We start from the raw sequence: 52,114 nt of genomic DNA on the forward strand, positions 1-52,114 counted from the left end.
AATTTATTCTCTGATTAATAAACCATGACTTAATCAGAGAATAAATTTTTTAAAACTAGCACCTAAAAACTGATATCTAAAAACTGGCTATCTAAGAAACGGAAATCAGAGATAAAAATTATCATTCCCTCATCAAAATCCTAATCTCTTAAAACAAAATCCTAATCTCTTAAAATAAGCTGCCAAAAACCCACATCAATATACTGATTAAATTTAAAACCGACCTCTTTAAAATGCGCAACTTTTTCCATGCCGATTTTTTCGTGCAAGGCAACGCTTTTAGCGTTAGGTAAACTGATAACCGCAATTACGCAATGAGTGCCCCGTGCTTTTAGAGCCGCCAATAACGCCTTATACAACTGTGTTCCTAATCCTTTACCATCACAACCATTTTTAAGATAAACCGTACACTCTAACGAATACCGATACGCAGATCGCTCTTTCCATTGTGTGGCATAGGCATATCCCACTACTTCAGAATCTTCAACAGCAACCAGCCAAGGCAAAGACTGTTGTTGTACCGACGCCATTCGCGAACGAATGTCCAGCTCAGTGACGGGTATCTCTTCAAAGGTAATGTAGGTTTCTTCTACATAATAATTGTAGATATCGGCAATGTATTGCGCATCGTTTGCAGTGGCTTCTCTGATCATTATGCACCCGAATTACATCAATTATTGGCCACAATAAATTGCTGGCTCGCCATAACGAATTTCTAAATTGGTGCGCATTTTACGCGTCATACCACGCACCACCATGGCATAACTGTGATCGATCATACGTTCGATTTCGCCACGCGGAACACTGCCATCTAAAATTACCGTATTCCAATGGGTTTTATTCATGTGGTAGGCAGGAATCACCGACTTAAAAATATCCCGTAACGCCAACGCTTGGTCGGGATCGCATTTTAAATTCAGCCAAGCCACCTCATTGTGCCACGACACCAACGCAAACATTTTTGTGTAGACTTTAAACAATGGAATATCACGCTGAAACGGAAAATCTAAACTCGTCTCTGGTTTAGTCAGCGCATAGTGTTTCACTTCTTCGTAATTCACCGGTATTACTCATTCAAATTTACAAGTAAGATAACTTACAAACCAAAATTGGCTTAAGATTTAATCATAAACTCTTGCTGGCTCCGTTAAAAAGACCAACATACCGTATATATGAGAACAATAATGCGAAAACTAACAACAATCTTATCAACTTTAGTGTTAGCCACACTACACGGTTGCGTAGTAGTACCCACCAGCGACTCGGAGCACGTTGCCAAATGCGAAATCTCCAGCGATCGCAAAACCCTAAGAGTGATCGACGTCGCCAAAGAAACCAACAGCTACTACTCGATAGAAGGACTTTTACTAACACCCATCATCTACCCAACCACCGCGTTAATTTCGGGAATTTACGTTGGCGTTAACAATATTTATAACTTGGGCGAAGAAAAGGTTGTGTGTAACAAGCAGCAAGAGTAAGACAATAATGCTCATAGCATTATACGCAGTATTATATTTAATCAAGTCTTAACTAACATTTTAAGTTGAGTACATATAATGAAGGTTATTAATCGTAAAGATATATGCAATCTCTATCAATGGATGGAGTTTATTGTCAATGTAAAAGATACGTATGTAGACGATACAAATTGTCATTTGAAAATATTTGACGACCAAGACAGCAGCTATTTAGTCATCAATATTTATAACAATAATACAACGGCTACCGAATATTATTTCAAACCCGAAAGCAGCAAAAACTATTTATATTCGTTAATTTCTTGCTTAAAAGAATTCAACTTCTCTCTTGAAGTCCTGTTAGAAAGTTTATCAGAACTGGAATTTACAGATGACGACACGGGTTATTTTTCAACCATCAATGACATTCAAATGTTCAAAGAAACTATTGTGTCAAATTGAGAGGACCTATGAAAAAGAACATAAAAATAATGGTTAAAAAGCAAGCTCAAGAGCGAGCAAGAGATCTAAATTTTATGCTAGATATGGCTGAAATTGCAGAAGGTTTTAGGTCAAAATATTAAGGTATATCTGACCAACCATCTAATCAGATATACCTTATTAATGCAATTCTTAAATTACCCGATATTGCTTCTAAAAATTAATCAGAAAGATTAAGCAATTCGGTATTTCCACCCATGGCCATGGTATTAATGGTTAATGTTTTTTCCGTGGCAAAGCGATATAAATAACGCGGGCCACCGGCTTTAAATCCTGTTCCTGATAGTCCTTGTCCGCCAAAAGGCTGTAAACCAACCACAGCGCCCACCATGTTACGATTTACGTAGGTATTACCAACGGGAGCCTGAGCAAAGATTTCTCGCCAACGGCTTTCTAAACGGGTTTGAATACCAAGTGTTAAACCAAATCCGGTTGAAAATGCTTGCTGAATGGTTTCGGGCAATTTTTTAGCGGAATATTTTATAACGTGTAACACGGGGCCAAAACATTCATCACTTAATTCGCTGATGGAATTAATCACAAATAAATGCGGAGTAATAAAGGTACCGTTATTGTAAACGGCTTCATCGTATTCGCCAGATGTGTAGTGAGTAACCGCTTTAGTTTTAAATTCTGCAATATGATTCTGAATTTTTTCAAGTGCGGTTTTATCGATAATGGGGCCGACATCGGTTTTACTGTTTGCGGGATTATCAATAATGAGTTGATCCATCGCACCTTTTATTAACGATAGCGTTTCATCAAAAATATCTTCCTGCACATAAAGCACACGTAATGCAGAACAGCGTTGACCAGCGCTAGCAAACGCGGAGCGAATAACATCGTCGCAAACTTGTTCCAACAAAGAGGAGCTATCGACAAACATTACGTTTTGGCCACCAGTTTCTGCAATTAACGGCACAATGGCGCCGGTACGATTGGCCAAATTAAGGTTTATTTTTCGCGCCGTGTGCGAGCTGCCGGTAAAGGCAACACCACCAACATCGGAATGTTTTACAAGATATTCGCCGACGTCGGGGCCACCCGGAATAAACGCTAAAATCTCTTTAGGTACTCCGGCTTGATACATTAATTGAATGGCTTCGTAAGCAATTAAAGGCGTTTGCGGTGCCGGTTTAGCGATCACGCTATTACCTGCCGCTAATGCAGCAGCAACTTGACCAACAAAAATCGCCAAAGGAAAGTTCCACGGGCTGATACACACAAAAACACCACGGCCGTGAAGACTGATTTGGTTTTGCTCACCGGCGAGTTTACCGCCGTTAGGCAACTGCTCGGCATCGCTAAATTCTGCTCTGGCTTGGGCGCCATAATAACGGCAAAAATCTACGGCTTCGCGAACTTCGTCTAATGCATCTTCAAGTGTTTTACCGGCTTCTCTCGTTAATAAAACCATTAATGACATAAGATTTTCTTCGAGTAGATCAGCAACTTTCTCTAAAACAACCCCGCGTTTATCACCACCCATTAAATCCCAATACGGTTGATGTTTTTTCGCTTGTTCGAAAGCGTTATCAACCTGTGTTAAAGACGCCAAATAAACTTGTCCTAATTCATCTTGATGATTGGCCGGATTATCTAGCGGATGTGAAGCTTGTTGTGAAAAATCATCAATACCTGCAATTAACGGTGTGACCGTATAACGTTCGGCTTTTTTGTTCTCAAAGGCTTCTTTAAATTCATTGCGGACGCTAATGCTGGTTAGATCGATACTCACGGAATTTTTTCTCTCACCAAAAATTTGTTGTGGTTTTAAAATATTCGGGTGCGAATGCACATCACGACGTCTGACTTTTTCTACCGGATCAACCACCAATTGTTCCGGCGTAATTCGGTGATCTAAAAGGTGGTTAATAAAGGAACTGTTCGCGCCGTTTTCTACCAGGCGTCTTACTAAATAAGCTAATAAATCTCGATGACCACCCACCGGTGCATAAATACGAACCGGCGGAATGGTTTCGGATAATTTAAACGCGCTGCCGTAAACGGAATCACCCATGCCGTGCAAACGTTGTAGCTCGATATTTTTGTGATTGGTTCCCGCAAGCTCTATAACCGCGGCAATAGTATGCGCATTGTGCGTGGCAAACTGGCAATACAAATAATCGCGTGCCGCCAACATTTTTGTTGCACAGGCAAGATAAGAAACATCGGTATTGGATTTACGCGTATAAACCGGGAAATCGGTAACGCCTTTTTGTTGAGCGTTTTTAACTTCAGAATCCCAATAGGCGCCTTTAACCAAGCGAATTGGAATGTGTCTGCCCTGCTGTTTTGCTAACTCAATTAACCAATCAATAACCGCGGGAGCTCGCTTACCATAGGCTTGCACAACCAGCCCTAAACCATTCCAACCTTTTAAGGATTCAGCGGTCGCCAATCTTTCAAAAATTAATAAACTCATTTCAAGCCGATCGGCTTCTTCCGCATCGATAGCAATGGGAATATTACCTTTGGCGGCAACTTCACACAGCGCTAGCATTTTGCGTGTTAAATCGGCGCAGGCTTGCTCTGCGTGACTGGTTTCGTAGCGGCTATACAGCGCCGAGAGTTTAATAGAAACACCGGAGTTTTTATGGGTTTCTGATTCGCTGGCTAAACCACACAATGTATTAATTGCGTTTAAATACTCTTGATAATAATGCTGGGCGTCTTTTTCGGTTCGCGCTGCCTCACCCAACATGTCAAACGAAAACAACCGTTGATGCGCGGGTTGCTTTTTTCCACGTGAAATCGCTTTTGGTAGCGTTTCTCCTAAAACGAAGGTTTCTGCCATTAAATCCAAGGCAGAATTCATAGCCGCGCGAACCATTGGCAAACCTAAACGCGCAACCAACTTGGTAATTTTGGAGGCATCGACCTTGCGCCCTTTTACCAATTGCCCAGTGAGCAATAAACCCCAAGACGAGGCATTCACCCAAAAAGATTCTGATTTGGCAATGTGCGCGTGCCAGTTACGATCATCAAGCTTGTCACTGAGCAGCTGATCACGCGTGTAGCTGTCTGGAATACGCAACAGCGCTTCGGCCAAACACATCAACGCCACACCTTCGCTGTCTGCTAAGCTGTATTCCTTAAGAAAGCTGTCTAACAAAGGCGGTTTCTTTTGTCGGGCTAGGTCAACAATTGCGACAGCTTGGTCACAAATTTTTTCACACTGCTCTTTTGTTAATTTCACTTCCGACAATAAATTATCAACAGCGACGCTTTCGTCTAAATATTTTTGATCTTCTATCGTTTTGGGGAGAACGTTGTTTAATGGAGTAGAGAAACTGGTCATGAAAGGTCTCACGGAGTTCATGGATTAACGCTACAACGAATGACCGGAGACATGTCACAGGTCATTTTTTGCAAAATATATCGTCCAAATTAGAGATCGGCGAACGAATTAAACTCTCAAGCTTTAGGAATTCTATTCTTCAATATCGTTGGCCGTGAATTAAATTATTGACTGATAGTTTTTTATAACAAGGCAGTTAATATTCTTCGAAATTGCAAAATAAAGATAACTAACTCATTGAGAAAAATTTGAAGGTAAAAACGGTGAGAAGCAATGGCGATGAAATCCAAACGTATAAAATAACGCTGGCTGTTCAACAGCGTGATTTTTAACTTCTGCCATAAGAGAAAAGTGAGGAAAACTGACGGTGATGAACGATCAAAAAGCGCGGCGGTAGAAACCAATAGATTCGAATGAATTATAGGAAGCTCTGATTAACCTAGAGTTTCCAGCGACACAAGGATGTGTCGCCAATTTCAAGAACCGTAAGTGATTGAAATTGTGAAGAAATTGGAAATCGCATTTTCAATTTCTGCCCTCTGATTAAATCATGGATGAGTTAATCAGAGGTTCCTATAAAGGTTTGGCGCGACAAACCGCCCACCCAATTTTAATAAGTGAATACTTACCTTTTAATAGCCTAAGAAAGTCCGATTAAACTATTCGTGAGCGAATCAGAGGTTTACGGTTAGATCTTTTCAGGTTTGGACTCTGAATATCGTTGTTTTAGCCATAAAATCACCTTGTCTACCGGCATAGGCTCTGCGAATAAAAAACCTTGCCCGTATAAGCAGTTCATCGATAACAATTGATCGCGTTGCTCTATAGTCTCTATACCCTCGGCGAAGACCTTGTATCCGTAACGTGCGCCTAAGCGCAAAATAATATCCACGACTGGTTTACCCAAATGCTTATCGTGTATTTGCGATACAAATACTCTGTCGATTTTTAAGCTGCGTGCGCTCAAGCGATAAATGTGCGATAGCGACGAGTACCCCGTACCAAAGTCATCCATGCTCACATCAATACCAGATTCCATAAGTTCCTGGAGGCGCTGATGAACCTTGGTGAAGTTTTTTAATGATTCGGCTTCGGTAATTTCAAATTCTAAATACTGTCGCTCTATGCCTGAACGATCGATCATATCGTTCAGACGCTTATACGCAACGTCACTGAGAAGTTGTTGGGCGCTTAAGTTAAACGCTATTGGATAGCGAAATCCTAAGTCAAAGATTTTGCGTGCGGCGTCCAAGGTGTGCTCAAACAGTAATTCGCCCAAACCTTCAATTAAACAAGCCGCTTCTGCAACAGGTATAAATTCCGTTGGAGAAATCATTTTCCCGTCGAGATTCCGCCAACGTGCTAGCGCTTCAAAACCAATGACATCACCGGTTGCTAACTCAACCTTAGGTTGAAGCTCAATAAAGAAATGATTTTCAACAATAGCTTTGCGTAAATCCGATAACAACTGATACTTACCTCTAACGCGATCCTTAGTCTTTTTAGAATAGACCATGAGATGAGTTTTATTGGCTCTAGCAAAGCCAATTTGCGCCTCGGCAATGCGCATAACAAAATTCGGCGAATGTTCATTAAGCTCTTCAAGACCCACAAGAGATATTCTGGTAGTGAGTTCGTGCTCAACTTCATCAACCAACAGCTTAATGTATTCAGCTTTGTGCCTATCAAGATAATTAGAGAATTCTTGTTTAGAAATTACCAAACCGAATCCGCTGTTATTCAGTTTAGCCAACACAGTTCCCTTGGGAAAACTATCGCGCAAATACCGATACAAATTGGTATACAACTGCATGGTAAATTCGTCGCCCAGATTCGACAACATTAGCGCGTAGTAATCTACATCAATGACCACCAAATAATAATTAGCTCTATCATTAACAGATAGCTCTTCTAAATTTTTCAATATCCAATTGTAATTGGGAATATTTAAAGAGACATCATTGTAGGCAAGGTGATACAAATAATCTTTGTGCAATAAATTTTCACAGCGAGTTTTTGCGGTTTTAAATAAATTTTCAATTAAAGCTTTATGAATTAACTCATAGGTTTCTAGATTGATGTAGGCTATCAATACTTGACCACGTTGATTATGAGGAAACTCATTAAAACAACAAAATACCGATTGACCGCGCTTCTTTAATGATAGATTTTGTTCACCCAAATTAAGCGTCGAGTATTCGATGTTAGGAATAAGCTCGCCAACAGTTTTGCCAATTAGTTTTTCATCAAAAGCACGATCAATCACCCAATACTGTGGTTCGTCATCAATCTGCCAAGGCGATTGCCGTGCAATAAAACCAATACCTTTGCCATCAAAAATATGATCTAAGCAATTAAGCGCGGCTAGAAATAACTCCGACAAACTTTGAATATTACTGAGTTCGTAGACCATCTTGGTCGCGGCTTCGAGTTTATTGAGTTGCACCACCTGACGATTACTGAGATGTATATGTACCAATATACCTTTAATAATAACTTCTAATATTCGATCGTTAAGGGCCTCGTTATCAAACAGTTCAATAAAACTATTTTCTCGAACAAATTGATCAAACAAATCATTGGCTTGAGGCTTAATGATTAAAATCGCCAACGATTGATTCTTACAACTCTCCACTTTTTCTATAAACCGAACCACATCAACATCGTCAAACAGATCGGTAAAAATAACCGCAATCGACATAGCATTATTAGTGAAACAACACTCAGATAGACTCGACAACGAATGTATATTCAGCTCTTTTAATACAAGCCCAGACTCATAAAGATTAGCGGCAACTTTTTTCAGGGATTGCTTACAATAATCTGCCAAGTAAGAATCCAGTGGCGCTTCAGGTTCGGCCATAATCATATTGACCGGGCTGGCCAAGGTTTTTAGATGACGACCAAGGTCTGTTGCGATTGCATTGTTCAAAGACGTTACCTTTCCTCGTTTCGCTATAAGCTATTCGTGGTCATTTACCCTAACAAAGCCGGAATCATTCAAGCTTCCAACGACATCACCTGACCTTTTAGTTTCAGCAACTTGATTTCAATAATTATCCGTTGTTAAAACTATGCCGATGTTGGAAATTGTATGTTCAACTCAGTCTCAGTGCATAAACACGGAGGAGTCAAACACTAGCGTCTCAAATGTCCTCGACATATTTTTCATGACAAGAGAGCGTATCGACTTTCGCTAGCAATTTTTAGTGTAGTACGAAATAAGCAGTACGCTTGAAGCAATACATCTAGGTTAGACTTAGATGTATTAACGAGAGGGATTTTCGATAGCAAAATAAAGCAGTATTTGAACATATAAGAACATTACATTAACGGGCATATTATCAAATACCAATTATAGGAAACTCTGATTAACTTAGAGTTTCTCGCGACACAAGGATGTGTCGCCAATTTCAAGAACTGTAAGTGATTGAAATTGTGAAGAAATCGAAAATGTAATTACCGACAAGAAGGAGAAATACGGTTTTAAATTAAGATAATTTATACAAGAATTTATGTATATTTTGAGGTCTTAAAATATCAACTTAGCATTAAAACTGACGGTCTTAGCAATAAACCGATAGAACCTCCGATTAAATCCTAGAACATGTAATCGGAGGTTTTTAGAGTAATCAGAGGTTCCTAGAGTAGCCAGAGGTTTTTAGGGTAACCAGAGATTCATACAACAAAAGTGCTAGGTTAGTTAATTAGCCTATTTTCGCGGAAATCACTTTTGCTCTTGGAAATAAATTAAAATCCGTCGCCGAGGCATTGGTATAAGCACCCATCACTTTACCAACGACTATATCACCAATGGAAAGCTCCGGAGTTGCAATATTTTCGGCGAAGACATCGATACTATCGCAGGTAGGTCCGGCAAAAGTTGCCGCGCTTGTTTCTTCTAAATCTGAAAAAATCGTCAGAGGATAGTTCGCATGATCGTAAATACACCCACTGTAAGAGCCGTAAACTCCGTCATCAAGGTAATACCACATTCCGTTTGCGCGACGAGCAGCGCCAATTATAGAGGCAATTGAAGTGACTGCTTCTGCCACTAAAAAACGACCGGGTTCGGCAATGATACGAATTTGTTCCGGTAATTTATCTAGGGCATTTTTGATAGGCCCACAGAAAGTTTCGATATCGGGTGTTGTCTCGTCGTATTGAGCCGGGAAACCGCCGCCAATATCCAAAATAGACATATTGTGTTCATGAGTGTTGTTATATTCCAGCAATAAATCAGCACATCGATTAATCGCCAAAATATGATTGTGAGGACTTACACATTGTGATCCGGCGTGGAATGATAAACCATTTACATGTAACCCCAATTGTGCGGCCTGCTCTGCCAATTCAAAAACTTGGTTTGGTGTACAGCCAAATTTTTTTGATAAATCCACCGGTGAAGCGGGATTCGGAAAACTAACGCGCAATAATAAACCGACACGAGTTCGATAAGCCGTGAATTTTTTTATTTCATCAAGATTATCGACCACAAAACTGGTACAGCCATAGCGCAAGGCATCTTTAATGTCTTGATCACGCTTGATAGGATGCGTGTGAATACAGCGCTCTGGATCTACTTTGGCGTTTCGCAAAAGTTGAATTTCACCGGAGGTGGCGATATCGAAATAAGCACCACAGCTGGCTAGTGTCTGAATGACTAATGGATCTGGATTTGCCTTCATCGCAAAATATAAATGGACGCCAGGCAGGGCTGAACTCAACCGATTGAAACTTCGTGTGAGCACATCTGGATCTATCACAAGCAACGGCGAACCGTACTTTTTTATCAGCTCTTGATAGGGCTCTTGTGCAGATTTGTTTAAAATTGTAATCGAAGGTGCTTCAAGAGAAACGCTGGCCAAAACCTCACCTCGTTCTGTTAAAGATTAAAAGTACTGTTAAAGACAATAAGTACAATTTGGACAATAAAATACTTATATATAGGAACCTCTGATTAACTTATCCCTGATTTAATCAGAGGACAGAAATTGAAAATGCGATTTCCAATTTCTTCACAATTTCAATCACTTACCGTTCTTGAAATTGGCGACACATCCTTGTGTCGCTGGAAACTCTAGGTTAATCATAGTTTCCTATACTCAAAAATAAATAATAAAAAATTCAGACCCATCTGAGAAAACACGATAAACATCAGAATATTCGGCAAGATAAATACCAGCAGTGCGCATCAATGATGAATATTATTGAAAATGTGTAGACGTATAAAATTGCTCTTTTATTTTATACTCTTTGATTAAATTACACATAAGAATGCACTGATTATCTCAGAATTTTTAGCAACGCAAAAAATGTGTCGTCAATTTCTGCCCTCAGATTCAATCACACAAGAATTAATCAGAGAGGCCAATAAACCATCTAAGAAAACTATCTAAGATTCATAAAAATCTTTTGTAACTAACGCAAGTGTAGTCAACGTTAATACATTGTGAAAATGACGATAACTTTTAAAATGATATGTTCTATACAAACCTCTAATTAAATCAGTAACGACTTAATCAGAGGTTTATTAGACTAGAAAATTAGCGATTAGCCACAATAGCTCAATGATGCATTAAGGAAACTGGGATTAACCTAAAGCGTCCTTAAGTTGTTTTACTAAATAGGCAGGCAGCGCAAACGCGCCTAAATGAAGTTCAGGCGTGTAGTATTTACTTTCGAAATGTGCGGTTTGGAAACGATCGCGGAGCTCGTCTAAAGATACTTGACGAAGTGCTTCGTTATCGGTTGCCCAGCTAAATGCCATGGCGCCGCCAACATAGGTTGGAATCGCTGCCATGTAGAACGTGTGATCTTTAAAATGCGAACTCTGACGACGATAGGTATTAACCAGTTCGTCGGCTTGCATAAAAGGCACACCATTTTGAGTAACCAACACACCACCGGGATTTAAGCAGTTTTTACAACTGCCGTAGAAATCCTGTGTAAATAATACTTCACCCGGACCAATTGGATCGGTACTGTCGGAAATAATTACATCGAATTTATCGCTAGTTTCTGCAACAAAACGCGCACCGTCGTTGATGACTAAATTCAAGCGTGGATCGTCAAAGGCACCTTGGCTGTGGTTGGGCAAATATTCTTTGCTCATTTCGACAACGGCGTTGTCAATTTCAACCATGGTGATTGATTCAACCGAAGTGTGACGACACACTTCACGCAAAATACCGCCGTCACCACCGCCAATAATCAACACTTTTTTTGCATTGCCATGGGCCAAAATAGGTACATGGGTTAACGATTCGTGGTAAACAAACTCATCGGCTTCGGTAGTTTGAATCACACCGTCCAACGCCATAACACGGCCGTAAAGCGCATTTTTAAAAATAATTAAATGCTGATGTTCGGTGTGTTCTTCGAAGAGAACCTTATCAACCGCAAAGGATTGTCCCCAAGCGTTGTAAAGCGTCTCGTTATAGCGATTCATTAACGAATTACCCCGCGAAGGTTTTCACTTACTTCAATACGCTCTGGAAAAAACGCACGCTTCAGTTCAACAATCGCAAGTTCTGGCATTGCATCACCGCACATAAACACGTCAAACGCGGCATATTCACGCTCAGGCCAGGTATGAACACTGATGTGCGATTCTGCAAGAACAGCCACGCCAGAAATACCGTCAGGAGCAAAGTGATGAAGATGGATGTGCAAAAGAGTAGCGCCACAAACTTCTACGCAGCGACGCATTGCTGTTTCCATTCTCTCCATATCGTCTAGGTGCTTAGCGCCCCAAAGATCGATAATTAAGTGAGAACCAGCAAAGGTAACGCCATTTCGCGTGATAAAGTGGTCTTTGTCTTCCTCAGGAAGAGTGATAACACTCTCGTTTTGAGAGGTTTTGGGCATTGAGCCTAGGTCAGAGCTGCATAAAGCAGTTGGTATGAGGGCATCAGCGGCACTCAGCATTAACGCATTCCTCCGAATCGCTGTGGTTGTCTGTCTGTTCAGTCACCACCGCATGCAGGTTGCGTACAACTCTAGCTGTCGATGGTGCTTTAATGGACTCGCATAAAATAGTTTCATTAGTTAAAGGAGCCGCGATTTTAACTATTTTTTTTTGTAGTGCAAGTACTTAGCACCAATTTTTAAAACTGCGCCTAATATCCACGCGAAAATATTTTTATATGAATATTTTTTTACAACATAAAAAACAGCGTTTTAATTACCAAAAAATGGTTAACGCCTTGGTATAGCCAAAAAAAGCAAGATCCCGAAAACCTTCGGTGCTCTAAGCTCAAGTTACTCGTGTGATAACGACAAATTACCGAGATTATAGCAACACAGAAAATTGTATTTTCAATTTGGTTCAGCCAATTATACTGCCGAGCAGCGCATCAAATCCTGTTATTAGCTGATGTTGAATGAATTAATCATCAACAATAATAAACCTGTAATAAAATAATAAACCTATAATAAAGAGTAGCTCAGAGATTCCCGCAAGCCGTACTAAATCTCTCAACGGTAATCAAACTTTAACATCGCGCATTTCTCTGAGGTTTTACGCCTCAAATTAAACGCAGCGGTAAATAATAACCCCTCATGCTTTATTGTTTTGTAGGTTTGATTTGTACATTCAACTTACGCACCACATAAAGAGAACTTAATCGATAAGCTGACCAAAACGGTCGCTCGTTAACGGGGTATTAGGTTCAACAATAGGTTGGCAGGCAGAGTCGATAAGATTCGGGTAAAATCGTCAAATCTAATGGATTTGAGAGCTTAAGGCTGCTGTATGTCCGATTTATCGGTGATTCAACTCGTTTTAATTGGTTTGATTTTTATTTGGAGTGGCTTTGTTCGCTCGGGATTGGGATTTGGTGGAGCCGTTTTATCACTGCCCTTCTTACTGATGATTCTTGACGATCCCTTAGTTTTTTTACCCATTATTTCGGTACATTTATTGGTGTTTGCCTCGCTTACGGTTTGGCAAAACAGCCGTAATAGCGCTAAGAATGATGTGCACACCGGATTTTTAGCGACCGTGGATTGGCGGTACCTATCCAAAGCAATGGCAATTATGATTGTTCCGAAAATTGCTGGTGTATTTGGTCTTATTGTATTTTCAAATACACTAATGAGCAGCATTATTTTTGTAATTGTTGCCATTTATTCTATCACTTACATATTAAATAAACCGTTTAAAAGTACAAACCCTGTTTTAGATACATTATTTTTAATCTTGGGCGGTTATGTCAGTGGCACTTCTCTGATTGGCGCGCCCTTAATTATCGCGGTTTTTGCTAATCACGTTGCCAAGCATCAATTACGCGATACCTTATTTGTGCTTTGGTTTATTCTTGTTGCTATTAAAATGGCTGCCTTTATTTATGCAGGAATTGATTTACAGTTAATACACCACCTTTGGTTACTTCCTTGTGCGGCAATTGGGCACTTTATTGGTTTACGTGTGCATAAATATTTAGTAACCGCGGAGACACCTATATTTTTCAGAGTTTTGGGCTGCGCCTTGCTAATTGTTAGTGTCGCCGGCCTAGCGCAAACATTGCTGTCTCGTTAACGGTTATATCACTCATTGACGCGTCAGCAATGTTAGTTCTGATAAATATTTCCAGCACTCAATTGGCCGAACCAAACCGATCGTCAAGCGAGCAAGATATTACTGTTCAATTAGGTTCGAGTTTATCCGAGGCTTCTTGAATTTATTGAGATATTGTTACAGCCATCGTCTGACGGAATTTTTGTACGCTGTATAATTTGCTCCAAACTTTTCCGCTAAAATTTTTTCTTCAGGAATAATTTGAAAACGATTTAAATACAAAATAAATATTGGCAACGCAAAAATAGACATAGGTGACTTGAGGAAAAAACACCAACCCAATAACGATACCGCCATACCTAAATACATGGGATTTCTTGATAACTTATAAATTCCTGTATCGACAATTACATGGGTATTATTAGGATTTAAAGGGTTGATCGTTGTTTTTTTAACACCAAAACCGGTAATAGCAATTACATCGAGAGAAACACCCAAGACAATAACCGCAATTCCTATATTACCTAGCAATGTTGATTCCAGTCGCCACACATAGAGACTCAGCAACCACATTATAAAAGCGGTAATCATTCCAATAATTGGTGGTGGGATTTTTAGCTCTAACCAATTCATACCACATTAGCTCACAATACAAGAAAGACTCACAGTATATTCGTTTTGGCTTAAAAACTTGCGAGACTTAATCAAAAAACGTTAAAAAGAATCAATAATAATCATTAAAACCGAATCAACTTAATAAGCCGGTATTTAGAGCTGATAATCGTCCGGCTACAAATTTTTATTGTGCCGATGAGATGGCTAGTGAAAGTTTTAGGTAAGGTAGGTAGAGAATTGCTCAAATTAAGTTAACGCTCACCAACAACCTATTGGCGCTTACTTAAAGATAGATACATGACGGACCAAATTTATTAATTTAGGTACCTCTAATTAATTTAGGTGCCCCTGATTAATTCAGGCATGATTAATCAGAGGACAGAAATCGAATTTATAAATTAATTACGGAAACCAAATTCGAGTGTGAAGTACTGAGGATTCAAGCCCTTTAGTGGCTCTTGAAGCTTTTCTAATTCGCTGGCAGGGCCGTGAATTTCTAGGCGTGTAAGTTCACTGATCTTTAGTGCCTCTTCCAAAAGTGGGCCAACATTTTCTAAATGCGCCAACACACCTTCTGCATCGGTGTAACCTTCACGGGCGTGGGCCAGTGAACCATCGAAAGTATAGGCGTAATGCAGACACTTAGGCTCTTCTTTGGTCTTCTCGACCATTTTCTTAGCGCCTTCTTTGAATGCATCGAGTTGACCTTCTGCGACTTGGAAGTATGGAACGATTGTGCAGCACGTATCTTGAGTAGACATATATCACCTTTATTATTGCTTTGGCTGTGAATGTGTTATTGAACATCTGTTATCGAAAACAACGACTATAAAACATTAAGACGTTTTGCGCCTTAATGTTTTCGTAGGCCTTTTGTTGGATTAACGAGCTAGTCTTTAGTAGCAATTTTTCAAAAAAGGGCTAAATATGTCGCTTACATCCACAAATTGACGGTAAAAATCCACGAATAGGGGTAAATAGAAAATAAAAGGTTATGTGAAAACACATAATCACTACTAGGATCTTATCGCTAAAACTTTAAGTTTCACGAAATAAAACAGTTTAGAGGAGTTTGTAGTTACTTCATCTCTTACATCATTGAAGATGAAAAATTGGCAAACGTATTTTCACTTTATGTCCTTTAATAAAACCCCAAATTTATAAAACCTAAAATGATTCAGTTTATAGACATAGGAAACTCTGATTAACCTAGAGTTTCTCGCGACACAAGCACAAGGATGTGTCGCCAATTTCAAGAACTGTAAGTGATTGAAATTGTGAAGAAATTGGAAATCACATTTTCAATTTCTGCCCTCTGATTAAATCAAGGATGAGTTAATCAGAGGTTCCCATATATTGTTCAACACTCGCGCAGTTAAATACTGGCGAATAATTGTTGCGAAAATACGAGCAGATATAGCGCGCATTAACGTTAACGGCACATAAAATACACCGTTAACGGTAATTTAAAATAGGTATTCCGTAATACGCACTTTTAATAATTCATATTATGCGGCGGTTCGATAGTGTTGCACTAAAAACAACTCTGCGGTGGCAATGGCATCGACCAGTGCATTATGCCCAGGATAATTGGGTAACTTATGACGCTTGCGGCATGCGGCCAGTGTTAATGAATTTTGCGGCAACACCTCAGACATTTTAAGCATATTTTCTCGCTCGGTTCTGAAGGTATCTCGGTACGGAAGTAATAACGGAATACCACAATATTTTAAGCAGAGTTTATTTAAAAAGGCTAAATCCATTTGCGCGTTATGGAATACTAACACTTTTCCTTTTGCCGCAATCAACAGTTGTTTTAGCATCTCGCGATCAGATATGCCATTTTCTAGCTCACAGTCTCGGATTTTATGAACTGTAGCGCTGTCTCCTACACTCATTTCGGATGCAATCAACCAGTGTTCTGCCGTTGCTAATTTTACGGCGCCATTTTCTGCCGTTACCCAGCCTGCACTGATAATCTCGCCTTTTTCACAATCCAAAGATGAAGTTTCGAAATCAACCACTAATGCCGGACAACGGGTGTATCCGGCTTTAGAGCTGGGTAAGCTTTTCCAGCAATCCAACAAATATTGTGCGTCTGCATTTTTCTCGGGATCAGCAACTTTCGAATAGTACATGCGAGCCGACTTTTGATACCAATCATTCATCATTAACGCCCCATTCCAGGTCTGTATTTTTGTGCAACACCCGATTGCGCATCCGCAACAACAGAAAACGCATCACGCAGTTGTTGTCTATTTAATTTGCTGAGCTTGGCAGGATTAACATAATTGCTGACAGGCTCTGACGCTTCGATTTGTTTTGCTTGTTGATTTAATCGAATTTGCATAATCACGCTCCATGCGTCTTGCAAATTTCGACTATCACCAATAGTGAGCGCCTTTACTTTTACCAGCTCGTCAAGCCTAGCGTGGGTATTAACGGCTTTAATGCCATTGCTAAGCGCGTGTATTCGAGCGATATCAACAATCGAAGAAATCGCCTGCTTTTTAAGATTTAATTCGTCGCGATGGTCGCCGTTACGTTCAACCACAAATCGTCGGAAAATACCAAGTGGCGGCGGCGTATCCAAAACATTGGCGGCCAAGGCGGCCAAGAAGATGCTGTTACCCCGCGCCTTTTTAAGCATATGAGCTTGCAGTTGATTTGCTAAAGTATGATCACCGTAGACTGCGCGCAGATCAAAGAAAATACTGACTCGCATAACGGCGTCGGTACTGGGCGCATTAGTCCATCTATCCACTGTACGACACCATCCAGAAAGAGATTGTCGCCACTCATCTGTGGTCGCCATCACCTTGCCGTGACAGTACTCATAACCACAGGCATCTAAGCCATCACACACTCGATGCGCTAAAGCCTCAAACCAAGGCTTGTGTTCTTCCTGTAGATCGTCGCTAATTAATAAGCCGTTATCTTGGTCCGCGCCAAGGAGTTGTTCCGCCCTACCTTGTGAACCAAAACCTAACCAGCAAAATGGCACGGGTGCAGGACCTAATTCTTCGATGGCCATATCAATCAAGCGAATGGCTACAGCGTCGCTCACCGCGGTAAGAATTCGACTGACTTGGGCAGGTTGCGCTTCTGCTTGAACCCACTGCTGGGTCAGTTGAGGCAACTGAGAGCAAATAACTTTTAGACCTTCAATACTGTTTTGACGGCGAATATGATTAACCAAATACACCGGTTCGTTTTGACGAGCCAACATTAGATCGGAGCCCGTTACAATACCGACTAATTGGGTTTGATCGGAATCCGAAAAGACCGGAATATGATGGAAACCTCTGTAGGTCATAAACAGGGTCGCGTCAAATACATCGTCATTAACGGTTAAACCCGCAGGATTTTGCGTCATCACGTCGGCTATGGCTTTAGAAACGTCAAAACCGGCCGCCGTCACTCTGGATCGCAAATCACGATCGGTAATAATGCCAACCAATTTTTCGCCATCCATAACCAAAGCACACGAAACCCTGCGCTCGCTCATAACCGCGGCGGTATGCTGAATAGAATCGTACGGTGCCACAGAAAGAACCGACGTGGACATCAAACTGCCAATCTTACGTCCAAGATCGGCGGAGGTGTTCAACGACATTGCTGCGCGGCGAATACGACGGCCCCGCTGGGAATGAAAATATCGATCGATATGACGTTGATTAGAACGAAGGGCTTGGTACTGCTCTTCTGGGAAAAAATACAATAAAGTATCTTCGATTAGTACCGCACTAATTCCGGCGCGCTCGCTCAACAAACCTTGAAGATTAAAGCTCTCGCCCTCTTCTAAGCGCTCAATTAACTCACCGTCGGCATCTTTTAATTCCGCGGCACCGGTTCTTAAAATTCGTAAACCAGGATCGCAATTATTTTGCTTAAAAACAGCGCCCTTGCGGTGATATTGAATTTCTAATTGACCGGCAACGGTCACCAACTCCGACTCATCGAGTTCATCAAAAGGCAAGCACGTTTTCAAAAAGTCTAAGACGATTTGAAGCTCTTCTTTGTGGGGAGTATTCATTCTTCTAGGCGTCGAAAGTCTCGATTAAACGTAGTTTGGTAATCAATGAACGTTAGCTTGGTTTCACCAAAAAATAGCGATTCATTTTCAGCGGCGAAAACCAATTGCAGTTGCTGTTCATGAGACTCTGGATTGATTTCAACTTCCCACTCCATTCCTTCGCTATCAACCGCTAACCAATCAGACGGAATACCAATGCTTTCGGCGGCATTATCAACCAACGCGATCTTGGCGCCCTCTAGAGCCTGACTGGACGTAAGAATAAGTTTTAGGCCGCCATTGGGGAGCTCATGTGGAAGGATTTTTACCGAAAAGTCGCCATTTTTTAGTTCGCACATACCACTGGTATAACGACAATTGGGTTTTTCGGCAAGTTTATAACTCTGGCCCGATTCGGCTTTTTGAGGAGGTTCGGCAACCCAAAAACCAACAGCAAAGTAACTCAAAACTGCAAGAATAGGCGCAACGATTAGAGCGGTGACAACGTGTTTATTAGTGAACATAACAACTTAGCTCTTTATATTTATTATTAGAATGAGATGTTCATTAGACTCAAAAACTTCTAACTAACTTTGCCATAAATTAATTAGCGTTCTCTTAAGTTTAACGAACTGATTTTTTCAGTGAAAAATTACTGATAAAAACCCACTTAATTATCTGTCTCGACTATTCAGGCTTTGTGGTCTTGAGTCAAATATTTAAATTAACTTTTATCAACAATCTATTTTTTATCAACAATTTGTAGGTAAGCCTAGCATTAATCGTTGCATGTTTTTTGAGAGAACCATCGGCGAGTTACCCCGCCGATGGGTGTAATCCAAGGAGGCAGAATTAGTGAGCGTGAGCGTCACTTACACCTGTTGGAACACGGATTTGCTCAACCATTTCTTGCACTTCTGCTGGTGGTGCAGCAGTTACACGAGAAACAAGAATCGCAACGATGAAGTTCACAAGGGCACCAACCGCACCGAACGCATTAGGCTCAATGCCTAAGAACCAGTTTTTCGGCATGCTACCCAAGAACTCGGTACCTGCGACAAACATAATACCCAAGTGTTGGAACACGTAGAGTAGAGTTACGGTGATACCAGCAATCATACCCGCAATTGCACCTTCTTTACTGATGGTCTTGCTGAAGATACCCATCATAAGCGCCGGGAAGATTGAGGATGCAGCCAGACCGAAGGCCAGAGCAACCGTTCCCGCAGCGAAGTCAGGCGGATTGTACCCGAGGTAACCAGCACCGGCGATTGCAACAGCCATAGCGATACGACTCGCCATAAGTTCTTGTTTTTCGCTGATATCTGGAGCAATAACCCCTTTCAACAAGTCATGGGAAATCGCAGAAGAGATCGCCAACAACAGACCCGCAGCGGTAGAAAGTGCAGCGGCAAGACCACCGGCAGCAACTAACGCAATTACCCAGTTTGGTAGTTCAGCGATCTCTGGGTTCGCCAATACCATGATGTCTTGGTCAATTTTAACCATTTCGTTTACAGCTGGATCAGCACTGTATTGAATGGCGCCATCGTTGTTCTTGTCTTCGAAGCCAAGTAGACCGGTTTTTTCCCAGTTCTTGAACCACTGAGGACGGTCTTCGTACACCAAGTTTTCACCTTGCTCTGGCTGAATGGTGTTGATTAGGTTCAAACGAGCCATACCAGCAACCGCAGGAGCAGTGGTGTAAAGGATAGAGATAAATACTAGCGCCCAACCTGCTGAAGAACGCGCATCTTTTACTTTAGGTACAGTGAAGAAGCGAATAATTACGTGAGGTAGACCCGCAGTACCAATCATCAATGACAAGGTGTACACGAACATGTTTAGAGTGCTACCACGCGATGTGGTGGTGTACTCAGAGAAACCTAATTCGGTAACAACTTGGTCAAGACGATCTAGAAGGAATACATCGGTACCCACAAGCGTACTACCCAAACCTAATTGAGGAAGAATATTTCCGGTTAAGTTTAGAGAGATAAACATTGCAGGAATGGTGTACGCCAAGATCAAAATACAGTACTGAGCGATCTGGGTGTAGGTAATACCCTTCATACCACCCAATACGGCGTAGAAGAATACGATGACCATACCGATGAGTAGACCTACTTCGTAACTTACTTCTAAGAAACGAGAGAAAGCCACACCAACACCTTTCATCTGACCAATAACGTAAGTTACCGAACAGATAATTAAGCAAATTACCGCTACAATTCGCGCACCGCGTGAATAGAAACGATCACCGATAAATTCCGGAACCGTGAATTTACCGTATTTACGAAGGTAAGGCGCAAGTAGCATTGCTAGAATTACGAAGCCACCGGTCCAACCCATTAGGAAAACCGAGCCGCCGTAACCTAAAAACGAGATTAAACCCGCCATAGAAATAAAGGATGCAGCTGACATCCAGTCTGCCGCCGTTGCCATACCATTAGCAACAGGATGCACGCCCCCACCGGCAACATAGAACTCTTTAGTAGATCCAGCGCGAGCCCAGATCGCAATACCAAAATACAGCGCAAAAGACGCGCCTACGACAATGTATGTTAATGTTTTTAAATCCATCTTTTGTTACCTCACTTATACGTCGTCTACGCCGTATTTACGATCAAGTTTGCCCATTAATGCGGAGTAAACAAATGTGAGTACAACAAACACGTAGATGGCCCCTTGCTGAGCGAACCAGAATCCGAGCTTGTACCCCCCGATTGAAATGTTATTAAGTGCATCAACAAACAAAATCCCACACCCAAAAGAAACTACAAACCAAACCACCATTAATTTGATGACCAGAGAGATGTTTTCTTTCCAGTAGGACTTTGCGTCCGCTTCAGACTGAAAGGCCATACATACTTCCTCTAATAATTGTTGTTAGAAATACTGCAAATACCTATAAGAAGAGATTGGGTATTTATTTTTATAGTTTTTTAGAAGACCCACTTACTGGTGAACTGTAAGCGGTTTAGATCACCGTCAACGCCACTTTCAAGTTCGCGCTCTGCGTACTCGTAAGCAACACCGAAGGTTAACTTTGGTACAGGTGAATACATTAAAGAAACGTTTGCGTTAGAAAGCGTTTTATTAACATTTCCGCCGACTGAATCTGGGTTATCCGCTGTACTGTACGCATAGGTAAAAGTACTGCGCCATTTTTTATCCCAGAAATGTTGATAAGAAATAAAGCCACCGGTTACGTCAATTAAGTCGATATCGCCATCGGCTTCAATTGCACCGTCACGGAAACCCGCGAGCGCAATGTATCGACCAAGAGTACCTTGGCTTAGAGAGAAATGAATGTTGTCGCCGCCATCGAATTTATAAACGCCGGTAAAGTTAATTGCTGCACCGTATTCGTCTTCTTCTTGGCTACCTTGGCTGTACGCAATTTCGCGACCAACAACCGCAAGAGAATAATCAAGATTACCGGCTTTACCGTTATAGCGCGCAACTATGTCTGGCAAGGTGTTGCTATCGAATTGGTTACTGTCAAAACCGGCGCCGCCGTCGTAAAGACCTGATGATGGGTTTTCTAGGGCTAACATAAATGATGTGCCGTTACCCAAACCTTTAGTCCAACGAATTTGTGGTTGACGAGTAAATAGAGTACCCGCACTTGGACCGACGAAGTCGATAGCTTCTGGTAGTGCTGCTACGTTAAAGAAAGTACTCCAAGTTTGACCAACTACAATTGAATCGGTCTTGTTGTAGTTATAGGTTAAAAATGCATGACGTAGGCCGTTTGATGCTTGGTTGGTAATACGCTCATCAACGCCTGAGTTAAAATCGGTTTCTACATAGGAGCTTACTGTTTGGCCATTACCAACATCGGTGGTGGTTTTGAACCAAAAACGGCTGTGTTTTACGTGTGAATCAAACGTAATATCGTCTGGAGCATTGTCGTTGCCAACAGGAATGGTTGATGGAACTAATAAATCATCACCAACACTTGCTGTTGCACGATCGCCGTCTGAATAATCGTTAGCAATAAAATCTGCTTTAATAAAGCCGCCATATTGAAAGCGAGTGCCTTTTTTAATGATGACGCCTTTTTTCTCTTGGTCTTCTTCTTTTTCTTGAATTTGTTTTTTGAGCTCAGCAATTTCTTGCTCTAAAGCATCGAGCTTTTGGTTTACTTGAGAGGATTGTGCAAAAGTATCTGCACCGAACAAACAAGCACATACACCAACGGCTAGGCTTAATTTGCTTTTTTTGAAAACGTTTGAGAAGGATTGAGAAGACAAACTCTTAGAGTTTGCAACGTAAGGTGTTTGCACAACTGCATTAAAAGCACGTTCGGACATGCTAGGTCTCCTTGTATATTATTATTGTGTATCTTTTTTATTGTGTGGGTAAGTTTTAACGTTTATTGGACGTCGACAGTATTAGCCGATGGTCGAGATTCGACGAAAGTCGTAGCAACTTTTTTTTCCGATACACGAAGAAAATTCATTGCTGTAAAAAGGTGTAGTGCAACTTTAGACAAAAGTCTAATTATAAAAACACCTGTTCTAGAGGAAACTGCTTAAGAATAAAGATTGATCACAAAAAACCTTTGTTAAAAAGAATAAAAATAAAAAAATTTAAATCGCTAATTTCTTTTCCATTACAAGGAAGGCAAACAATAAAAATTTCTAGTTTGCACTTTTGTTATTTTTTCAGGGTTTAGTAGAGACAAAAAACATGAGCAACGATATTTATCCGGTCAGCGCAGAAATGCGTGAAGCGGCTTTACTGTCGCCAGAGAAATACGAAGAGATGTATAAAGCGTCAATTGAAGACCCAGAAACATTTTGGGCCGAGCACGCAAATCGCATCGTTTGGAGAAAGCCTTTTACCGTTGTAAAAGATGTCTCTTTCAAGAAAGAAGATTTACACATTCGTTGGTTTTCTGATGGCGAATTAAATGTCACAGAAAGTCTGCTTGACCGACACGTTGAAACAACACCAGATAAAGTTGCCATCTATTGGGAACCAGACACCGAACACGGCGAAACCCGTGTTATCACCTACAAAGATTTATCAGAACGTGTCAATCAATTTGCCAATGGCCTAAAATCACTAGGCGTTAAAAAAGGCGATGTTGTTACGGTCTATTTACCAATGGTTCCCGAAATGACCATTACCATGCTGGCTTGCGCTCGCATCGGTGCGGTTCACTCTGTGGTATTTGGTGGTTTCTCGCCAGAAGCCATTGCCGGTCGTATTGCCGATGGCTCTTCTGAATATGTCGTTACCGCCGATCAAGGCTGGCGCGCCGGCAAAGCGGTACCATTAAAAGCTAACGTTGATAAAGCCGTTGAAATTTGCCCACAAGGTTTGGTTAAAAACGTTATTGTGTTAAAACACACCGGCGGCGAAGCTCCTGTTGTTGACGGTCGCGACGTAGATTTCAAAGAATTAGCCGACTCACAAAGCACTGATTGTCCGGCAACAATTGTAAATGCCGAAGACCCGCTATTTTTGCTTTATACCTCCGGTTCTACCGGTAAGCCAAAAGGAGTTCTTCACACCGCGGGCGGCTACGCCGTTTATACCTCATTGACTCACCAGTACGCATTCAACTACACCGGCGAAGAAATCTACTGGTGTATGGCTGATATCGGTTGGATTACTGGCCACAGCTACGCCGTGTACGGACCATTAAGCAATGGCGCGACCTGTGTGATGTACGAAGGGGTTCCAAACTATCCAGACTCTGGTCGTATGGCTCGCCTTATCGACAAATACAAAATCAATATCGTCTATACCGCGCCAACCGCCATTCGCGCATTAATGGCACATGGCGACGAACCTGTTGCCGGCGCATCGCTTGAGAGTGTAAAAATTCTTGCGACCGCAGGTGAGCCAATCAACCCAGAAGCATGGCGTTGGTTCTACGAAAAATTCGGTCATTCGAAATGCCCAATTATGGATACTTGGTGGCAAACCGAGACCGGCGGCATGATGTTAACTCCATTACCCGGCGTAACTGATTTAAAACCAGGTTCAGCAACAAAACCGTTCTTTGGTATTCAACCAGCGCTACTGGATAGCGACGGTAAAGTGCTAGAAGGCGAAGCGTCTGGCAGCCTTGTTATTTGCGACAGCTGGCCATCACAAATGCGCACCATCTACGGTGATCACGAACGCTTTATCGAAACCTATTTCTCAACCTTTGAAGGTTATTACTTCACCAGTGACGGTGCTCGTCGCGATGCCGATGGCGACTATTGGATCACCGGCCGTGTGGATGACGTACTGAACGTTTCCGGGCACCGCATGGGCACCGCCGAAATCGAAAGCGCTATGGTTGCACACGAAAGTGTTGCCGAAGCCGCGGTTGTGGGCGTTCCTCACGACATTAAAGGCCAAGGTATTTACGTATACGTAACCTTAATTGCCGGTGTTGAACCTACCGACGACATGAAAAAAGAGCTAGTTAAATGGGTACGCTCTGAAATCGGCCCAATTGCCACGCCAGATTTCATTCAGTGGGCTCCGGGCTTGCCGAAAACTCGCTCGGGTAAAATCATGCGTCGTATTTTGCGCAAGATCGCTACCAACGAGTACGAAAACTTGGGTGATACCTCAACATTAATGGACCCGGCGGTTGTTGATACTTTGATCAATGGGCACCAAGAATTGATGGGCTAAAACCCTACAAAAATTGGATTACCTCCCCTAATATAGGCGCCGCTATCAAGGTGCTCTTCCGGTGGTGAGCTATTTGGCCCACCACTTTTTTGCACATCTGTTAGCTTTTTCACTTGATTTCTTGACCAAAGACAGGCGAAATACACACTGAGGTCGACATTACGCCCACAATAATAAGATTTTGTAATATAACGAGACTCTGATCATTACAAGCGATCAGCAAGAGGGTAACTGATGCAAAGCCTAACGTCAGTCGAGCAGGTAATTATTGCCGACGACCACCCCTTGTTCCGAATGGCGCTAAAAAACACTATAGAGCGTTTGTTTCCTGAGACAAATATTCGCGAAGCCGAGGATTTTAACTCTCTTGCCGAGCTACTTCAGGCCGAAGGTCAGCGCAGCCAACTGTTACTGTTGGATTTGCAAATGCCAGGCTGTGAAGGCTTCAGTGCATTAATTTATGTACTGACACACTTCTCACACATTCCAGTTGTGGTGGTGTCTGCGCACAGCGAGCCAGAAATCATTCGTCGCTCTATGGACCACGGAGCAGCAGGATTTTTACCAAAAAGTGCAGACCTTAACGATATGGGTGAAGCCATTAACACGGTATTGGCCGGTGGTTTATGGCAACCAGATATTGGTGACGGCCCGCAAACCATTTCTGACCAAGAACAATCTATCGCTGATTCTTTATCAAAACTCACTCAACAGCAGTTTCGAGTTGCCAGTATGGTTTACCAAGGTTTATTGAATAAACAAATCGCTGCGGAATTAAACATTACCGAAGCTACCGTTAAGGCACACATGACGGAAATATTCAAAAAACTGGGCGTGAACTCAAGAACACAGGTTGTACTAGCTCTCGGTCAATTAGCTGTAAAACCTCCGGTAAATTTGGAAGAATACCGAATTAGCCACTAATAACAACGATCACTGTAAGCCATAAATCCACAGTTGCACTTATCGTTTGGGAAATTTTTATCCATAGGCGATAACTTCGTTTAACCTCTCCGGAGTTTCTAAATCAGTCATACTCCGGAGTACTAAGTACTCCCCATCAGTTTTCGACTATAGCTAAACCCGCCAATCCAGCACCGAAAAATCCCTGCATAGACAGTTACCAAAAGAAACGGATGAATCCAAATTCACGTCTCAACAGCGAATACTTCATCATTAAAAAAATGATCGAGAATTTTAGTCTCAAATTATCCAAAGCAAGCTCTGATTAACCTGGAGTTTCTCGCGACTCAAAGATGTGTCACCAATCTCAAGAATTGTAAGTGGTTGAAATTGCGAAGAAATTGGAAATCGGATTGTCCATTTTCGCCCTCCCATTCAATCACGAATGAGTTGATCAGAGACTCCTAACGATGCTCTTTCACTACCCGTCTGCTCTTTCATTACCCGTCTACACAGCGCCAGTAACTCAAGCTCGATCCGAGTTTTTATAATCCTAGAAATTAACGATTAAACCTTTCGATCAATTTGTGCATCCTAATTTTTACTCGACATAAAAATGCCCTATCAATCGATCCAATTCTGAAGGAAATTCAATGCAAAAGTGCCAACAAAATTCCAAGAAAATAATGCAAGCCTTATGTTGGGCGAGCGCAATTATTGCAGCAGCCATTCTTGGCGCATCGAATTTTTTAACCGTGATTTTGCTGCCGATACTCGCCCTTACGGCAATTGGATTAACGTCGAACGAGCACAATAAAACAGCGTCCTGAATAAACCTGCGTCGCTAAATTAAGCCTTCCGATACTTTCAAAATGTTAGAAGGCTTAATCGTAACCACTATTTTGTGACGACTATTTCGTAACTACTATTTCGTAACTACTATTTTAGCTATTCTGCATCGGCCATTTGTTTTCTGCGTAGTAATTGACGAATCGTGGTTCGAAGCGCCGCCGGTTGAACTGGCTTGGCTAGAAATCCATATCCCGCCTCGGCGATCACACCGCGCAGCCCTTCCGAATTATCAGCACTGATAATCATGGCCGATAGCTCACAACCCCAGTGATAGGTTAACGCCTGTAAAACGTCTAAGCCCGTTTCGTTATCCAAATGATAATCTGCCAGAATAATTTCCGGCGGTTCGGTATGCGCCCATCGACTCAAACACTGCCCCAGGTCGGCGGCAGTTTCGACCACACAACCCCACTGCTCTAGAAGCGAACGCATGCCCTCACGATTTGGCTCTTCGTTGTCGATGCACAACACATGCACGCCAGAAAGCTGTGTATCCACCACGCGCCGAGTTGCCACTACCTGCTTGGTGCCAAGAGGTACTGTTATACGAAACACCGAACCTGAGCCAGGCCAAGAATCCAAATGAATGCCATGACCCAACAAATCCGAAATACTTTTAACGATAGAAAGCCCTAAGCCTAAACCTTGGTTACCATTCACATGGCCGGGTAAGCGTTCAAACTCTTCAAAGATTTTTTCACGATCGCGCGTATCAATACCGGGGCCCGTATCCCAAACCTCAATCACGAGGTGTTGTTGCTTACGGCGACAACCCAGTAAAACCTTACCTTTTTTCGTGTAACGCAGTGCATTACTGATAAAGTTTTGCGCTACCCGGCGCAATAAATGCGGATCGGTATAAACCCATTGATGGGTTGGTACCCAACAAAACTCTAAACCCGCCTCATCGGCTAATACTTGGGCTTCAGACGCAAGCGGCCCCAAAATTTGGTGAATGTCAAAATTCTCGCGACGAGCTTGTTCGCGACCAGAACTTAAACGCGAAATTTCACGCAACGTACTGATCAATTGCTCGGTTGAACCGAGCGCTGCATCTAAATATTTAAGATCGTGGCGCATATCATCGGCTTGTAAATCCGGCTTTTTCACCTTCTCTAACAGCGATGACACAAACAAACGCGCGGCATTTACGGGTTGCAAAAGATCATGGCTGGCGGCAGCAAGAAAGCGACTTTTACTAGCGTGCACGGCTTTTAACTCGCCTTCCATTTTGGCTCGCAAACGATTTTCTTTTTGCAGCGTTTCATTAAGTTCCGTTAATTCGGCCGTACGTTGCGCAACACGATCTTCCAAATGATGTTTGGCTTCTTCGAGTTGAGCCAATATTCGATGATGATCGGTAATGTCGGTGTAGGTGGTTACGTAACCACCGTTAGCCAGCGGTGTTCCCCGAATCTCTAGAACCAAGCCATTTGGTAAAATGCGATTAAACAAGTATGGCTGACCAGACTTAAGATTATTCAACCGCCGCTCAATGGCCGCATCCATGGAGCCTTTATCATCGTTAGAGGCGCCCAAATAACCGCGCTCGGCGTTAAATTGGTAGATTGTCTCAATCCTGCATCCTACATAGAGCAGTCGCTGAGGATAGTTAAAGAGGTTTTGATAAGGCTGATTCCAAGCCACCAAACGCAGGTCTTCATCAACCACGCTAATGCCTTGAGGAATATTTTCTAGCGTGGTTTGCAGCAGGGTTTGACTGAACTGAATTTGACGTGAGCTACCACTTACTAACGGCACAAAGTCCTGCAAGTGTAGAGGCTGCTGACGTGCCAAGAGTTGCATTGCACGGTGGGCAGACATGGCACCAATAATGGCTGCCAATTCGGCTTCGATAGTTTGCACCACAAAAAACGGCGCCTTATCGTGGGGAAGCAATCGATGGCCGAGCTGGTGTTCAAGTTGTTGCCAAATATTTTGAGTGCGCTCGGCACCAAACAATGGCTGCACCAACGCTTGCAACTGCTGAACTTCAATATCCGAAGGTTCGCGGTCACCTTGTGAACGAGAACCCGGCCAGCGAACCTGCGTAAATGCATCGGCCTGACGAATATCCAGAGCACTTAAATGCGAACGCCTTGAGACCAACCAAAAAGCCAAACAGTTAGGTACCAAGCTCCATATCAAACCGTGGCTGAGCGGATCTAAAAAACCACCGCCCAACAAATTGTGCGGTGACAACCACGTAATTCCCCAGGGGCCGTCAACAATCAGCGTGTGATGATGCGTTAATAACGTTGGAACCAACAAGCAGTATAGCCAAAAGAGCATTCCCAAGGCTAAGCCCGCCAGCACACCCTTTGAATGACCGCGATACCAGTACATGCCGGCAATTAACGCAGGCATAACCTGAGCGGCGGCAGTAAACGACAAGAAGCCAAGCGACGCCAAATCACTTTCGGTACTGAAAGACTGCTCCAGCGCCCAAGCTAATAACAACACCACCAATATTGAAAAGCGTCGAATAAAACGTAATGCCCGACCAAAGTGAGTCGGCTTAAGTACGCGCCGAGAGCTAAAAGACAACCAAGCAGGAACGATTAACTCATTGGCGATCATGATTGACAGCGCAACGGTCGCCACAACCACCATTCCGGTCGCAGCAGAAAGGGCCCCCAAAAAGGTTACCGCCACCAAGGTTTCGGCACGTAGCCACTGGGGTAACAGCAGCACATAGCTGTCTGAAGGGATATCAAGGCCCGACAATAAGTAAGTCGCTGCAAAGGTAATCGGTAGCGCAAAAACGGCGAACGCGGCTAAATACAGCGGTGTTAGCCAGCGAACAAATCTGAGATCACTGCGCTGATGGTACTCAACCACCATAAGATGAAACTGACGTGGTAAACAAACAAACGCAAACGCCGAAACAATCACCTGAGTTAGAAACGAAGGCGTAAAAATCTGGTCCCACGAAAAATTCGGCTGGGTTTGGTACTGTCCCAGCGCTTTAAAATCTGGCCAACTCCAAAAAGAACCTCCCGCCAGAAGACTCCACGCAAAGACCGCCACCGATACAAATGCAACCAACTTAACAATCGATTCAGTAGCAACGGCCGTGAGCATTCCGCGCAGTCGCTCGGGTTCGTTAAACAAACGCGTACCAAATAAAATGGCAAACCAAACCATTACCAACGCTGTAATCAAACTGGTGTAATCGCCGAGTTGCTCGTGGTTAATATCCCAGTTGATCGTCGACCAAGCCAATACCACGGCTCGCAACTGCAAGGCAATGTAAGGCAAGGTGCCCAGCACCATAACCAAGGTTACCGCAGCCGCTAACGGTTGATTTTTTCCGTAGCGGGAGCCAATAAAATCGGCCACAGAAGTCACTTTGTTGCGAGCAGAAATAACCAATAGCCTGCGAATAAATCGCCAGCCAAACCATAAAATAAAAATTGGCCCAAGATAAATAGGCAAGAACGACCAGCCACTGTCGGCGGCCGTGCCCACCGTGCCTAAAAATGTCCACGAGCTGCAATACACACCTAAAGAAAGTGCATAAATTAATGGTCGCCACCAGCTAAATTGCAATTTGTGACCATAGCGTTCAGCCAGCCATGCAATACCGAATAAAAGACCGCCGTAGATACAAACTAGGAGTAATAAAAGCTGACCGTTCAAAAATAAACCTTAACAAAAATAGATTTCGCGAAAACAACGCGAAGATTTCACGAATACAGGTTCGTAACGCATGCAGGAAAGTTTACTTTAGCATTTTGGAATGCAAATGAGACCATGGTCGGCAGCTAAAGAGCAAAAACAGATTAACTAAAACGTTGAGCACACTTTGAGAAATAACAACCTCAAAAACACTAAGAACACACTAGAGTCTGTCTATACTTACACGATAAAGAGTCTAAATTTGCAAAGAAGTAAGGATGGGAATACATCAAATGACCGTAAAAAAAGTATAGATTAACGCCTCAAAACTTGTAGATTAGATAAATCAAATACAACGGTTATCGCGCCAAATAAACATTACAAAAAGCCAAGTTTTACCTAAACATCAATAGCACTATTGCTATTGAATAAAGAACGGACCAACGATAGTTTTTAATGGACAGTACAAAATACGAAAAAAAATCGAAAAGACTGTTCATTGTCTGCGGTATTTGCATTGCAGCGAATCTACTACTGCTTCTGTACACGTTCGTGCTCAACAGCAATATCCAACTTCTTGAAAAACAATGGGTAGAATCCACCTATATCGCCAAAGATCACGCGGATAAATACGATCGGTTTCTAAAAAGTTTTGCCTACGAAGGATTTTTGAAAAATTATGCAAAAGCACTTGTATCACAAAATCTAAGAGCAACTTATATAGCAAAAGAGAGCTTATTAAAGGCTCAGCAAGATTTCCTCAGCCTCAAAGGTGTTTTAAAGCTCAGAGACCAGCTTGAAATGGTCTACGTCATTGAGTCAATTCTGAATAAACACGAGGCGACACTCAACAATCAAATAAATTTGCTCAAACAAGATGTCAAACTGGATAACAGCCAAATCATTCAAATATTATACGAAGAAGAACTGCTTTACTTGTCGCCTGTAGAGCAGCTCGGTGAGGCGGTTCACAGAGAGTTCCACCTAGCCTCTGAATTTCATCAGAAAAATATCGAAAAGCGCAGAGCCAACGTACAAGCAATTTTATTAATTTCACAACCAACTTTGTTAATAGCTGCATCGTTGATTTTAGTGTTATACCGTCGTAGCGATAATGCCTTGAAAGAAGCCCAAGCTATTTTTGAGGCCACTCCCGACGCTATTATCATCAGTAACAAAGATGGTAAAATTATTAAATATAATTCTCTGGCCGAAAATTTATTTGGCTATACAAAATCGGAACTCAAAAACTTAACGATTGAGGATTTGGTTGCAAACGATCTCAGTGAAAAAATTACCCACAAAATTCTTCGCGATAACTATGTTGAAGACATTGCCGGCAAAATACTGAAAAATCAAACCGTTTCTAATAATATGGTGCAAGTCGATAATAAAAATGACCTTTACGCGTTGAATAAAAACAATCAACAAATACCGGTAAATATTAAGCTAACCACCTATTACTATAAAAATAGTCTCAAAATTATTAGCTCAATTACCGATTTATCAGAATCAAAATCTCTAGAAGCTAAGGCCTTTATTGATCCACTCACACAAATTGCCAATCGCAACTTAATCGATAAAAAACTCAAAAGTGAGTTACAAAGGGCCAAACGTTACGACCGTCCTTTTTCTGTCATTTTTATCGATATAGATTACTTCAAAAGAGTGAACGATAGCTTTGGTCACCTGATCGGCGATAGAGTGTTGGTTGAATTCGCCAGTGTACTTAATAACCGAATTCGAAAAGTCGATATGGTTGGGCGTTTTGGTGGCGAAGAATTCATTGTTCTTAGCACCGAAACACCACTGAGCGAAGCGGTTGCTCTGGCAGAGTCGTTAAAATCTGCTATCGAACACCATGAATTTCCGAAAGCGCTTTCGATGACTGCAAGCTTTGGTGTGGCAGCTTATCATCCTGCGTCGGATATCTCAGAAAACGATCTCATTCAACGTGCCGACGACGCACTCTATAAAGCTAAAACTTTGGGAAGAAATCAAGTCGTTTCTCATTGATCATTGCCTGAATAAACCATCTTAGCGGGATAGATATTCTGGGGAAACTCGCAGTTTGTGTGAACCAACATTCAACTCTCGTTTAAAGTTATTGATAAAACTGCTAAAGTAACCTACTAATTATTTATCAAAAGGAGTTCTACACGGCTAGTTCTCCTGCGGCCTAACTCAACCTCAATTGAGTATTAATCACCGTCGTCAGGAATGGAATCTAACATGTGTAGCAATCAAAATCTTACCGGTATTGGAGGCCAACGTGACGACCACAGAAATTAGAATCGATATTATTTCAGACGTTACCTGCCCATGGTGCATTGTTGGCTATAAAAAATTACAACAAGCACTGTCAAACATTCCCAACGCTGACAAAATTAAAATCCAGTGGCAACCATTTGCATTAAACCCTGGGCTTCCAGAAGATGGTGAACTGTTACTGGATAATTTAAAACGCAAATACAATATGTCTGAACAAGATTCATTAAATTTTGCGAATAAACTTAAGGCCATTGGCGCCAAATTTAATTTTGAATTTAATATTGGGTCGGATTTTAAAATGTACGACACCAATAATGCACACGTGTTATTACATTGGGCTCAGCGTTACAACAAACAAACCGAATTGAAACTCAAATTATTTGAGTACAACTTTTCAGACAACAAAAATATTAACGACGAAAACGTGTTATTGGCCGCGTGCGAAGAAGTTGGTCTCAACCTAAATGAAGCGCAAAAAGCACTGCTCGACGAAACCATCATCGGTGCCGTGAAAAAAGAAAAGCAACTGTGGGCATCGGCTGGCATTAACTCCGTACCATCGTTTGTGTTTAACAAAAAATATTTGGTCAATGGCGCACAAGAACCTGAACAATTTATTGAGGTTATCAACACGCTATTTGCCGAACAAAATCAGCTTGTTACCGAAGCCGAATAATCTTCAAACTAACGCGCTTTAACCACTAGGTTCGAGCGCGAAGTTTTGCTCCCGTTATAATCACGATTGCAACACCACCTAAAATCATGCTGGATGTGATGTAAAAATGTAGGTCGAGTAATTCACCCGCAAATATCACACCGGCGACCGCAGCCAAAACAGGCACCAATAACTGTAATACAGCAGCTTGCGTGGTGTTTAAATGCCGCAAAGCAGAATACCAAATCGCGTATCCGCAGCCAGAGGTAATTGCGCCAGAAGTAATTGCCAGCAAGGCGCCCTCTAAGGTCATACTTCTACCGGCAAGAAAAAACACACTCAAGGCAATGCAAAGAGGTACCGTTCTAATAAAATGAAGACCGGTTTCGCGAAGCGGATTCACCGAGCCTTTACCGGCCAGCGTATACATGGCCCAGCCTAAACCCGCAATAATCATTAACAACGACGGTTGCCACTGAGGCGAGGTTAGATCCGGCCAAACTAGGGCCACAAATCCAGCTGCGGCCAACAACAAACCCAACCACTCCAAAATACTCAGACGAGCACCTCGAAATAGGCTAATGGATATCATGGTAATTTGAACGGTAGAAAAGAGTAGCAATGCACCGATACCGGTATCGAGAGAAATGTATGCGAAAGAAAAACAGGCCGCGTAGATAAACAAATACCACAACCCCAGACCTTTCTTTGAAGTATATCCCGCAAGGACTTCTCGCCAAAAGGCTTTATTGCTGGGCTTTTCGGATTGAGTAAACTGAATCAGAATCAGTAAAGTAATAGCCGCAGAGATGAGCCTAACCGAGGTGAAACTTGCTGCATCAATCTGAGCAGTAGGATTTGCCAGTAATGCTAAACGGCACAATACCGAGTTGCCTGCAAAAGCAATTAAAGCAAACACAACGCTTACGATCAGTTTCAAACCTCTACCCTCTCTCTTGTTTTAGTTATTTTGAGATTGTTATCTTACTTCATTAAGTCATAAACAAGCATACAGAAATTTATAAAAATATCAGTATCGAAACAAAAGCCAATAATTTCTACTGACATAATGCCTAGCCACATAGCTGGCAAAATTTTTAGATCCTAAAAAAATAATTTTTAATGCAATAATATTCAATATTAACCCTATGGATTACACCTATAATTTTTGTTTTGATTGTTCTACTTTTATAAAGCATATTTACCACGTTATATCGCAGCAATTACACCTTGATGTATCAATAGAAAAACTCTGATTAATCCATCTACAATTTAGTCCGAGGGCAGAAATTGAAAGTACGACTTTCAATTTCTCCGTAATTTCAATAACTTACGGTTATCGAAATTGACGACCTGTGCTTGTGTCGTCAAAAACTCCTACCACTGGGAGTTTTTTATCAAAACGCAATATTACAATAATTAAAATCTAGGGCATTCTATGAAACCAATTCAAGCTATTGCTATTGTATGCTCCGCACATTTATTACTGTGCGCACATACCGTGAACGCGCAACCCGATAAACTGCCAGCTCTTGGCGTTAAGCTCAATGACGTAACTGTTTCCGGATTATCATCGGGCGCATTTATGGCGTCACAACTGTACATAGTTAATTCACAAATTATGTCGGGAGCAGGCATTATCGCGGGCGGCCCTTACCTATGCGCCCTATCTTGGGATTTCCAATCCCATGTACAAAACGCCACCGGTTCTTGCATGAACCCGCTAACTCACAGCTCAGGCCCAAACACTCCGCATCTATCTAGTTTGACGCGCCAACTTGCAGAAAAAGGCGACATAGATTCAATCACCAATTTAGTGGATGACAAAATCTATCTATTTAATGGCAAGGCCGACCACACCGTTACCACAACCGTTATGGATCAAACTTACCAATATTTTCTTGATCTTGGTATAAACAAAGACGCTATTGAATACGTCACCGACGTTGACGCAGGTCACGCCATAGTTACCACCAGTTTTGGTAATAAGGAATGCGCCGTAACTGAAAAGCCGTTCATCAACGACTGTGACATTTATCAAGCGAAAGACATTCTAAATCATTTATATTCGGGCTTGTCCGAACCGGCAGCAGATGTTGCTCAAGCAATTGTTGAATTCGATCAGACGGAATTTATCAAAAGCGGTAACACTAGCATGAGTGATTCTGCGTTTGTCTATATTCCCGAAGGCTGTCGCGAAGGAGGCTGTAGGCTGCACGTTGTGTATCACGGCTGTTTACAGGGCTATACCGAAATCGGCGACCAATACTACATGGGCACCGGTTACAATCAGATCGCCGATGCCAATGACATTGTCATGCTGTATCCACAGGTCGAACCGTCATCGAAAGATCCGTTTAACCCCCAAGGCTGCTGGGATTTTTGGGGATATTCTCAACCCAATAAATCTGAACCCGATTTTTACAGTAAACACGCTCCGCAGTTATCGGCCGTAAGGGCGATGATTGATCGTCTCGCGGAGCCCGTAAATTAATTAAAATCCTTTTCTGAATTGGAGCTTATTATGAATGCGCTAACTCAAATGCCAGACCTTTCGATGGACAAAGACCTGAAAGCAGCTCTTGAAAGAGCTAATCAAGTGATGAAAACCTCTATGGAAGAAATGAATTTATTAAAAAATGCATTTAATCCAATGCAAACATTCGTTCAAATCAACGAACAATTTATGCAGTTTTTTTCGAAAACAGATTGGATGGGATTTTTTTCGCAAAAAAACGATCCTGCGAATATCCAAAGCTGCATGACCGATTTTTTAGACGTGCAAAGTACCAGCTTCAAAAAATTAACTGAGTCACAACAAAAGCTTCTTATCGATTCGGTTAAAGACATTAGCGACAGCATGACCGCATTTAAAGCAGGCGCATCGCCCCAACAAAACCTAGCCGCCGTTATTAACAAAAACCTTGATGGATTTGAACAAATTCAAAAAGATGTTAACGCACAAGCGTCGTTAATGGGTTCTATTCAAACCGCTTACGTTGCTTGGTTGCAAAGCACATTGGAAAAAACTTTGCCGAAGAAATAAAGCGCTAATAAGTTAAAGACTCTTAAAGGAACCTCTGATTAACTCATCCATGATTTAATCAGAGGGACACATCCTTGTGTCGCGAGAAACTCTAGGTTAATCAGAGCTTCCTAAAGTTTTTAACCATTCACTGAATACTAAAAAGGCTCTGGTTTTATCAGAGCCTTTTTTTATTACATCTTCCATACCATGGCAGAAAATTTATTTTTTCGGTTCGCACATAAGACGAATACTTTCGGCAGGGATAGAAAGTTTGTCGATAATGTACTTCTGAAAATCATCCGGATAAAACTCATCAGCCAACGCTTTTTTCATGCACAACAGCCAAGCGTTTTTGCCATCCATATCAACTGGCAAATGCTTGTGTGCAACCGGAATTGAAATAGAACCAAAATGCTCTTTATACAATTTTGGGCCACCCATCCAACCCGACAAAAAATAAATTAATTTTTGGCGAGAAAGGCTCAAATCTTCTGGGTGCATATCGCGAACAAATTTGGCCTCTGGGAGCGTCTCCATATAATCATAAAAACGATTGACCAACCGAGTAATTCCCTCTAACCCGCCTGCCGCTTGATAGGTTGCATCGCCATTGCCGTAAGAAATTGATTCAACATGTACCACAGAAGTACTCCCTAAAATTTACACATTACAACAACACGCTTACAGCAGTATCAATTTGTTTGCCAAAAAACATGTTTTCGGTCAAAAGTTATCGATAAAGATGGTTGTTACAAACGAGAAAGGCAACAAAAGTTATAGAAAACTCTGATCAACCTAGAGTTTCTCGCGACACAAGGATGTGTCGCCAACTTCAAGAAGTGTAAGTGATTGAAATTGTGACGAAATTGGAAATCACATTTTCAATTTCTTTCCTCTGATTAACTCATGAATGAGTTAATCAGAGGTTCCTATAACTGCTTTTAGAAACTAGTAATTCGAAAAGAAAGATAACTCAAACTGAGTTTGAGTTATCTGAATTGAAGAAGTTTAGTTTGAGAGACGCTCGCGAATCGATTCAACATCTGCTCTGGGTGTTGCGGCAAATAGCGTTTGTGTGTATTCGTGTTGGGGATTGGCAAAGATTTCGTCGCGGCTGCGATGTTCTACAACTTCGCCAAAGTACATAACTAACACTTCATCGGCGATGTATTTTACGACCGATAAATCGTGACTAATAAACACGTAGGTTAGGTTTAGTTCTTCTTGAAGGTCTGCCAATAAATTCAGAATTTGTGCCTGTACCGACAAATCCAACGCTGAGACGGGTTCATCCAACACGAGTAATCTCGGTGTTAACATCAAGGCGCGAGCAATGGCAATACGCTGACGCTGACCGCCCGAAAACATGTGCGGGTAACGGTGATAATGCTCTGGCCCTAAACCCACTTTTACCAACATTTCGTCGGCTAACTTTTTGCGCTCACCAGCGGTTTTTTTGGTGTTTAACAACAAAGGTTCTTCTAATACCTTGCCGATTTTCTGGCGAGGATTTAGCGAGCCATAGGGATTTTGAAAAACGATTTGGACCTTCTGACGAAGCTCTGGGGTCAATTTAGTTTTGGCAATATTAATGGATTGTCCATCGATTTTTAAATCACCCGAAGTCGCAGGATCAATTAAGGTTAAAATGCGGGCCAAGGTGGATTTGCCACAACCCGATTCACCAACGATGGCTAGAGTTTTACCTTCGTGCACTTCAAAATTAATACCTTTTAGTGCATTAACGGTTTTTGATTTTCCCCAAAGACCACCTTTAACGTGATAATCGCGAGTAATATTTTCTGCTTTTAATACCGGCTGAGTCATTTTAATCGATCACCTTACGCTTGAACAAAATCAGCTACCGTAGGCAAACGATCACCCGTAGCATTCTCAGGCAGTGCCGATAACAGCGCCTTAGTATAAGGGTTTTTCGGCGACTCAAATAAATCCAATACCGGTGCCTCTTCCATTAATTTGCCTTTGTATTGAACAATCACGCGATCGGCGGTTTGTGCGACAACACCCATATCGTGGGTAATCATTATCAACGCCATTTTGGTTTGCTGCTGAAGATTCATCAACAATTCTAAGATTTGCCTTTGAATGGTTACATCAAGCGCAGTTGTAGGCTCATCGGCGATCAGCAATTTTGGTGAACACGCAATTGCCATAGCAATCATCACTCGCTGACATTGACCGCCCGACATTTGATGCGGATATGACTTTAAACGCGATTTTGGATCGGGAATGCCAACGTCGTTTAATAACTCTAAGCAGCGATCTCTACGTGCGGCTTTGCCCAAATCTGTGTGGGTTTTTAACGCTTCATTTAACTGAAAACCAACGTTAAAACACGGATTTAAACTGGCGATTGGCTCTTGGAAAATCATCGCGATTTCGCTGCCAATTAATTTACGGCGCTGCTTTGGGTTTAATGTTTTTAGGTCTTGACCATTAAATAATAATTTATCGGCGCTAACTTTTGCGGTTTTGGGAAGTAAGCCCATTAACGCCAACATAGCCACGGATTTACCGGAACCGGATTCACCAACAATCGCAAGCACTTCGCCGGGATCAACGCTATAGCTCACGCCATCGAGAGCGCGAAACACACCGGAGGAGGTATCGAATTCAACACGGAGATTTTCTATTTCTAATAAAGACATCAATCAGCTCCGCTTTAATTTTGGATCAAGGGCGTCGCGAAGTCCGTCGCCAAATAAGTTGATGGCTAAAACGGTAATTAGAATCGCCAAACCGGGAAATGTAACAACCCACCACGCGCGCAAAATAAATTCGCGAGCTTCAGCCAACATGGTGCCCCACTCAGGTGTAGGCGGTTGCGCGCCCATTCCCAAGAAACCAAGCGCCGCAGCATCTAAAATTGCCGAAGAAAACGACAAGGTAGCTTGTACAATTAAAGGAGCCAAACAATTCGGCAAGATGGTGTAAAACATTAACCGTAAATGACCACTACCAGCGACTTTTGCCGCCATCACATAATCACGCCCGGCTTCCGATAAAACGGCTGCGCGCGTTAAGCGAACAAAATGCGGTTGTAACACCAACGCAATGGCTATCATGGCATTAACTAAGCCGGGGCCTAAAACAGCAACCAAAACCAACGCCAACAATAACGATGGGAACGCGAGGATGATATCCATAATGCGCATGATTAAGGTATCAACCCAGCCTTTGCAGTAACCAGCCGTTAAACCTAAAACCACTCCGCCAACTAGCGCAATGGCAACCACGACACAACCAATAAATAAGGAGTAGCGTGCGCCATAAATCAATCGTGAAAGAATATCTCGACCAACAGCGTCGGTACCTAATAAGAAGTCGCTGTTGCCACCTTCAATCCAGCTCGGTGGCAATAAGAAATAATCACGATATTGAAAATCAGGAGCGTGAGGTGCAAATATGGGCGCTAGCAACGCCACAAACACCAACAATAAGAACACAGCCAAACCAATCACTGCGCCTTTGTTTTGAGAAAAATAAAACCAGAATTCCGCAAGTGCGCTTGGCCGGTTTAATTCCAAGGAAGATTCAGTCGCCATTTCCTACTTATCCTCGAATCCGTGGATTAATTAAACCGTACAGCACGTCTACGATTAAATTCACGATCATAATAATTGCCGCAATTAACAATAGCGCGCCCTGCACCACAAAATAATCTCGACGCGTAATCGAGTCGATTAACCACTTGCCGATTCCCGGCCACGAGAAAATGGTCTCGGTTAAGATGGCACCGGCCAACATCACACCAATTTGCAAACCAATGGTTGTGATGACCGGAATCATGGCATTTCGCAACGCGTGAACACCAATGACACGAAACGGTGATAAACCTTTTGCTCGCGCGGTTCGCACATAATCTTCACCCATAACTTCGAGCATCGCCGAGCGGGTTTGACGAGCAATAACCGCCAATGGAATCGTTGCTAACACAATGGATGGTAAAATAAGATGTTGAATCGCCGAGGCAAAAGCGCCTTCTTCACCGGATAGCAAACTGTCGATCAGCATAAACCCGGTAACCGGCTCAAAGAAATACAATAGGGAAATTCGACCAGATACCGGCGTCCAACCTAGGGTGCCGGAGAAGAAAATAATCAGCAGTAATCCCCACCAAAAGATTGGCATAGAGTAACCCACTAAAGCCGTTCCCATGATCGATTGATCGATGAAGGTGCCGCGTTTGGTAGCAGCAATAACGCCGAGTGGAATACCAATAACAACCGCGAGAAAAATCGCGCAAAGAGAAAGCTCTACCGTGGCGGGAAATAAGGCAAAAAACTCATCAACAACCGGCTGTTTGGACGCAAATGAAGTCCCCAAATCGCCCTGCAGAATATTGCCTAAATAATCGAGATATTGTTTCCAAAGAGGTTGATCAAAGCCCATTTCTGCCATGAGCTGGGCTTTCCGCTCGGGATTAATACCACGTTCACCGGCAAGTAATTCAATGGGATCACCGGGCAATAGCCGGATAAACGAAAACGCAACCAAGGTTACGCCTAAAAACGTGGGCACCAACATAGCGAGGCGCCCCAATAAAAACCGTAGCATCAGTAAACCTTTTTAAGAATCGGCTTTAGCCCTATAAATGTTCAGTCGATTTCGATTTACTGTATGTCTACGCCATCAAAACGGTGACTACCCAGTGGATCCATACGGTAATTTTGCACGCGTGTAGACATCGGCATAAATACCACGGAATGCGCGATAGTGGCCCAAGGCGCTTCACGTTTGAATACCGCCTGGGCTTGTTTATAAAGCTCGGCTCGTTCTGACTTATCAGACAAGGTTTTTGCTTTCTGAATCAATTGATCGAATTCTTCGTTACACCATTGCGCTCGGTTAGAGCCACCAACACCGTCACAACCTAAAAGCACAGCTAAGAAATTATCTGGATCACCATTGTCACCCGTCCAACCCATTAATAAGGCACCATCGCGATCAACCTCTTTAGAACGGCTAAGATATTCACCCCACTCGTAAGAAACGATATTGACCTTTACACCAATTTTCGCAAAATCGGATTGAATAATTTCGGCCATACGACGTGCATTGGGATTGTAAGGACGCTGCACCGGCATCGCCCAGATATTCATGCTCAAGTCTTTTACACCAGCTGCCTCAAGCATGGCCTTGGCTTTTTCTGGGTTGTATTCGTCGGGCTGAGTTTCTTGGCTGTAGGACCACATGGTAGGAGGAATTGGATTTTTCGCGGCAGAACCCGCACCTTGGAATACGGCATCTAAAATAGCTTGTTTGTTAATGGCCATATTAAGTGCGAGGCGCACTTCGGGTTTATCAAAAGGAGCCATTTGTGTGTTGTAGGCCATGTAACCCACGTTTAAGCCTTCTTGCTCCATTAAATTTAATTTGCCATCTTTACGAATAATGTCTAAATCGGCTGGGTTTGGATAGGACGCTACGTGACATTCACCGGCTTTTAATTTTTGCAGTCGCACCGAGGCATCTGTTGTAATTGCGAAAATTAAATTATCTAAGGGTTGCTTACCAGCCCAATAGCCTTCGTGTGCTTGATAGCGAATAACAGCGTCTTTTTGGTAGATCACAAACTTGAAAGGACCCGTGCCCACGGGCATTTGATTCAGAATTTCTTTTTTGTTTTGCCGCTCTAGTTGATCGGCGTATTCTTTTGAAACAATAGACGCGAAATCCATCGCTAGGTTGGCAAGCATTGGCGCCTGCGGGGTCTTTAATACAAATTTAACGGTGTAATCGTCTACTCTTACAATCTCCGAAATCAGATCGGGCATAGACATGGACTGAAAGTATTCCCAAGAACCACCGGCAGTGTATTGATGCCAGGGATGATCTTTTTGCAGCTGACGCTCGAACGAGAAAATTACATCATCTGCCGTTAGCTCGCGAGTTGGACTAAAAAACCGAGTTTTATGGAATTTAACGCCTTTGCGTAAATGAAAGGTGTACTCCAAGCCATCTTCAGAAATATCCCAAGACTCGGCAAGACCCGGAATAACATCGGTGGTACCGCGATCAAATTCAACCAATCGGTTATAGACGGCACGACCTGAGGCATCGAATGTGGTACCGGCGGTATAGAGTGCCGGATCGAATCCTTCCGGTGAACCTTCCGAACAGTACACTAAATTCTTAGCCGCTTGACTGCCCATACTTACACCAGCGGCTAACAATCCAGCCACTAAACTTCGATACACCTTTTTCATTATTGAAGAATTCCTTAATTTTGTTCCGAGATTTGGTCAACAAAATGCGTCGTGCTATTTAGAGGTAAGGTAACAAATTTGTTTCCGCAAAAACTACCTGCTTTCTTATATTCCGCACAGCCGAAACCAATATTTGCTGGAAAAAGTTAACCGTTCGAATAGATTTGGTTGACGAAACAAGCTTCTATGGCCTCAAGGGAGGCAAAATCTGGCGCCAAAATACGTGCATTTTGCAGCCATTGCACACAGAAACAGCCTGTAGAAAAACCTATCAGTGATTTAATTATCACTTTTTAACCACGAACTCTTGAATTTTTTGATTCAGATAGACAAGATTGCTTCATGAACTCTTAACCAGATAGTCATAAAAGCCAAACAAATATCTGAGGTGGGCCATTTAAGAACCTGAGTTGATCATTAGGATTAGTTGACTGATTGAATAATAAAAATAACCACCGCAGTGTTTAAGAATTAGACTCGATTACTGCGGATAAAAATTACTTATATTTAAGTGTTCAACGCACTGTTCAATACATGACATCGAGACCGCAGGACTTCCGATATAACGCTTGCGCAGAAAGCTGGGCAATTGCTTTCAATCTCGATGAATTGTTGTGCTAGCTCTTATAAACTTGACCAACCGGACAAGCTTTTAGATCTACAGCTTGGGACCAATCCCAGAGCATTGTATTGCGTGTTCGAATGTTCTTTAGTAGTTTGATGGTAAGACTCTTCTTTCAATCAGTTACCGTATAACGTTTTGAAAGCAGAGCCTTTCAATTCAAAGCAGCAATACACTCCTAAATTTGTCGATTTAATCACTCGGAGCTTAATCTCTGTTCACCCTCATAGTTGTGAATCGTTGTGCTATACGGTTCGTTTAAGGATTATTTATGTTTGTTAGCAGTACATTAAAATCACCCAAGAAACGATTGTCTCTAGCGCTGTCAGTGAGTACTGCTGCACTACTAATTTCGGGTTGTACCGTGACCATTGAACCCGACGGCAAACCTGTTGTTTATTCTGAGCTCAACTCTGTGGAGCCGGAAAAGTTCGTCCGTGACTTTCAACGCGACCTATTAGAAATCAACAAAGAAGTTGAAGCCGCCCAGTGGGTAAGAGCCACTTACATTACCGACGACACGGGCTTTTTGGCAGCAAAAGCCAACGAAAAATATTTGGAGTTTTTGGGGAAAGCCGTTGATAAAGCCAAGCGCTACGACAACGTGCAAATGGACCCAACCACTCGCCGCGCCATCGATCTCATTTTGCTTTCTACACCCATGCCAAGCCCGGACAACAAAAAAGAGCGTGCCGAGCTTTCGCAGATTGCAACGGATTTAGAAGGTATCTACGGTGCAGGTAAAGCCTGTGATGCCGACGGTAAAAACTGTCGCGACCTTGAAGAATTAGAGAAAGTACTGGCCACCTCGAGAGATTACCAAGAGCAACTGCAAGCGTGGAGTGACTGGCGAACCATCTCTGTTCCCATGCGACCCAAGTACGAGCGATTCGTAGAGCTTGCCAACAAAGGAGCTCGCGATTACGGCTTCAAAAACCTAGCAGACATGTGGAAATCTGGCTACGACATGCCAGTCGCCGATTTCGAGCAAGAAGTCGAACGCCTTTGGGGTCAAGTCGAACCACTTTACGAGCAACTGCATTGTTATGTTCGCTCTGAGCTTTCGGATTTTTACGGTGAAGACAAGGTTGCTCTCGACGAGCCAATTCCCGCGCACCTACTCGGGAATATGTGGGCACAAACTTGGGGCAACATATATCCCATCGTAGAACCCTATGAAGGTGTAGCATCACTCGACATTACCGAGAGCCTTAAGGCACAGAATTACACCCCGGTTAAGATGACCGAAACCGCTGAGAATTTCTTTACCTCTCTTGGCCTACCCGAGTTACCAGAAAACTTCTGGAAACATTCCCTGTTAGAAAAACCACGTGATCGAGACGTTGTTTGTCACGCTAGCGCATGGGATATGGGCAACGGTGAAGATCCAAGAATCAAACAATGTATTGAGCCTACCGAAGAGCATCTGAGCACCATTCATCACGAGCTTGGCCACATCTATTACTATTTGATGTACAAAGATCAACAACCGCTCTTTAAAACAGGCGCACACGATGGTTTCCACGAAGCTATTGGCGACACTATTGTTCTTTCAATGACGCCTGCGTATCTCAATCAAATTGGCTTAATCGACGAACCAACTAAAAGTTACGAAGCAACCATTAACGAGCAAATGAAGGCAGCACTCGACAAAATTGCTTTCTTGCCATTTGGTAAGCTTATCGACCAATGGCGTTGGGAAGTATTTTCGGGCGAAGTTGCTCCTGAAAATTACAACCAAGCTTGGTGGGAGTTGCGCGAAAAATATCAAGGTATTAAACCCGCGGTAGAACGCAGCGAGTCTGATTTTGACCCAGGCGCCAAATACCATATTCCTGGCAATACACCTTACACTCGATACTTCTTATCGTTTGTCATTCAATTTCAATTCTACAAATCTCTTTGTGAAACAGCAGGTCATGAAGGCCCACTAAATGAGTGCTCATTCTACGGTAACAAGGCGGCGGGAGAAAAGCTTGGTAACATGCTCGCACTCGGTGCTAGCCAACCTTGGCAAGACGCTATGGAACAACTCACTGGCACTCGTGAGATGGACGCATCGGCAATGGTGGAATACTTCCAACCATTATTGACGTGGCTGGAAAAAGAAAATCGCGGTAAATCCTGTGGTTGGAAATAATCAACAAGCACCAAATAAAGTCACACAAAGCACCAATTAAATACACAAAAGCTTAACCGGTTAGAAACTGGTTAAGCTTAGAACAAAATACTTGAGTTTTTTTAGCCGTTGCTAAGGTTTTTTGAATACTGAAATTACGCAACGTCGAGCAAGAAGGACTTTTTTAAGCGCACAGCAAAAAAGCGCTAAACTATTGATGTATATCAATTTTTAAGCTTCTAAGCAGTTAATAAAGTATAAAAATAATAGGCTTGGGCTTACGTTTTATAGCTATTTGGAAGCAAAGGGATTCGTGCTTATGAGGTTTGTGCGGATATAACGATAAACAGGCCCATCAGTGGCATAGAACTTGTTTTAATCAGACTATGACAACCAAGAGTTCCCTAAAATTCCATCAATCTGAATCTCACGAGGATTTTTCTGTGCTGGATACTAACGCACCCCTAGAACAGGTATTTACCGATCACGCACAAGGGCTTGTAAGGTTCTTGTATCGTAAAGTTAAAAACTGGGAAGATGCCGAAGACATAGCGCAAAATGCGTTTATTCGAATCCAGCGTCTTACAGAAAGTGGAGAGCTAGAAAACCCGAAAGCCTATCTTTATCAAACTGCCTCTAACTTGGCGATCGACAAAATCCGCCGAGAAAAGCTTCATACCAACTACATCCAGTCAGAAACTGCTGATCCTGCATTTGGTGTGGCCTCCGGGGAGTCAGATGCATACTGCCCAGAAAGACAACTAAGAGCACGTGAGCAACTGAGACGCGTTGAAGACGCATTACTTCAATTACCAATTAAATGCAGACAAGCGTTTATGTTGCACCGATTGCGTAATATGTCTTATAACGACATTGCTAGTGAAATGAATGTTTCTGTGTCTTCCGTAGAAAAATACATACTGCAAGCACTGAAACACTGCCGCAAAACGCTAAAAGATTGAATTTTAGCGGTTTTCGTAGTTAGTCAGCACTTAAAGCTTATTATCCTCTCTATTTCAAACCCAATGATTGTTTTTAAATCGTTGGGTTTTTTTCATTTAAGGCCCTCATGCAACTTTTGAGGCTTAAACCTTCTAGCTCGTTTCAACATCTAAATGCACCATATAACAATGTTTTGTGCCAATTACGCAGTAATAAGCGCAACTTGCGCTCACTGCGTTAGCGTTTATTTATATGAAAACATTTATTCAAAATTCACAAAAAAAATATTCGATAACTCATTTATTAAGCACTTCGAACATTTTTTGGCTAAAATTAAGTCATATTTACTAAAATTAATAAGATCGTAAAACTTAAGCGATTAACTCTAACTTAGCTGCACTAAGTTATTGCTTTATAATTTCACCGATATTGTACAAAAGCAGGCAACCGAAATAGTGAATACAGACCCTGACCTTTACGAACAAGCACTAGATACCGCCTCGGAGTGGTTGGTGCGCTTGCGTTCAGAAAATGTCAGTGAACAAGATAAAATCGCATTCTCAACTTGGTTAAACACAAGCCCTAGTCACATTCATGCCTTTGATGAAATTACTGATTTATGGCGGTTAACCGGCCAAATAGACGATGAGCTGCTGGCCAGTATCGAGCAAGCCAAACCGAAAGTTGAATCATACTCAAGTCATTATCAATGCTCAGATGGTTCAATTTTCAAGCGTCTATCCATTTGGGCAACGGGATTAGCGCTAGTTTGTTTGTGCGCGGTTGTGAGTGTGAATTGGTACCAGTCTCAAACGCTAAATCCGAGTGTTGAATACCAAACTCAGGCCGGAGATCTTTTAGAAGTTAATTTGCCAGACGGTTCTATTGTTCATCTTAATACTCGCTCTAAAATAATCGTCACCTTTACGGCCAAACAAAGACTTGTTCAGCTAGTCGATGGCGAAGCGTACTTTGAGGTTGCTAAAGACCCACAAAGACCTTTTGTTGTTGAAACTACTCGAGGAACCGTGACAGCAGTCGGCACAGCTTTTAATGTTTACAAACAAAAGTCTTCAGACACTGTGACTGTTACGGAAGGCATTGTGCGTGTTAAACAACACAAAGGCGCAACGACTCCTTACCCAGAAAGCAAATTTGTCAGCGCCAATCAAGAAGTAAAACTGAACTCAAATGGCTTAAGAGAAGCTGATGCGGCCCTGATGAAACGCTCGGTGGAATGGCTAACGCAGACCATTACGTTTCAAAATACGCCTCTGGGTGAGGCTATCGAAGAAATTAATCGCTACCTGGATACTCCGGTGTATTTTTCTCAAGCAAAACTAGCCGCCCTTCATGTATCAGGCACCTTTGCTACGGCTACACCGACCAGTACTTTGACCGCAATTCTTGAGAGCTTTAATCTAGCAGTGACAGAGAGTGGTGAGATCTACCAATAATCTCACCCTGCTGCGTACTCTCTAGCGACTCATTTAATAATTAGCTATATCTCTCAACCCTTAAGAAGCTACTCTCCTGTTAATCCTCTCTTTTTATTACACAGAACTTAACAATTTTTGAACAGTTTTGTGTAAACGCCACTTCTCATCAGTACACATCTTGCTTATTGTGTAAGTAGGCTATATAAAAAGCCTCAAAATTAAGCAGTCAGATAAACATTTATGCGTATGTCTAATCATCGATGAAACGCATCCTTCATGTAACTTACTGTTTTGATTACAGAAATATTCGGAACTAGGAATGGCAAAGGCTCCTAAACTCAGCAAACAAACTAAGGTTTTTAACCTTGGATTTGCTGCACGCTGCCCTGTTTTTGCCAAACAACCGGATAAAGCTGTCGAAGTCGGCACAAAAACCCAATTCAGTATAAATTTAAAGCTTATACTCGCAACAATACTCATGCTAGGCGCTGCGTTTGTTACTAGCATCTGCCGAGCGAATATCGATCAAAAAAAGTTGCTATCCCTTCCCGCTCAAGAGTTATCTACCAGCCTTAGAGACCTAGGAATTGTCTTTAATTTAAGCATTATCTATCCCGCAAACGCTCTAAAGGGCTTATCTGCTGAACCTTTAAACGGGCAATACTCCCCCAGAGAAGCGGTGGAGAAACTACTCATCAATACCCGTTTCAGTTCAAAAATCATCAATAATCAGGTGGTGGCAATTGTCCCAAGAACGTCGGAACTGAGTCCGCAAGAGCAGGAATACATACAACCGACCTTTTATGAAGAGGTGACGGTTTACGACAAGCCCATTCTGGGCTCACGTATCGGTGAACATAATTTTAATGCCTCAGCGCCTGTTACGGTGATTACAGCGCCAGAGCTTCGAGCAACCGGCGCTCAAACTCTTATAGAGTTTCTAAAATTCAATCCCGCCGTTGCCGGTAATTCCACCAGCACAACCGTCTCCAACGGCGGCGATGGCTCCGCTACCGTAACGCTTCGAGGACTGCCCGCAAATAATACTCTGGTGCTAATTAACGGCCATCGCGTTGCATTCAATGGCTTGGCCGGCGACTCCGTAGATTTAAATACGATTTCGCCTAATGCGATTGAACGAGTCGAAATTCTTACCGATGGCGCCTCTGCATTGTACGGATCGGACGCGATAGCCGGTGTGGTCAACATCGTGTTACGGGACGAATTTGAAGGCGTACAAGTAGAACAATATTATGGAGAAAGTAGTCGAAGTGACCTAGAGACAACCACAACCAGCCTACTTGCGGGAAGAAAGTGGGGCAATTTAAGTCTTCTTGTCGCGGCTTCCACTTACGAGCAAGAAGGATTGTTTAGCAGAGAAAGAGACTTCTCTGCTACTGCCGATGCAAGAAGCCAAGGTGGTATCGACCTAAGATCGAGCTCTACCCCCAATGCTCGGATTCGCCTTAATAACGACCAAGTAGTTACATTTAATGAATCTGGGGTGTCTTTGGCTAACAATGGCAACGTAAATGACGTTATTCAAGTAGACGACTCAGGTGATTTCAGAGAGGCAACTGATGAAGATCTATTCGACTTCAACCAATTTACGTCCTCCACATCTCCGTCTGAACGAGACAATATTTATTTTGCTGGAAAGTACGACATCGATGAATTTACTCAGATAAAAGCTAATGCCTCCTACGCCAACACAAAAGCCACCATCACTCTCGCTCCCCTGCCCTTATTTTCATCTTTCGAAAACCCACCAATAACGGTCTCAGCCGGGAATATTTTTAATCCTTTCAACCAAGAAATCACCGATATTCGAAGAAGATTTACCGAGCTTGGTAGCAGAGAGCAAATTAATGAATCCGATGTCTACCGCTATTCTTTCGGAATCAATGGCGCTAATGAGCTTTTCGACTGGTCACTCAATACCTTTTGGACTAGAACTGCCTCTACGCAGACGCGTACCGGCTTAGTTGATGCTGAGCGCCTAGCCAGAGCGGTAGGACCTACCGACCAATGCCTGGGAATAGACAGAGACGGCTGTGTGCCGGTAGACCTTTTTGGCCCGGCTGGCTCAATCACACAAGATCAACTCGATTATATTGGGCTCCAAGAGCGCTCACGCGGCACCAGCGACTTGAGAGGTATTAATACCGAACTGCAAGGCAGCACATCGATATTTCCTGCTGGAACCAGCCGTTATGCGATTGGATTTGAATGGCGCTACGAACGAACTCGCCTTGCAGTAGACAGCACCAACGATTCAACAGAATACGTAGGTGGGAACGAAACCCAAAGTGTTAATGGCAAAAGAACGATAGGTGAAGGCTATTTCGAATGGCACATTCCTGTTCTTGCCAACGGCCCACTCGTTGATTCTGTTGACTTAGAACTAGCAGCAAGACTTTCAAGATACTCCGACTTTGGGTACAACTCCTCCCCTAAATTAGGTATCAAGGTTAGGCCCAATCAAAACGTGCTGTTGCGTTCAACTTTTGGTCGAGGATTCAGAGCGCCCAGTATTAGTGAACAACGGATTGAAGGTTTCCAATCACAATCGTTTTTGGTAGACCCTTGTTCCATCGCAGAGAACGTAGGTGTGTTACCGGGCTGTAATCAATTAAGCGACGCCACACGCAATCAATTTCAAACGACCTTCGTGAGCGACAACAATTTAAAACCAGAAAAGTCAGAAAATATTACTTTGGGGTTTGTTTTAACGCCCGAAGCATTCCCCGGATGGAGATTCAGTTTTGACTGGTTTCGAATCGACCAGAAAGATATCATCGATACCAACCCTCAGGCGTTGGTAGATTTAAACGCAACGACAAACGAATTCCAGGATTTAATCATTCGCGACGAGCGAGGTAATATCTCAGAAATTATTACCCCTGCGGTTAACTTAGGTACACGAACCGTAGTTGGCCTTGATATATCGTGGCGCTACATTGTCGAAACCGAAAAATACGGCGCCTTTGCTTTAAATGGTAATGCCGTCAATCTAAGAAAGTATCGCCAACAACAAAGCAGTAATAACGAACCTGAAGACCTCGCCGGAATATTTACAGACTCATCCTCACAGGGAACCGGAGCCCTGCCCGAATGGAAAGCCAGCACTAACCTAGAATGGACCAAAAACCATTGGCAAATAAACTACGGAATTAATTTCATCGACTCAATGACAGAAACCATTCCTAGAACCGATAGCACACGCAAAATAAACTCCTGGCTTACACACAATGCTCAAGCCTCTTATAAATTCAAAAACCCATCAGGACTCACCGCATCATTGGGCGTAGAAAACATATTTGATAAAGAACCCCCCTTCGTCGCCTCAGCTCTTACCGATAACTTTGACGGTTTTGCCTACAACCCCAAACAACGCTTTTTTTATAGTCGAATAACCTACTTCTTTTAATAATGAATAAAAACTCTTACTTAGAAACTCTCCTTGAGGTATCAAACTTAGAAAATAAAAAGAAAATAGCTGATGCCGAAAAAATTTTAGAAAAACTTCTTAATGAACACTATCAAAATTGGCTAGTATTACTTTTTTGTGGATATAACAAATTCTTAGCTAAGAAACTGGATGAGGCGCTTATATTTTTCTTCAGTGCCTCTGAGCTTAATGAGGCTGTCTACACATTGTGGAACGACTCAAGGTACGACATGCGTATTCGAATGCGCTCTCGAGAGTGCTCCATAGCACTCAGAAATCATTTCACGAATTTACACAGCAACTGCGTGAGAGAGTTCACTGATTCTAATAGAATACTAAATTCAATTTGGACTCGCACACACAACCAGAAATATAAGTTTCCTAATGAAACCAGACGACCACAGCTGTTCTACATACCAGACCTTTCAGATGACACATTCTTCGACCCAAAAACCTTCAACTGGTATGACTCATACCAGAGTATAAAAGACTCTCTGCAGGAGGAATATCAGTCAATTAAACCCCTGTTACAAGAGATGCAACATCCGTATTTAGACAAAAATTTTTATGCGCCTTCAGGGCTCGAGAACCTTACAGGGTCTTCTGACTGGTCCTCCGTTGACTTGTATAAACAAGGTTTTAAAAATAAAGATTTATGCAACAACTTACGCCAGACGTTCAATTTTTTGGATTCAGTTCCTACTTACAACCTTAAGAATGGACCCGAAGAAATTTTTTTATCGAGACTGAAGGGAAATTCAAGCATACCCATTCATTATGGTGAATCTAACCATTCTTTGACAGTGCATATTCCATTAGAGGTTCATCCACAATCCGGTATTGTAGTGGTTTAATAATCTCGTACCAGCTTGTAGGGTAAACTGCCCCAAACAAAGGAACCTACAAATGGCCTATAA

The 52,114-nt window shown here is 42.4% G+C and carries 38 protein-coding genes; 15 read left to right on the forward strand and 23 right to left on the reverse strand.

Going from position 1 to position 52,114, the window contains the following annotated elements; all coding sequences use genetic code 11:
* Positions 1 to 161: 161 nt before the first annotated feature.
* Entirely contained in the window at positions 162 to 653 is a 492-nt protein-coding gene (locus tag ACYQ28_RS13010) for an N-acetyltransferase family protein (protein ID WP_460050424.1), read from the reverse strand.
* A gap of 21 nt (positions 654 to 674) precedes the next feature.
* A complete protein-coding gene (locus ACYQ28_RS13015; RefSeq protein WP_460050426.1) occupies positions 675 to 1,061 on the reverse strand; it encodes an MmcQ/YjbR family DNA-binding protein in 387 nt (128 codons plus the stop codon).
* 123 nt (positions 1,062 to 1,184) lie between these two features.
* Between ACYQ28_RS13015 and ACYQ28_RS13020 the strand changes: the two genes are divergently transcribed.
* Complete coding sequence (locus ACYQ28_RS13020; RefSeq protein WP_460050428.1) at positions 1,185 to 1,481, forward strand: hypothetical protein; 297 nt, start codon at positions 1,185 to 1,187, stop codon at positions 1,479 to 1,481.
* A 177-nt stretch (positions 1,482 to 1,658) separates the two neighbouring features.
* Positions 1,659 to 1,922, forward strand: coding sequence for a hypothetical protein (locus ACYQ28_RS13025; RefSeq protein WP_460164717.1), 264 nt, complete (start codon positions 1,659 to 1,661; stop codon positions 1,920 to 1,922).
* 199 nt (positions 1,923 to 2,121) lie between these two features.
* Here ACYQ28_RS13025 and putA read toward each other — a convergent pair whose 3' ends face one another.
* From putA to speD, 5 genes are all read right to left on the reverse strand, one after another.
* Positions 2,122 to 5,262: a bifunctional proline dehydrogenase/L-glutamate gamma-semialdehyde dehydrogenase PutA gene (gene putA / locus ACYQ28_RS13030; RefSeq protein ID WP_460050432.1), complete on the reverse strand. Its 3,141-nt coding sequence runs from the start codon at positions 5,260 to 5,262 to the stop codon at positions 2,122 to 2,124.
* 688 nt (positions 5,263 to 5,950) lie between these two features.
* Positions 5,951 to 8,194 (reverse strand): EAL domain-containing protein, encoded by a 2,244-nt coding sequence (locus ACYQ28_RS13035; protein ID WP_460050434.1) that lies wholly within the window; start codon positions 8,192 to 8,194, stop codon positions 5,951 to 5,953.
* Positions 8,195 to 8,969: 775 nt separating this feature from the next.
* On the reverse strand, positions 8,970 to 10,130 hold the full coding sequence (locus ACYQ28_RS13040; RefSeq protein WP_460050436.1) for a type III PLP-dependent enzyme: 1,161 nt from the start codon (positions 10,128 to 10,130) through the stop codon (positions 8,970 to 8,972).
* 725 nt (positions 10,131 to 10,855) lie between these two features.
* Entirely contained in the window at positions 10,856 to 11,713 is an 858-nt protein-coding gene (gene speE / locus ACYQ28_RS13045; RefSeq protein ID WP_460050438.1) for a polyamine aminopropyltransferase, read from the reverse strand.
* Complete coding sequence (gene speD, locus ACYQ28_RS13050) at positions 11,713 to 12,192, reverse strand: adenosylmethionine decarboxylase (RefSeq protein ID WP_460050440.1); 480 nt, start codon at positions 12,190 to 12,192, stop codon at positions 11,713 to 11,715. The genes speE and speD overlap by 1 nt, the downstream gene beginning before the upstream one ends.
* A gap of 826 nt (positions 12,193 to 13,018) precedes the next feature.
* On the opposite strand from speD, the gene ACYQ28_RS13055 reads away from it, so the two are divergent.
* A complete protein-coding gene (locus ACYQ28_RS13055) occupies positions 13,019 to 13,804 on the forward strand; it encodes a TSUP family transporter (RefSeq protein WP_460050442.1) in 786 nt (261 codons plus the stop codon).
* 156 nt (positions 13,805 to 13,960) lie between these two features.
* Here the strand turns inward: ACYQ28_RS13055 and ACYQ28_RS13060 are convergent, their stop codons facing one another.
* The 8 genes from ACYQ28_RS13060 to ACYQ28_RS13095 form a co-directional block, all read right to left on the reverse strand.
* Positions 13,961 to 14,416, reverse strand: coding sequence for a methyltransferase family protein (locus tag ACYQ28_RS13060; protein ID WP_460050444.1), 456 nt, complete (start codon positions 14,414 to 14,416; stop codon positions 13,961 to 13,963).
* A gap of 380 nt (positions 14,417 to 14,796) precedes the next feature.
* Positions 14,797 to 15,159 (reverse strand): putative quinol monooxygenase, encoded by a 363-nt coding sequence (locus ACYQ28_RS13065; RefSeq protein ID WP_460050446.1) that lies wholly within the window; start codon positions 15,157 to 15,159, stop codon positions 14,797 to 14,799.
* A 747-nt stretch (positions 15,160 to 15,906) separates the two neighbouring features.
* Positions 15,907 to 16,566 carry a 3'-5' exonuclease gene (locus ACYQ28_RS13070; RefSeq protein ID WP_460050448.1) on the reverse strand — a complete coding sequence of 220 codons (660 nt, stop codon included), beginning with the start codon at positions 16,564 to 16,566 and terminating at the stop codon, positions 15,907 to 15,909.
* 2 nt (positions 16,567 to 16,568) lie between these two features.
* The gene (locus ACYQ28_RS13075; protein ID WP_460050450.1) at positions 16,569 to 18,434 is read right to left on the reverse strand and encodes a DUF294 nucleotidyltransferase-like domain-containing protein; all 1,866 of its coding nucleotides are present in this window, start codon (positions 18,432 to 18,434) and stop codon (positions 16,569 to 16,571) included.
* Positions 18,431 to 18,937 carry a hypothetical protein gene (locus ACYQ28_RS13080; RefSeq protein WP_460050452.1) on the reverse strand — a complete coding sequence of 169 codons (507 nt, stop codon included), beginning with the start codon at positions 18,935 to 18,937 and terminating at the stop codon, positions 18,431 to 18,433. Before ACYQ28_RS13080 ends, ACYQ28_RS13075 begins: the two co-directional genes overlap by 4 nt.
* A gap of 328 nt (positions 18,938 to 19,265) precedes the next feature.
* Positions 19,266 to 20,996, reverse strand: coding sequence for a sodium:solute symporter family protein (locus tag ACYQ28_RS13085; protein WP_460050454.1), 1,731 nt, complete (start codon positions 20,994 to 20,996; stop codon positions 19,266 to 19,268).
* 15 nt (positions 20,997 to 21,011) lie between these two features.
* Entirely contained in the window at positions 21,012 to 21,278 is a 267-nt protein-coding gene (locus ACYQ28_RS13090; RefSeq protein ID WP_460050456.1) for a DUF4212 domain-containing protein, read from the reverse strand.
* Between the two features lie 80 nt (positions 21,279 to 21,358).
* Positions 21,359 to 22,732: a DcaP family trimeric outer membrane transporter gene (locus ACYQ28_RS13095; protein WP_460050458.1), complete on the reverse strand. Its 1,374-nt coding sequence runs from the start codon at positions 22,730 to 22,732 to the stop codon at positions 21,359 to 21,361.
* Between the two features lie 379 nt (positions 22,733 to 23,111).
* On the opposite strand from ACYQ28_RS13095, the gene acs reads away from it, so the two are divergent.
* The 3 genes from acs (at position 23,112) to ACYQ28_RS13110 (ending at position 26,784) form a co-directional block, all read left to right on the forward strand.
* The gene (acs, locus tag ACYQ28_RS13100) at positions 23,112 to 25,064 is read left to right on the forward strand and encodes an acetate--CoA ligase (RefSeq protein WP_460050460.1); all 1,953 of its coding nucleotides are present in this window, start codon (positions 23,112 to 23,114) and stop codon (positions 25,062 to 25,064) included.
* Between the two features lie 234 nt (positions 25,065 to 25,298).
* Complete coding sequence (locus tag ACYQ28_RS13105; protein ID WP_460050462.1) at positions 25,299 to 25,988, forward strand: response regulator transcription factor; 690 nt, start codon at positions 25,299 to 25,301, stop codon at positions 25,986 to 25,988.
* Between the two features lie 640 nt (positions 25,989 to 26,628).
* Complete coding sequence (locus ACYQ28_RS13110; RefSeq protein ID WP_460050464.1) at positions 26,629 to 26,784, forward strand: hypothetical protein; 156 nt, start codon at positions 26,629 to 26,631, stop codon at positions 26,782 to 26,784.
* A 131-nt stretch (positions 26,785 to 26,915) separates the two neighbouring features.
* Here ACYQ28_RS13110 and ACYQ28_RS13115 read toward each other — a convergent pair whose 3' ends face one another.
* On the reverse strand, positions 26,916 to 30,461 hold the full coding sequence (locus ACYQ28_RS13115; protein WP_460164718.1) for a sensor histidine kinase: 3,546 nt from the start codon (positions 30,459 to 30,461) through the stop codon (positions 26,916 to 26,918).
* 435 nt (positions 30,462 to 30,896) lie between these two features.
* Here ACYQ28_RS13115 and ACYQ28_RS13120 point away from each other — a divergent pair, with 435 nt between their 5' ends.
* Both ACYQ28_RS13120 and ACYQ28_RS13125 read left to right on the forward strand, forming a co-directional pair.
* Positions 30,897 to 32,456 (forward strand): diguanylate cyclase, encoded by a 1,560-nt coding sequence (locus ACYQ28_RS13120; RefSeq protein ID WP_460050468.1) that lies wholly within the window; start codon positions 30,897 to 30,899, stop codon positions 32,454 to 32,456.
* A 256-nt stretch (positions 32,457 to 32,712) separates the two neighbouring features.
* Positions 32,713 to 33,387: a DsbA family oxidoreductase gene (locus ACYQ28_RS13125; RefSeq protein ID WP_460050470.1), complete on the forward strand. Its 675-nt coding sequence runs from the start codon at positions 32,713 to 32,715 to the stop codon at positions 33,385 to 33,387.
* A gap of 25 nt (positions 33,388 to 33,412) precedes the next feature.
* Here ACYQ28_RS13125 and ACYQ28_RS13130 read toward each other — a convergent pair whose 3' ends face one another.
* Entirely contained in the window at positions 33,413 to 34,306 is an 894-nt protein-coding gene (locus ACYQ28_RS13130) for a DMT family transporter (protein WP_460050472.1), read from the reverse strand.
* Positions 34,307 to 34,804: 498 nt separating this feature from the next.
* Between ACYQ28_RS13130 and ACYQ28_RS13135 the strand changes: the two genes are divergently transcribed.
* Together ACYQ28_RS13135 and ACYQ28_RS13140 are read left to right on the forward strand one after the other, a co-directional pair.
* A complete protein-coding gene (locus ACYQ28_RS13135) occupies positions 34,805 to 35,860 on the forward strand; it encodes an extracellular catalytic domain type 2 short-chain-length polyhydroxyalkanoate depolymerase (RefSeq protein WP_460050474.1) in 1,056 nt (351 codons plus the stop codon).
* 30 nt (positions 35,861 to 35,890) lie between these two features.
* Positions 35,891 to 36,412, forward strand: a complete 522-nt coding sequence (locus ACYQ28_RS13140) for a hypothetical protein (protein WP_460050476.1) — start codon at positions 35,891 to 35,893, stop codon at positions 36,410 to 36,412.
* 201 nt (positions 36,413 to 36,613) lie between these two features.
* Here the strand turns inward: ACYQ28_RS13140 and ACYQ28_RS13145 are convergent, their stop codons facing one another.
* From ACYQ28_RS13145 to ACYQ28_RS13170, 6 genes are all read right to left on the reverse strand, one after another.
* Positions 36,614 to 37,036 carry a group II truncated hemoglobin gene (locus ACYQ28_RS13145; protein WP_460050477.1) on the reverse strand — a complete coding sequence of 141 codons (423 nt, stop codon included), beginning with the start codon at positions 37,034 to 37,036 and terminating at the stop codon, positions 36,614 to 36,616.
* A 366-nt stretch (positions 37,037 to 37,402) separates the two neighbouring features.
* A complete protein-coding gene (locus ACYQ28_RS13150) occupies positions 37,403 to 38,221 on the reverse strand; it encodes a dipeptide ABC transporter ATP-binding protein (protein WP_460050478.1) in 819 nt (272 codons plus the stop codon).
* Positions 38,222 to 38,235: 14 nt separating this feature from the next.
* Positions 38,236 to 39,063: an ABC transporter ATP-binding protein gene (locus ACYQ28_RS13155; RefSeq protein WP_460050479.1), complete on the reverse strand. Its 828-nt coding sequence runs from the start codon at positions 39,061 to 39,063 to the stop codon at positions 38,236 to 38,238.
* A 3-nt stretch (positions 39,064 to 39,066) separates the two neighbouring features.
* Positions 39,067 to 39,960 (reverse strand): ABC transporter permease subunit, encoded by an 894-nt coding sequence (locus ACYQ28_RS13160; protein ID WP_460050480.1) that lies wholly within the window; start codon positions 39,958 to 39,960, stop codon positions 39,067 to 39,069.
* 7 nt (positions 39,961 to 39,967) lie between these two features.
* Entirely contained in the window at positions 39,968 to 40,972 is a 1,005-nt protein-coding gene (locus ACYQ28_RS13165) for an ABC transporter permease subunit (RefSeq protein ID WP_460050481.1), read from the reverse strand.
* Between the two features lie 56 nt (positions 40,973 to 41,028).
* Positions 41,029 to 42,624: an ABC transporter substrate-binding protein gene (locus ACYQ28_RS13170; RefSeq protein WP_460050483.1), complete on the reverse strand. Its 1,596-nt coding sequence runs from the start codon at positions 42,622 to 42,624 to the stop codon at positions 41,029 to 41,031.
* A gap of 893 nt (positions 42,625 to 43,517) precedes the next feature.
* Here ACYQ28_RS13170 and ACYQ28_RS13175 point away from each other — a divergent pair.
* The 5 genes from ACYQ28_RS13175 (at position 43,518) to ACYQ28_RS13195 (ending at position 52,051) form a co-directional block, all read left to right on the forward strand.
* Positions 43,518 to 45,386 (forward strand): M2 family metallopeptidase, encoded by a 1,869-nt coding sequence (locus ACYQ28_RS13175; RefSeq protein WP_460050485.1) that lies wholly within the window; start codon positions 43,518 to 43,520, stop codon positions 45,384 to 45,386.
* Positions 45,387 to 45,808: 422 nt separating this feature from the next.
* A complete protein-coding gene (locus ACYQ28_RS13180; RefSeq protein ID WP_460050487.1) occupies positions 45,809 to 46,327 on the forward strand; it encodes an RNA polymerase sigma factor in 519 nt (172 codons plus the stop codon).
* Between the two features lie 435 nt (positions 46,328 to 46,762).
* Positions 46,763 to 47,764, forward strand: coding sequence for a FecR family protein (locus ACYQ28_RS13185; protein WP_460050489.1), 1,002 nt, complete (start codon positions 46,763 to 46,765; stop codon positions 47,762 to 47,764).
* 301 nt (positions 47,765 to 48,065) lie between these two features.
* Entirely contained in the window at positions 48,066 to 51,176 is a 3,111-nt protein-coding gene (locus ACYQ28_RS13190) for a TonB-dependent receptor (protein WP_460050491.1), read from the forward strand.
* A gap of 2 nt (positions 51,177 to 51,178) precedes the next feature.
* Positions 51,179 to 52,051 (forward strand): aspartyl/asparaginyl beta-hydroxylase domain-containing protein, encoded by an 873-nt coding sequence (locus ACYQ28_RS13195; protein ID WP_460050493.1) that lies wholly within the window; start codon positions 51,179 to 51,181, stop codon positions 52,049 to 52,051.
* The last annotated feature ends 63 nt before the right edge of the window (positions 52,052 to 52,114 follow it).

Source organism: Sessilibacter sp. MAH1, from assembly GCF_054658315.1.

What these genes read in the sequence shown, in the direction of transcription:
- ACYQ28_RS13010 (WP_460050424.1), bottom strand. Translation starts at nt 653, where the DNA reads ATGATCAGAGAAGCCACTGCAAACGATGCGCAATACATTGCCGATATC.
- ACYQ28_RS13020 (WP_460050428.1), top strand. Translation starts at nt 1,185, where the DNA reads ATGCGAAAACTAACAACAATCTTATCAACTTTAGTGTTAGCCACACTA.
- putA (WP_460050432.1), bottom strand. Translation starts at nt 5,262, where the DNA reads ATGACCAGTTTCTCTACTCCATTAAACAACGTTCTCCCCAAAACGATA.
- speE (WP_460050438.1), bottom strand. Translation starts at nt 11,713, where the DNA reads ATGAATCGCTATAACGAGACGCTTTACAACGCTTGGGGACAATCCTTT.
- speD (WP_460050440.1), bottom strand. Translation starts at nt 12,192, where the DNA reads ATGCTGAGTGCCGCTGATGCCCTCATACCAACTGCTTTATGCAGCTCT.
- ACYQ28_RS13055 (WP_460050442.1), top strand. Translation starts at nt 13,019, where the DNA reads ATGTCCGATTTATCGGTGATTCAACTCGTTTTAATTGGTTTGATTTTT.
- ACYQ28_RS13060 (WP_460050444.1), bottom strand. Translation starts at nt 14,416, where the DNA reads ATGAATTGGTTAGAGCTAAAAATCCCACCACCAATTATTGGAATGATT.
- ACYQ28_RS13065 (WP_460050446.1), bottom strand. Translation starts at nt 15,159, where the DNA reads ATGTCTACTCAAGATACGTGCTGCACAATCGTTCCATACTTCCAAGTC.
- ACYQ28_RS13070 (WP_460050448.1), bottom strand. Translation starts at nt 16,566, where the DNA reads ATGAATGATTGGTATCAAAAGTCGGCTCGCATGTACTATTCGAAAGTT.
- ACYQ28_RS13075 (WP_460050450.1), bottom strand. Translation starts at nt 18,434, where the DNA reads ATGAATACTCCCCACAAAGAAGAGCTTCAAATCGTCTTAGACTTTTTG.
- ACYQ28_RS13080 (WP_460050452.1), bottom strand. Translation starts at nt 18,937, where the DNA reads ATGTTCACTAATAAACACGTTGTCACCGCTCTAATCGTTGCGCCTATT.
- ACYQ28_RS13085 (WP_460050454.1), bottom strand. Translation starts at nt 20,996, where the DNA reads ATGGATTTAAAAACATTAACATACATTGTCGTAGGCGCGTCTTTTGCG.
- ACYQ28_RS13090 (WP_460050456.1), bottom strand. Translation starts at nt 21,278, where the DNA reads ATGGCCTTTCAGTCTGAAGCGGACGCAAAGTCCTACTGGAAAGAAAAC.
- ACYQ28_RS13095 (WP_460050458.1), bottom strand. Translation starts at nt 22,732, where the DNA reads ATGTCCGAACGTGCTTTTAATGCAGTTGTGCAAACACCTTACGTTGCA.
- acs (WP_460050460.1), top strand. Translation starts at nt 23,112, where the DNA reads ATGAGCAACGATATTTATCCGGTCAGCGCAGAAATGCGTGAAGCGGCT.
- ACYQ28_RS13105 (WP_460050462.1), top strand. Translation starts at nt 25,299, where the DNA reads ATGCAAAGCCTAACGTCAGTCGAGCAGGTAATTATTGCCGACGACCAC.
- ACYQ28_RS13120 (WP_460050468.1), top strand. Translation starts at nt 30,897, where the DNA reads ATGGACAGTACAAAATACGAAAAAAAATCGAAAAGACTGTTCATTGTC.
- ACYQ28_RS13135 (WP_460050474.1), top strand. Translation starts at nt 34,805, where the DNA reads ATGAAACCAATTCAAGCTATTGCTATTGTATGCTCCGCACATTTATTA.
- ACYQ28_RS13140 (WP_460050476.1), top strand. Translation starts at nt 35,891, where the DNA reads ATGAATGCGCTAACTCAAATGCCAGACCTTTCGATGGACAAAGACCTG.
- ACYQ28_RS13150 (WP_460050478.1), bottom strand. Translation starts at nt 38,221, where the DNA reads ATGACTCAGCCGGTATTAAAAGCAGAAAATATTACTCGCGATTATCAC.
- ACYQ28_RS13155 (WP_460050479.1), bottom strand. Translation starts at nt 39,063, where the DNA reads ATGTCTTTATTAGAAATAGAAAATCTCCGTGTTGAATTCGATACCTCC.
- ACYQ28_RS13160 (WP_460050480.1), bottom strand. Translation starts at nt 39,960, where the DNA reads ATGGCGACTGAATCTTCCTTGGAATTAAACCGGCCAAGCGCACTTGCG.
- ACYQ28_RS13165 (WP_460050481.1), bottom strand. Translation starts at nt 40,972, where the DNA reads ATGCTACGGTTTTTATTGGGGCGCCTCGCTATGTTGGTGCCCACGTTT.
- ACYQ28_RS13170 (WP_460050483.1), bottom strand. Translation starts at nt 42,624, where the DNA reads ATGAAAAAGGTGTATCGAAGTTTAGTGGCTGGATTGTTAGCCGCTGGT.
- ACYQ28_RS13175 (WP_460050485.1), top strand. Translation starts at nt 43,518, where the DNA reads ATGTTTGTTAGCAGTACATTAAAATCACCCAAGAAACGATTGTCTCTA.
- ACYQ28_RS13190 (WP_460050491.1), top strand. Translation starts at nt 48,066, where the DNA reads ATGGCAAAGGCTCCTAAACTCAGCAAACAAACTAAGGTTTTTAACCTT.
- ACYQ28_RS13195 (WP_460050493.1), top strand. Translation starts at nt 51,179, where the DNA reads ATGAATAAAAACTCTTACTTAGAAACTCTCCTTGAGGTATCAAACTTA.